Consider the following 57671-nt stretch of genomic DNA (forward strand, 5'->3'; position numbering starts at 1 on the left):
CGTTACAGAAAACGACGAACCGGTCACTACGCCACCCCGGCAACCTGGATGTGCTTCTCTATATATGGCCAGCAAGCCCGGATACACCCTATTACCGATTTGCTCAGGGAAGCAGTATTAATCCTCTTGCCCGTTATTCAGATTAAATAATCAGGATTAAAAGAAGAAAGGGAATAAATAAAACATGGCACGGAGAAAAAAAGATGACAATGCGGCGGGTATTATCCTGGTTATTGTTGGCGTTATTGTCTGGGGAATTTATGTTGCGGTAAGCGCATTAATTAACCTTAATGAGCGATTTATTGAATCTGCCTCGAATCCGGCCGGAATCGTCGGTCTGTTCTTTGGCTTACTGATAGCTGTTGCATTGATAACGCGGGGATTCATTTACCGGGGATTCCGGAAGAAAACAGCGGAACCCGGACAGGCCGCGTCGGACCTGGCAGGAGCAACCGGATGACTCTGCATAAAACCTTAAAAACCGGTGGTGACCCGCGCACGCTACCGGATTATACCGCCCTGCGTGATGAACTGAGTAAGCTGACCCATCCGGCTCGCCCGGATGTGAACTGGCATTATGTTGAGAAACTTTGCCTCTCACTGTTTGAACAGAACGGTGTGGAGTTACAGACGACGGCCTGGTATACGCTTGCGCGTACACAACTGGCTGGCTTATTCGGACTCAATGAAGGGCTGACGATACTGGAGGCTCTGATAAGTCATCAGTGGGGGGCGTTGTGGCCTCAGGCAGTCCATGCCCGCATGGAAATCCTCAGCAGTCTGAGTCATCGCCTGCAGCAACGGATGCGCTCGCTTCCGCTGAATTACAGCGACCTTACCCAGTTGTATCGGGCGGAGCAACGGCTTACAGGTCTGGGAGAGGTATTGCAGCGGCTGGAGCTAAAACATCTCAGTCATCTCGATACGTTGCGTACCCTGATGTATAACAGTGCCGTCCGGCTGGAAAACAGTGATGGCATAACCAGCACCGGGTCGAATATTCAGCCGGGTATCGTGTTGCCTGCCACCGTGATGAAGGATGCAGCCACCACCACGAGGGGCATTACGGGTAGTCCTGCTGATTCGCCAGACAGTGCAGTTAAGTGGGTGTATGTCGCGCAACCGGAACAGCAGCCAAACATAGACGTGCTGGCAGCTATGCCTGCCCCGGTAAAAAAGTGGAAATCCTTCGTCGCCGGGATGTGTACCATGCTGGTGGTAAGTTTAGCAACAATATGGGGCTGGCACTCTCTTCTCCGGCCTGACCCGCTACAGACTCAGCTTGCTGCTTCACTGGCACCGTTGCCTGAACCTCTCTCTCCTGAAGAGCTGGATATATTGCGTCAGCAATCTCTGTCATCACAAACAGGGATAGCACAAACACAACAACAGCTTGCCCGACTGGATAAATTGCCTCCTGACTGGAATATTGCATACAGCAGAAAACTCATCGAACAGGCTCAGGCGTTGTGGCCGGAGCAGGCTAAGCCTTTAATACAAAAGTGGCAGCAACAAATTAATTCTTCCGCATTACCGACAAAACAACTCAATGGCTGGTTTCAGGGAATGACAACGTTACAAAAACTAAGTGATCGCCTGAACGGGCTTGATGAGCAGAAGGGCAAATACATGACGGTCAGCGAACTGAAGTCCGTTATATTTTCTATCCGACAGTCTTTTAACCAGTCCATACCAGCTGAAGAGCAACTGCGTGTACTGTCAGAAAATGCTGCTGGAATTCCGTTACCAGCCGCTGCCAGGTCTCAACTGGAGATGCATCTGAAACAACTGGCTGTCCGCTATGCTGAAATAAAACAGAATGCATCAGAGTAAAAGCGGTGCTAAAAAAGTGATTATTAGGGGGTCTGGTGAATCTGGTCGATGTCAGGAGAGGTGTATCTGGTGTCCCCTGCAGAAATCGAACTGGTGTTTAAGTTGCTGATTTTAAAGTATTTAATTGAAGTTAAACTTTTTATACCATCATAAATACCAACACTCAAAAATAACCTTAAAAACTGTTGTGAGACACTTAAAAAAGCGTCTTAATTATACTCAATTTTATCAGCCGTTGTTACTGTTTCACAGCTTGTTGATTGAAGAGCTGGTTCAAGGTGATGATGAGCTGACTTCTACATTGAGCTATAAAAACACAAATGTAAGGCCTCGGTATGGATACGGTTCAGATCTACAAAGAGCTACAGGCTTGGTTTAACTACGACAACTATGTTGATGTTGAGTCTTGCACTTTGAAAGGTTTACATAAGGAGTTACAGGTCAGAAAGAACATCCTCGATTCAATTGAGTTTTTTGGAGAAGGGGATGTTTATTTTGACCAGATCCTTGCAGGTAAGCCTTTAATCAGTAAAACGTTTGATAGCAACACTCATCTGACGGAAAGCCAAACTCACATACGACAAATCACCTTCAATCATGTTGAAGCACTCAAAAGATCTCTTGGGATGTTCTCTCAGGAATCGTTTGTCAAAGGAACTGATCAACTTAAGAAAGAGGTTAAAGAGCAGCCACTCACTCAAAGTATGAGAACCGTTTTTCTGGGAACCAATGAAAGCCGTGTATACACCTACTTTGACCTCGAAAGCTCATCAGATGAAGAAATCATAGGCTCGCTTCGTGCGCTACTTCCTGTGTGGAGGAAAGAGTATGGAATCAAGGGCAGGAAGCAAGAGGCTTTCGGTCTGGGAAAGATTCTAAAGTTGGTTGACTACCGTATCCTTCCAATGATTGATCTACTCATGTGGGCTAAGTTAAATGATGTCTCTCTTTCAAACACCATCCTTTCCAGAGTGCTTTATCCTAAGCTCACAGATGAAGTTAGAGGAGATGAGCAACTAAAGGACACAGATCGTCCAATAGCTGAAAAAGCATTGTCAGGTGAGACCTGTAATAATATTGAGAGTTTCATCAACAAGAATCGGCATCTAATGGAGAGTAAAATAGCTCAGCTGAGAACATTGTAATAGGGTAAATTATTTGATAAAAAAAGGCGGTTTTTTGATTTTGTCATTATAAAATATAAGGTGTGGTTTAATTTATTAATCTTACTGGAGATGGTTAGGATGTGCTAAATTATAGTTTTAACGAGGTTTTATAAATGGAAGGCAAATTTATTCACTATCTAATTTGCCTTTTAGTCTGATTTGATTAAATAAACTATCCGTTTATTGTGTGTAGGGAGGGGCTAAAAAAATTATAAATAGCATCTAAGTTTTGGAAAGGTTTGCTTTTATCGATATCCAAATTTTCATTTATGTTTTCTGTGTTAGAGATCACTTTAAGCAATTTGTCATTTTGAACCTTTTGCATGTGTGATTTATTAGGCGAGAATTTGAAAGCAAAATCCCTACTGGATGATTTAATCATATCCTCAAGGCCATGATCAAAGCTCTCTTGAGTTACTTTTGGTCGATGTGGATGAGGAGTTCTTATTACTGTAGATGTGAAATTCATCTCAGTGTATAACCAGGGTGAGTAAGTCCCATCACTATCATTATTACTTGCATTAAGTGAATTCTGAGTGTTTAAGAACCAACAGCTATCACTTTTGAAAATACCATCAGTTAGAGCATTAATTAACACTATATAAAAGTTACTTGCTACCCTCATGCTTCTTTTATAGTCAAGATAGTTTGAATTATCATCACACTTACTGTGCAAATGATTAATGTCACTAATAGCTTTATCAACAAATCCCCAGAATTTTGAATCAATAAAACTTTTAATTCCATACTTTTCATACAATCTGTTAGCTATATAGATAGCTTTCTTTTCATCTTTGTGACTATGAGAAATGAAAATATGGCACCCTGTATCTGGAAACCAATTTTCCAAAAACTCCTTGTGATCTATAATTGCTACTTCTTTACCGTCAATCGCCTGTGTGGTTATTATTTCCTTAAGTTTGAGTTCAATGCCATCTGTCTCATATATTAACTCTTCGTTTTCAATCTGGTAGTTTTCAACTTCAATATCATAACAATTTAACATTATTGTAAACATCCTCTTGCTATCAAGTAACTAAAGATAATTAGTGAGCTGTAAAAAGGTAATACGCTTATTGAAATGTAAGCATTTAACATGTTGGCGTTGACGTTTTCAGTAGATATGATTGTAAGATTTTGTTTTACGTTTAAATCTGAAATTCCACTTACTTTGTTATTGTACTCGTTACGAAATAGTCTTTCTTGCTTGAGGTAGTAAGCATCTAAAATACTGAAGAGTATATTTAGAAAAATAATTAATAACCATAACTGAGTGAGATAGTCATTACCAGATTCTTTTTTTGAAACAGCTAAAATCACACCAGTTAAAGACATGCTCCACCCTTTTAGAAAAAGGGAATTTGCTGCCATTCTTTTTATTATTTCCTGTAAATACCCTAAAGCTGCAATTAAAGATGTTTCAGACATAATAGACTCCGTTAAACGTGTTGTGGCCTAAAGAGGTTAATTAACTTATGTGTTAATAGTTAAGAATATGAAAACATATTATCACTCTATCCCTATGATTTTTTTCAATATTAATAGATTCTAAGTAATAGTTTGGCATTGATAGCAGTTAAAATCCATAATTTTTGTTTATAAAATTAGTTTTTCAAGGGGCTGTCGGAGTAGCGAAAGCGATAGTTATGCACTAGGAATGCTAAATTGTTAATCAAAAGGTTTTTTCTCTTGTCAAGAGTCTCCGCGAAAAATTTTATTAACCTATAAAGTATGCTAAGAAATTTCAGATAAAAAAAAATGTCCACCAAATCCCTTCAAAGCCTTTTCCCGTCTACTTAGTATCAACTCATCGACAAGACGAGGAGATACAATCATGAACACATCTATTAAACAAACCACACGACTCATCCGCTTACCAGAAGTCATGCATAAAACAGGTTACAAGAAAGCATGGATTTACCGATTGATTTCTGAAAATAAATTCCCTAAACCTATCAAACTGGGCGCAAGGTCAGTAGCTTTCATTGAGATTGAAGTCGATGAGTGGATTTCTGACACCATTAGCAATTCGAGAACAGCTTCATAGTTAGGCTCCAGACGAACAACATCGACAATGTGGGGACAATATGGAAATCAAAGAATTCCTAAATATTGGGAATCTTTCAAGGCTGGTGAGTCAAAAAAGCTTTGATAAGATTTTTAATGCTGAAGCTATCAGGTTATTACCTGTTGATGCATTGAGTATAAAATCTGTGGCATGTTTGAGCTATTACCTCGAAGATAGTGAATACAATCCATTCCAATTTTTACCTGAGTTAAATGAAGATAGTCGAAACTATATCTATGAAACCATAATGTCAGTGGTCAAATGTAATGAGTTACTCAGAGGGTTATCAAAGAAAATCACACAGAATGAAATTAATATCGCTGTAGAAAAGACTGAAAAAGGCGAAGATCATGTATTGCTCAGTAGCTTAAGTGTGCCAAAAGGGATGCTGGACCATTATGTGAAAACAATGCCATGTCTTCTCCCAGATGAAGATTCATTTATGACAGATGACATTAATCTTCTCAAGCTAAGCACTGAAGATATAAGTAAAATTTTGCTATGTGACATGTTGGAAAGAGGATCATTGATAATTCATATGGGAGATGAACTCCGCAGTAAAGCTAAAGCTATTCAAGAGGAATACTGGAATCAGGTGGAAGATATTTACTATGGGAGAGCGGCAAGATGAATATTTATTTAAAATCTCATGATTTAAAAAATGTAAAGTTTTAACATCAAAAAACATAAAAACTTAACAGAATACTTTCCAAATTAGTTTTTGGCGGCGCTGTATTACTTATGCAATAAGGCTTTATTGGTTTTTCTTCTTGAATCGGGTATGACTACCTCTAACTAGCCGTACTGGTTTCTTTCACGTGAAAGAAATTTTTTTAAGTATCTAAATGGATTATAAATAAACACAAAAATAACAAAATAAAATTGCAAAGTTTAAATCGATAAAATAATGATAAGCCGTAGTGATAACTAAATGTAAAGTTTTCGGAGGGTTATTATAATGTCGTTCAAAATAAAAAAATTTGTCATGAGTAATGGAGAAAGAGGCTGCTTGATTCTCAACAAAGAAACACTGCTACCAGTTTACTATCAGAACCTTTATCTCACAACTAATGTCAGGAACAGAAGTGCGACTGCATCAACGATGGAGGTAGTCGCAACGAATCTACTTATCCTTAGCAATTTTATGAAAAGCATGGACATTAAAATCATTGATAGGATTGAAAGCAAGCGGTTCCTAAGTGTAGCCGAAGTAGATGACCTGATACGGTATGCAAAGCAAAGATTCGATCAACAAAAAATTACGAATGTAAGATTACTAAAAGGAAAGCAGATTGCTACAAGAACTTTTAGTTACAGAATACTCGTTTTTTCAAATTACCTAAAATGGTTGTGCGGATTGATTCATTCTATGAAGGGAATCCATGCCAGATATGAAATCGATACTTTCATAGAAAATTTGAGAGCACATCTCCCACGAAATAAATCACACAGCATGAACGACAGAAAAGACAAATCATTGAATGAAGAACAAATAAAAACTCTGTTTAAGCTGTTGGAAGTCGAAGGGAGCCAAAACCCCTTTCAGAAGGAGGTTCAGGGAAGGAACAGGCTCATTTTTACCTTGCTACTGAATTGTGGGTTGAGAGCAGGTGAATTACTAAATCTTAAAGTAAATGATCTAAATCTTATAAATAACACACTGAGTATCTTCAGAAGACATGACTGCATTGAAGACCGGAGGCTGAATCAACCATTAGTTAAAACTGGCGAAAGGATAATCCCATTATCAGACGAGTTAGTGATGGAGATCTTCGATTACATACAAACTTGTAGAAGTAAAATCACTAAAAAGAAAAAACATGACTTCCTGTTTGTAACTCACAGCGCAGGAAAAACGGCAGGAGAACCATTATCTGTTTCAGCATATGAGAAAATAATTTCAACCATTAAAAAAGCAAGCCCGGAATTAAAGAATTTATCGGGGCATAGATTGAGGCATTCATGGAACTATTTCTATTCAAATGAAATTGATGGTTCAAATTTGGAAATCAGTCGTAAATCAGGATTGAGATGCTATCTCATGGGGTGGTCAAAAGACTCTAAAATGTCTGAAAACTATAATTTCAAACATATATCAGAAAAAGAAAAAGAAGTTATTGGAAGAGTTTATGAATCTTTGAAAAAGATAACTGAGGGTCAATATAATGGAAACATGTAATCTAAGAAATGAGAATCTGATTTTTGCAACGATGCAGGAGTATAGCTTCAAGCTTTCTGATATCAAATGGCAATTAGATAAAGAGACTTGTATTTTCCCACATAAGATTGCCGACAAAATGCCAAAGTCAATGCGTATTGGTTACCTTACTACCTTGGCTTACTTTTCGGCTGAATACAGTGCAGGTTACACAAAAAACATAAACCAGATTTTTAGTCAATGGTTAGGGATGATAGACCTTAAGACGATAGATGCAAATGCGGTTTATCAATTTAATGTTAATTTAGGCCCTGAGAAAAACTACAAACTAAACTCTATAAAGAAGTTTCTAACGAAGTGGAAAAAGCTCGGTTATGTAGGAGTTGAAACCTCAGCTTTAACAATGCTGGAAAAAATAAAAGTTAAAACTAATTTGACAGGAGAAGCCGTCAAACGAAGAGATCCAAATAGTGGACCGCTAACTGGAGAAGAACTGCAAATCGTTCTTGAGAGTATCAGCAACTTGTTGAAAGAAGATAAAATTCCCATTTATCTTTATTGCTATGTCATTCTTTTAGCAACAACGGGAAGGAGGCCATTACAGTTAACATCCTTAAAAGAAAAAGATCTCATCAGAACGGGAGAAGGTTGCTTTCTAAACATACCGAAAGTAAAACAAAGGAAGGACTTTAGAAGTGAGTTTAGCTTGGTAAGTATCGATGACTGCCTTTATGAGAAACTAACAACCTTGATTGATATGAATAAAAAACATATTGAAGATGGTGTTGGGCAGAGTATTGGTCATATAAAAAATGAATTACCTATATTCATGGACTACAAAAAACCCGTATCAATTCAGTCTGGTCAAAGTTTAGAAACCATCATGGCAACTGATTTTTTACATATGAAGAATTCATTTATATCTAAAGAATTAAATAAAATCACCACTAAATTTAATATCCAGTCCTCAAGAACCCAAAATCCTATAAGTCTGAATGCCAGACGATTTAGGTATACCCTTGGATCTCGTTTAGCAAAGGAAGGAGCCTCAGTTGAAGTGATCGCTAAAGCTTTAGACCATAAATCTATTAACTCATCAGGGATATACGTAAAAAATAGCCCAGATAATGTTCACGATATCGATATGAAACTTCATTCATTTTTTGAACCTCTATCGAAGATATTTCAGGGTAGCGATAGCACACAGAACAAGAAGCTCTTTACAGAATATGTTTTAAATTCTTTTGGATTCATAGATTGTAAACACGAACACATAGAGTGTTTTACCTGCAAAAACTTTAGAGCATGGAGTTCTAAATGACCAACGTGATTTTATTTGAGCCAATCAATGCTAACAACCCAAATTTAAATGTTGAGGATTTTATTAAATTTTGCAAGGGTAATGTTTTCAACTCTAAGTTAGCCAGTGCATGGGAAAACAATATATGGAAGGGATGTTACAGATTCAACAAATTTGACATGAAAAATAATCGAAATAGCAAAGATAGATTAGATGATAGCTTCATTGATTTTGCTAAGGCTTATATGTTTCATATTCACTCGTTTAACAAGTCAAAGTTAAACCAGAATGCTTTGGCAATGTTGAAGATCGTTGAATTTGTGTTATTGAAATCATACGGTGAAGCTAATGTAGTCAAGTGTAATAATAACATTTTTGATGAGTGTGTAAGAGTAGCAACGGCTAAATATACAAAATTACAAGCAGTTGGAATTGGTAAGGAACTTGAGAAACTATGTTCATTTTTGAGTGAAAACAGAATGACAATCTCATCATACTTTTTTTGGGTAAATCCGTTAAGGCATAAAATAACTCAAAGTTGGCAAGGTTATGAACCTTCGCTGGAAGGGCACTCAAAATTACCAGATATAAAGTCCGTCATAGCCATTGCGGAGATTTTCTCAAAAGATGAAAGCCAACTGTCTGTGAGGGACATTTTCATAACTTCTGTTCTTGCACTGCTGATGTGTGCACCAGGACGAATCTCGGAAATTTTAAGTCTTGCTGCGGATTGTGAGATTACAGAGCATGATGAGAACGGCATAGAACGATACGGTTTAAGGTTTTTTTCAGCGAAGGGGTATGCGGGAGACATTAAATGGATTCCTACAGTAATGGTCCCTGTAGCTAAAAAGGCCATAGCCCGGTTGAGAAAGTTGTCCACCCATCCAAGGTTTGTTGCAAAAACGATGGAAGGGAAGGTCCCTGAGTCATACAGACATGAACTCTTTACTAAAAAGCCTCAAAATTTTCCCTGGTATGATGAAGAAAAGAAAATCAAATATTCGAATGCTTTATGTCTGTTATTTGAAGGGCAACTATGTCAAAAAATAAACAAACATTTGGCACCTTTGTTCAGACCCACTGCTCAGTTTTTTAGATGTGATATTGATGCCTTTGCAAGTATCAAAGGCACTACAAACTTGTTTAAAAGACACGGTTATATTAACGATGACGGTAGCCCATATTCGCTAAGAACGCATCAGTTGAGACATTTACTAAATACTTTTTCCCAGATCAGCGGTATGGACGAGTTTAGCATAGCCAGATGGTCTGGAAGGAAGTTGGTCTCACAAAATGTTTCCTATGACCACCGATCACACTTACAAATGATCAAACTAATGAAAGATAAAACTTCAATTGGAGCCGGTAATAGTCATAGGAATAAAGAAATAGCTGTTATGGACATAACTGATTTCGATTTATTGAATGATGGAGCTGTGCTCGTCACTAAGCATGGCTACTGCAAGCACTCATATGTTTTTAAGCCTTGTAATTATTATCCCTTACAAGACTCTGGAACGGATGATTGCCAACTAAGCAGGATACACACTAAAATTCTTGAAAAAACCAATTTTGATAAAAATGATGGGAATGTTAATGCTGACAAATGGTATGAATTTCAAACCAAAATAATAAAAGGAGAGTAAATGGCTAAACATATTACTGGTTATGATGAAAAGTTGATAATGAAAGTTATTAATACCTGGAATGACGATGAGAAGCTGACCTGGGAGGCTTTATGTGACGAGTTGATAAAGATTATTGGGAAGAGACCTTCAAGGCAATCTTTAAGTGGTCATGTTAAAATTGCGGATTGTTTTAATTCAAAAAAGAAGCTTCTCAAGTCTGGTGTGAAAGAAACATGTGCGGTTAAACCTGCTAATTTAAAAATTGCTTGTCAGAGAATAAAAAGACTCGAAACTGAAAACGAAGCCTTGATAGCATTGAATAACAAATATTTAGAGCAGTTTAAGATATGGCTATATAATTCTCATTTAAAACAAATGACAGCCGAAGAGCTTAATCGTCCTTTGCCTAAAAAAGATATTCAAATGGAAGTTGATAGGTTTTAACTATTGACATGATTAAATATTATGATATTTCTTTAAGTGTCAGGATGACATTCACAACAGCAAGGATGCTACTATGAATAAATTAAACAGATATTTGCCAGATCAGAAATTTTTGATACTCCTCAATCGCTTCATTCTTAGATACGATGAATCAGACTGTAATAAAGAAAAAATCGTAAAAGATGCCTATCTGTTCTGTGTAGGATACTTCTTGAAGTATCAGCAAGAATATCAGAATCCCTATCTGAAGGGGCCAAGCAACATTATTGCAGTTTTGAGTTCGGCTTTGCTCAGTCCAAACTTCTATACAATACCTTCAACAGTCAGTCTCGAACGAGTGCTGTATTTCTACAAGTTTATTATTGAATACATTATCTGGAATGAGTATGAAGTTGAAAGAATATTTGCTACTCAAAAACAGAGCTTTACGCCTTCACCAGAGCTTAAAGTGGATGGTTTCAAAATGAAGAAAAGAGTTTAGGATATACTTTTTATTCAGTATGGCGATACAATAACTATGCCATATGACCTTTACACTTAACTTAGGGCGAGTGTTCTGCGAATGGATCATATGGCATCTCAGCTTTGATGTATGATATATTTTTTTTTATCTTATGGCGTTTCAGGGTGATGAAATGAATGATTTTGAGAAAAAACTCCTCCAGAATGGATTCTCGGCGAAGGATATCCGCAAGCTTAATGAAATTCTTACCCGAGATGAGAACAAATCAGATACACTTCAGTCTCTCATTCAGGAGCTGAGCAAGCGCTTTTGGGCCGGTATAATTTCCATGCTCATAATTTTATCAGTTTTCATTTATGGTATATCGAAAGGGCATAAAGAAAGCCTGATTTCTTATGCAATCGTCCTTATCATCGGCGCCATAATCGTTTACTTTGTCATACCAATGAATCTTGCTTGGAAAGCACACAGGTTTGCAGGTAAGAGCAAAAGTTAGTTTCCATTTTTATTGTGGTTCATCTGATAGAGGTTCACACCTATAGCGCTACCTTTCCAGATTGCTGTTGCACCTTTTATAGACAAGTCTTGTTTGCTCATCATCTGCACTTGGCGATAGTAATCAGTAGGGAGATACTTGAATATTCTCCAAGCCTCGGGTTTCAAAGTTAATTTGAAAATTCCGTAGTAAGATGTAGTAAGATCAACCACTTGGTATGCAAGCAGACCCAAGCGTTTATCAAACCCAAAAAACTCAGCTACATCCTCATAAGCTTCAATCACCGGATTGGAAGGGTTCGAAACTCCTCTTAGCTTGTCTATGCTTTCCACCATTGAGCCTGCACCATTAGCAATCATTGCAGAACCAGCAACAACACCGATAACATTGCCACTGAACAGCGATCCAGCAAACAAGCCTACACCAGCCGCTAACTGAACAGTCCCAAGAACAACTCCTATTCCGTCGATGACATAGCCAATGACCTTTTCATGGTCATGGTAAAACTTCACAGAAGACGATACTAGGGCTTCTCCTGTTCTGAGCATCCGGTCCTGAATCTTTAAGTTTTGGGCTTCTTGCTTAAGATTTTGGATGCAATCCTGACACTTATCATCCGAGGTAGAAGTGCGAATGGTCTGGATCTGCAAGCGGGAGAACTCTCTTATTTCATCCTGAAACTTTACACGGACAAGCGCATCCTTGAGATGGAACTGGGAGAGGGATGTAGCAACATTAACTAAGTGATTAGCTTCAAGACTTGCCATGCTCAGAAAGTAGTTTAATTGCCTGTTCCTGTCCCAATAGTTATCCATACAGCATCCTTAAAGATATGAGTATCAGCACTGCAAAATTTAAACCTAACTTCCTCATATGATAAGAAATTTTTCATTATCATAATAAAGCAAGAAAAACCCTTTAACTACCTGATTTTAATGTAATTATTATTTTTAGCAATAATTTTTACCCGCATTAATCTCACCATTATGAGAGCATTATGTGAAGAAAATTTCGTGTAAATCTGCACGGAAAATTGTAAAGTATTATGTCTTGCACGACAGAAGGCTTGCTAACAATTACTCATATAGATAGTTATATTCTTTCTTTTATTTAAGTCTGCATAACCAGCGAAAGTCAGTTAATCAAAATTAAAATCAAACTTTGAGGCATAAAGGAATGTATCTTAAAAGTATCAAAATAAACAATTTCAGAAAATTTGGTAGCAAAGATAACTTAATAGGCTTTGTAAAAGCTAATTCAGGAGACAATAAGGAATCACCAGTTGCTTCATCAACCACTTTAATAGTAGGTAAAAATAATGCAGGTAAAACTACTATAACTAAAGCACTAGAGTTTATTGTTGATGAAGGAGATAAGTTAGTCGGCTCATATTTTAATTTTGATTACTTAAATGGTTTGTTGAATGATTATATAGAAGGTGACTACAGTGAAACCCCAGAATTAAGCTTTGTTTTAGAGGTGATTCTTGATAATCGTGATCAAGATTTAGCGACTAACTTTGGGGAATTTATTACTATTAGTGACAGCGAAGATGTTAAAAAAACGCAGTCAGCTATAGTTAAAATATTTTATGTTGTTAAAGACAAGGATTTGTTTGAAGTTGACATAAAAAAAGGGATTGACTTTCTTACTCTGAAAAAAAAGGATAGAGTTTCAAAATTAAAATATTTAGTGGACAAGATATCAGAGACCCAATTCAGACGAGTAGTAAAAGGATTAAACGGTAGGGGAGAGAAAAGCATTAAGCTAAAAGATATAATTGATCTTAAGGTTATATCGGCTTCAAATAATATTCATGATAAAAGGTTGCTGGCTAAATCTTTTAATAAAATAATTAGGTATATGTACGAAGTAAACGATAGAAGTTTACAGAGTATTAATAGTTTAGTTGAAAAAAATAATAGTAGATTGACTGGTAAAATTAGAAGAAATCATCAGAAGGGGATTCAATCGGTCTTGGAAAAAATCGTCTCTGAAAACGCATTGGCTTTCTCTTTAAGAGCTGATCTTACCTTCGATAAATTAATGACCGATCTTGTCACTTATGAATACATAGACGGTGAACATCACGTGCCAGAAGGGCAATTCGGTTTAGGTTATACTAACCTGATCAATATACTTAGCGAAATTATTGATTTTTCTTATAGATGCAAATATATGAAAAAGCAAAGTAAAGTTCAGGTTTTATGTATTGAAGAACCTGAACTTTTTATGCATCCACAAATGCAAGTTAATTTCATTCGTCATATAGAAGAAGCACTTTTTGCAATATTAAAACTATCAAGCAGAGATTTTGCCAATTTAAAAACTCAAATTGTTATCACTACACATTCATCACATATACTGAATAGTGTGATCCAAGAGAGTTGCTCATTTGACGAAGTTAATTATACATATCCAGAAAAAGGGCTTAGCAAAAATATTATAATTAAAGACTCTGATATTGCTATGGGTAAGAGTGAGAAAGATTATTTTCAGTTCATAAAAAAACATATAAAGCATCAAGTGCCAGAATTGTTTTTTTCTGATGCTATCATATTAGTTGAAGGGATTACCGAGGAAAGACTTGTTAACTTTTTCATAGAAAAGGATGTTACTCTTAGGAGAAAAAAGATATCGGTATTTAGAATAGATGGTGCTCACGGCAGTGTTTACATAAAATTGTTGAATGCTCTACGAATACCTTCATTAATTATTACTGATATTGATTTCCAAAGAGAAAAGGAATCCTTATATAAAGAAGTTGAAGTGCAAGAGAATAAGAAAATTAAAATCCCTCTGTATCCGCAACTCGAAACAATTGATGAAACTACACTGACAACTAATAAAACACTCACTTTCATTCATAAAAGCTCAAAAGTAAATACCTTCCATAAATATTTCATAAAAGAAAATGTAAGGGTTTCATATCAAATTGAACCTGTTGAAATTTACTCTTCAGAGACCCTGTTAAGTAAATATTATGCTACTAGTTTTGAAGAGGCACTAATTTTAGAGAATTATAACAATCCTCTTTTTATAGAAATTTTAAAAACAGTTATCCCTTCTGTAATGGATGAATTGCTGGGTGGGGAAAACGTAGATGAAAATGTTTTATTCAAACACTCTTACAGGTTACAAAAGAATTTATCCGAAAGTAAAAGTAAGTTTAGTAACTCAATTATCTACTCATTGATTAAGTCGGCAGAAAGTTCAGAAGATCAATTAAAAATACCAAAGTATATTAAAGAAGGAATTGATTGGCTTTCAAATTACAAGTTCGCTGACGAGGTTGAATTATGATGTATGAAGAGTCTCAGGATGTTCTTATAGAAGAAGTCAAGGTCTTTGATACCTTGCTTGGATATGTTAATGACAGAAAGCCATTTTATTTTCTCTCTGGTGCTGGTAGTGGCAAGACACATGCTTTGATAAGTTTAATAAAGAAAATAATGCATGATAAAAAATCGCAATTAGCATTATCGCGTCAGAAAATATTATGTATCACCTATACTAATAATGCTAAAGATGAAATTATCAGCAGGCTGGGTGAAAATGACTTAGTTTATGTGTCTACAATTCATAATTTTTTATGGGACATGATTCAACATCATATGGATGCTCTTGTTGTAATTCATGTTACATACTTGACTGATTTAATAAAAAAAAATGAAAGTGAGTTATTTTATGATGAGAATGACAAACCTGCATATCAAGTTTATAGGGGGTTAAATCAAGCTGAAATAGAAGCAATTACAGACTTTATTTTGGAAGATAATGAATCTTACTATAAAATGCAAGAACTTAATGCTGGGGATTTTTGGCAAATATTAAATGATGAACTTGGCGAAGATTTGGGTAAAAAATTAAAAACAAACAAATCTCATGTGCTTAAAATATTTTCATGTATTAGAAGGATCTATAATTATAAAAACTGTTTAAAAAACATTGCTGAAGGCGTTAGAGGTTATGACTTTATAGAATACAATATAAGAAATGCAGAATGTCTTTATAAGAATAGAATTGGCCATGATACGCTTTTACTTTATTCATATAAATTAATGGAAAACTATCCTTACTTTGCGAATATTCTTATCGACAAATTTCCGTATACCTTTGTTGATGAATATCAAGATACACATGATAATGTCGTTGCTTTTTTCAAATTAATTATAGAACGTTTGAAGCCAAGTGATTCTCAATATTTAATTGGATTATTTGGAGATCCATCTCAAGAGATCTACAGTTCAGGTGGTCGAACTTCGTTTTTGACCCTCGATGAAGTTCATAAAAACATTAATAGAAGATCACATGATCAAATTATTGATTGTATAAATAAAATTAGAGGGGGGCATCAGCCTATAAAGCAAGTTTCTATTTTTAGAAATAAAAACCTTGGCAGTGTTAAATGTTATATTTATCCGATGTCAAAATGTAATAAATCAGATATTGAAGAAATAATTGATTCTTATCGGTCCGAATGGGATGTAAGTTTATCTAACCAAATGGCTTGTCTTGTGTCAAAAAATGAGATGCTTGCCGAAGTTTGTAATTTTTCAAACTTATATTCAAAAGTGAATGATTTGTTTGTTGCAGAAAACAAAAACAATTATAAAAAAGTCAATGATGAGTTTGTTGTGAACAATGTTGATAAATTTGGTTCTTTTGCTTCTATTATGTATTCTTATTGTAAGCCTGCTTACTTGTTAAAAGTAAAAAGCGATGCTCCAATAATTGAATTGTTTCCAAAGCTTTATTTGCAAGAATGCACAGTTAAAGATATTGGGATGGCAGTGCGTAAGTTGAATACATTGAGTTATTGCAGCTTGGAAGAGTACTTTGTAAACCTATATGAGTTGTTTAACACCACCAAAAATAAGAGAGTTAAATCTTTATTTCAGTCTCTTTTACCAATCGATTTTGATAGTGAAGACGTTTGGAAAGAAAAGTTAGTCAGATACTGTGGTTTGAGAAAGGTTAAGTTTGATGACGAAGTATTCCAGAATTTTTTAAAGGTTGACTTTGATGAGATGATTCATTGGATGAAATACATCAATTCCAATAAAACCGATAGTCCAGTGAATGTCATGACATGTCACTCGTCTAAGGGACTTGAGTATGAAAATGTAATTGTATTTTTAAACGATAAGATGAACAAAAAGCATACGTATTTCTCCAGTCTTCTAAATTCGGATTTAAATGTAGAGTTGTCTCCTGACTTAGAAGAAGTTAGAAGGCTCTTATATGTGTCAACATCAAGAGCTGTTAAAAACTTAAGAGTTGTTCTTTTTTCTGATAATGAACTTGAGAAAGATAGTATTCAGAAAATATTTAATGATTGTGTTTTTTTTAGTTAGTTTTATTTATAAAATGGAAACGATAAAGGATTATCATTTCCATTTATTTTGAAGTGTTTATTTATTAATTATTTTATCAAAGATTTTCATCCACCGCTTAAGCTGAAGCTCAGTATCCCGGATGCCTTCCTGTGAGTTGAAATCACCCTTTTGAGGAAAAAACATAACTCTCCATTCAGGATACTGCACATCGTCCACTGCGATGTAAAAGCCCGATTCTCTGAAATCATGGGTGCGGTCGAGTTCTTTGTTGATACCAGCTCGCTCTCTCGTAGTAGACAAATTGTATCGCCACTCTTTGATTGCTGAGAACGGATAGGTTTTTTGTTTGTTCTCTTCCTTGAGATGGATAAGTCCTCTTTGCTGGTCGAGCTTCATAAAAGTGGAACCAAATTCATGACTCCACATCCCGTCTTGCTCGCCAAAATGGTCTCTGGTGCTGGCGTTCAACTTCTTAATTCGGAATTTTTTGTAGGCAAACATCAAGAGCATGATGCTTGCGAAAATCCATACGATTGCAAGCTGGACCAACCCCTGAATTCCAGAGAAATAGAAAATGACAATTGGAAGTGCAATAGCAATCCATACCCGTTTCATCATAAGGAAGTTGGGCTGTTTTACTTCAGTTGTTGCTGTCATAGGTTCGTCCAAGGTTAGTTTCTCTGAATCGAAGGCGCACGTATGCATCAGCTTATTCTGCTGATAAATCAGTGAGCTAGGTGGTTTCTCTTGAAGTTACATTACGGCTAGTAAACAGGGTCTAGCAAATCATTTATACCGATCGATCGCTTTCTTTTGATAGTCAATGACTATCATGAATAGATAATTGATCAGTAATAACGATCGATCGTTTTTATCTATCAATCTGATTTGAAATGAAAATATTTGTTGTGTTTAGCTTAGGGAATGATTTTAACTATCTGAAAACTAGCCGTTTAAAAAGGTTTAAATTGCGGTTTTCTTGCCGAGTCTTGAGAATTTACCTCAGGAAACTCTGGTGTTTCAGAGTTGCCGGTTCGTATTGCTGTATAGATGACATTACTTTTGAGAGGATTGAGTATCGTTGAACTAACAGCTTTTAAACTGGCAACAAGCTCGTCGAGATAAGGTATCCATTGCAACCAGCGAGATCGGATATGTTCTCTGGAATTTGCAGTAAGGGGTATTGGTGTAGTTGTGGGAGGAACTTCAAGGGGATTCGAAACGTTTTCATTGTCGGCAATCGATTCAGGAGCAACAGCCTCTATTGGTTGAGTGACGGTGATTCGTTTACTCATGTTTGACCAACTGTATGCCTTACCGAGCTGTGATGCCTTAAAAGCGACTCCCTGATGCTCAAATGAAAAACCGTTCATCTTGCCAGTGGATGCGATGTTTGCTGTCGCTGATATGTTTTGCTTTTGTAATTCATATATGAAGTTTTCGATAGTGATGGTATCGAAGAAGGTAAGGATCGCATCTATAGCCTCTTGTATCACTTTCTTAGAAGCTTTCTCTCCGGTCCTTTCCTGCATCATCTTTTCGTTACGAGTGAGCTTCCTTTGCTTCTTGGGCGGTTCAGCAGGAGAGGGACCTTTCGTTTGAGTGAGTTTGTGGTCTCGCTCAACATCTTGGATTACACGGGTACTTATCAGATTCTCGTTCTTACCCAAGTAGAGCTGTCCATCTACTAAAACGTTTATACGGGAAGCAATGATGTGTATGTGCTGACCAGCTTTATCATTGTGTAGGACATAACAACGGAGATGAGTGTCACAGAAGCCCATTCTTTTCATGTAGTCGTCAGCAATGTTCCTCCATTGTTGAGTTGTGAGTGATTCACCAACAGGCAGACGAAGAGAGTTATGCCAAACGGGTTTCGTTACATCCTCTCTTAGCTTCTGTGTTTTAACGAACTCGGCGGTCAGCTCGTCTACAGTAATGCCTACAAGATTGCCACCAATCACCATTGGTGCAGTCATATGATGTGGAGCAGGGGCAAGCGCATACGAGATGATTCCTCGAAAGTTCTTACCCCTTTTAATTTTATTCATACCCTTCATCTTGGATGATCACTTTTCAAGAGTCAGCAAAGCATCTCTTACATGCAACAGCTTCACTTTTAAAGCACTTACTTCCTGGGATAGTGGCTGAGCATCTTCGCCTCTGCGAAGCAGGAACGAAGTAAGATCGTTCAGTTTCTGTAGGGAACCAGTAAGCTCCTGCCAGGCTTCTTTGTTGATTTCGGGAACAGAAGGGGGAAGTTGCTTGAGAGCTGAAGATCTCAGCCAACAGCTTTTGCTGAGCTGTCCTCTGGACTGGTTTACTTTGCTCAGCTCAACCTCATTTAATCTGACAGTCACTGAGTGTTTGCGAAGACGATTAGGGGGTGATTTTTTAACGGCAGGGTCATTGGTAAATGTAGAAGGGAACTCATCGTCAAAAATAATATTGTGTTCTTTCATATCAACTCCTTTTGATATTATTTCATTAATAGCATATCCATATGCTAACTATAATAAATACCACAAACGTCAATCGCGTCAATGGGTTGGGTTTGGTGTTTTTTTGCTTTGATCTTTCTTTTTCAACCGAAGGGCGGAAAAAGCAAGGCAACTCAAAGATGCGGAGCATCTATGAGTTAGCCCTTGCTTAAATAACAATTTCATTTTTTTAATTTAGAAGTTGTTATTTTATTTTCTGTCATAGTGTTTACGGGAAACATTATTTTGAAATCGCTGATGAGGTTTTCTCTAAAATCAAAGGCCTGATCTAATATGCTATTTTTACAAGCATCTAAAAAAAGACTATTTTTATATTCCGGTTCTAATTTATCTAATTTCATCGCCTCTACTTGAAAATCGAATTTTTCAAAATCTTCAATGCTAGAGTAATTAAATTCGTAGTCTTCAGAGCTATTAGACTCTAAACTTGAAAGTTTGAAGAGTAACAACGCGTCGGGGCTTTTAACTTGATTAAGTTCGTTTACTTTCATAATTCCTGAAGCACAGTCGAAAAATGTCTTAACTACTTTTTTCGCTTGTTTGTCATAAATCATATAGACACTTACGAAACCTGAAGGGCATAAACTCTCTTCTTTAAAAATATTTAGTATAGTAGGAGGAAATGGAAGGAAAAAATCGGGTATGCAAACTCGTAAAAGGACAAAATGATTAGCAGACATATAGTTCTCACATATATAAGTTTAGGAGCAATAATAATAGACTCTTTGCAATCAATTATCAAACAAAGTTTAAAGTATTGACTTTTTTTTGTTGTCTGTTAATTAGATTTAAAAAGGGAAAATATTATGATATTAGAGAGTGAATGCAATTCTCAGATTACAGATCTTATAAAGAAACTAATCAAAGTAAATTCGCATAATAAAATATACTTGAATAATCAAGATGCTATTTACTTGAATAATACTAAATATATGGTTATAAGGTCATGTAATTTGGATCTAAATAGAGATTTTTTTGGTGATAACTTTGAATTAATCAAAAGAATTATTTCGCTTAAAAAAGAACTCAATATAGAAGAACTCTATTTTGAGTTTTTTAAAAATGGAAGCTATGTGATTAAATGCCCCAAAAAAAACGAAGCATTAAAATTGAAGTATCTTCATGAAATAGAGAATGATTGTTTTATCAATTCTTTCATTGATAGGTGCAAAAATAAAGATGAGCGTTTCTTAAAGAGTATGGATAGAATGTTATCTCTTCATGAGATAAAGAAATCACTTTACATATTACAATATTTATTTGCCTATGATGCCGTTGAACCTACAGTAGCCAAAAAACTTTTGAATACCTTCATTCAAACGCTTCTTGATTGCAATCATAAGTGTATTGAAAAGAATAATTTCAGATACATCAGCTCTGCTGTAATTAATGTTTTCTCTTTGGAGTTCTTCGAAATCTAGTTATGTCATAACATGATGTTTTTTAAAGAATTTTAATTTTTTTGGAATGTTTTTTTGTTAATCTTTACTTATGCTTTAATTTGAGTAAGAATGTTCCTAAAAAAGGAGCTTATATGACTGAAATGCTTAGCCCAGCTAACTCTCTGGAAGGAAAGACTTTAAATGATAAATGGCATGTTAATAGAAAACTCAATAACAAAGAAAATGGAGTTCAGGGAACCGGAGGGAATTTTTCTGTTTCTTACATCGTCAGTGACCTTGAAAACGGAAAAGAGTATTTTTTGAAAGCTTTTGATTTTTCTAATATTTTGAAGGAATCTGCGGAGAAAAAAAGAAATGTAATGGCTGATTTGCATACTTTAACAACTATCTACCAGTTTGAAAATCAGCTTCATAAAATATGTGATTCTAAAAGACTTAGAAAAATCGTCAAAGTTTTAGATGCTGGTGATGAGTATGTAGAAAACGACTTTATGAAAGTTGTACCATACCTTGTTCTAGAACTTGCAGATCAAGGAGACATAAGGAAATACCTTTCTACATCTGCTGAAATATCGATTCTTGCTAAGTTACAACATTTGAAAGATGTTGCATTAGGTCTTATACAGCTTCACAATTCAAGCATAGCTCATCAAGATATTAAACCATCTAACATAATGATTTTTAGCGAATTGGGTGCAAAAATTGGAGATTTAGGACGGGCCAGTCTTAAAGGCCAACCACAGTTGCATGATGGGTATAGTATCGCCGGAGATCCCTCTTATGCGCCTCCTGAACAAATCTACGGTTACACTGTTAATGAATGGTTCGATAGGAGACAACGATGTGATTTGTATCAGTTTGGTTCCCTAATTACTTTCCTATTTACAGGCTCAACACTTAATACACTTTTAAAACTAATGCTTTCTCCTGATGTTGCCCCTGAGGCTTGGGGAGGAAAAGGTAATTCTTATGAGCTATCATTACCTCATCTTGAGCAAGCTTTTGAGAAAATATTGGCTGAGTTTAATGTCATTGAACCAAAATGGATGTCTAAGAAGTTGAATGACATAGTTTATCAATGTAGTCATCCTAATTACAAATTACGAGGTTCATCTAAAACCATAACTATGAAGAACCCAGTTTTAGGCATCGAACGATTCGTAAGTGACTTTGACCTGATGCTTAAAAAAATGAAACTCGAAGGCATTAAGTGAGAATATGAAATGAGTGTCTTTAAAAAAATTGATAGGCGAGACTTGATACCTATATGGAAGAACTCAAATGAAGTTTCTTCTGTTGAGTTTACGGCTGTTAAATCAAAAATTTCACCTGAAATGTCTACTTCATATTTTGAAGAGTTGATGAAGGATTTTGAATATAATAGAAATGTTGGAGTGGGTGCGGAACTGATTAATATAGCTATTCTCACTAATAATGAATTTAAAGTTCATCATGTTGCTGATTTTATTTTAAAGAATAAATATTCACCGTTAAGACTGAAAGATTTAGCTAAACATATTTTAGACGGTAATGCTTTTTTTCCCTTAGAGTCTATAGCTCATAATGCTGAAGATGACATTCGTTTAAAACGAAGTTGGTTGAAGGAACATCCGAAAGATTCTTTAAGCTGGATTGATTTAGGTAGGGCTTTTGTATCTATCGGAGAACATGAATCTGCAAGAAGAAGTATTTTAACTGGTTTGCAACTTTCTAATAATCATCGTTGGGTCTCAAGAGTTTCCTCAAGATTTTTTATAAGTATAAATGAAAATGATATTGCTCATAAAATTCTTAAGCGTAATCCCAACTTAACTTCTGATCCTTGGCTTTTATCTGCGGAAATTGCAGTTGCAAAAAGTAATGGTCGCAGTCCTCAAAACTGGAAAATTGCAAAGAGATTATCCGAGACCATTCAATCAGAATTCCATCTTACAGAATTAAACAGTTGCTTAGCTTCTCTTGAACTATTAGAAGGGAATCAAAAGAAAGCGAAACCCCTATTTGTCAAATCTCTAAGACATCCAAATTCTAATGTTTTAGCCCAAGCTAAATGGGCTGAAAGGATTAGTGATCTTAAAAATTTAGTAGATGATGATGTTTTAAAAAAACAAAAATACTCAAATGAAGCAAAATGTTGGGCTTATTATGCTGACTGTGATATGGAGTCTGCTTTAAAATATTCATTGTTATGGCAAGAAGAAGAACCCTATACTTGTGAGCCTGCTATATTGAGTAGTTATTTAGCAAGTTTGCTCGATAGATATGATGAAATGATAAATATTGTAAAGAAAGGTTTAGTTGTAGAGCCTGAAAATGAAACTTTGATGTTGAATAAATATTTTGCTGAAGCTTCGTTGGCTGAAATCAATAATAAAGAAATAGGTTTGGAGATCGTAGGTCCAGTTTTAAAGTATATTGATAAAGCGTCCCACTCTAATGATAAAGGGATAATTGCACATGCTTATGCTAATATTGGTTTCATATTTTATAAATTGAAGGATTTTAATGCAGGTAGAGAGTGGTATGAAAAAGCTATTAATATGTTTCTATCTATAAATCATCCTTCGCAAGTTTTGGCTGAAATAAATCATCTCAGGGAAGCAATTATTTCAGAATCACCTTGGGCTGATGATCTATTCGAATCTATCAACAAGAAAATAGGTAAAGGAGGAGTCTGGAATGACCCTGCGATAAGGTTTTATATGCCTAAACTTGCTAAGATAAAAAGAGATCCATCCAACTGGAGAGTTCTGTTAACAGAGTCGCACGATATTTCAACCAAGACTGTTCTTGTGAATAAGAAAATAACGAAGTTTAATTTCAGTAGGAACAACCCAACTATATGGATAAGCAATAAGAAAAAATAAATTAAATCTAGCCCTTATTTTCTGTTAGGGCTAAATTTAAAATATTTGACAAGTTTGATGAATCATCAAGAGCGGTTCTCCACTCTTCATATCAAAACCTTTTAGCTTGTGATTTAGGCATCTCTCTACTACATGTGGAGAAATGGACAGTAAAACAAGTTTACCTCCGACTCGTTTTCCTCAGATCGTAGACTATAAAATACTGAATGTTTCCCAAGACATTTGGAGGTTGCTTTTTTCGACCGTGTTCAATCCCGAACAGCTTCACTATGGCTCTGATGACAATGTTTTTCTTATATGTTGGGGTTTATTTAAACGGCGATTAAGAAGATATAGGGAGAAACCCATGCTCTGATCTTTAGCTTTTCCAAAAGCTCAATAGCGAGCGGAGAAAACGGGATAACGAACTTCTCACCTGATTTACTCCTTTCTTTTAGTAAAAAACCATTTTTTGTCGTCTAACTATATTTTGACAACAGATTCTCTATAAGCTCACTAATGCTGAATTGAGAAGGTAAAAGGTGTCTGTGCTTCTTCTTTACAAGCTTCCAGATAGTCAGCCCACCATTGCAACATGAGTCTCCGTTCCTCCAAATGCTCCGCTTTGTGTATGTAAGCAGCCCGGACACTGTTGCGTTCCTGGTGGCTCATTTGTCTTTCCACAGCATCTCTCGACCATAATCCCGATTCGATTAAGGCACTACATGCCATAGTCCTGAAACCATGCCCGCAGACTTCTACTTTCGTATCGTAGCCCATCGTCCTGAGTGCTTTGTTGACAGTGTTTTCACTAATGGGTTTGTCGTCCCCAGTAAAACTGATGAACATAAGTTCTTTGTCACCACTGATCGAGTGAAGCTCCTCCAAGAGTGCTTTAGCTTGTGTGCTTAGTGGAACCAGATGTGGGGTTTTCATCTTTGCCCCTCTTGCAGAATATTTTACCCCGTTCATAGGTTTTCGCTTTCCGGGGATAGTCCACAATGAGTTCTTGAGATCAACTTCTGACCAGCGGGCAAATCGTAATTCACTCGAACGGACAAAGGTCAGGAGTGTCAACTGCACTGCAATTTGAGTAATACCTTTTCCTTTATATGCTTCCAGTCTATTCATCAGTTCTGGCAAACGCTCCAAAGAAAGGGCAGGGCGATGAACACTTTTAGTGGAAACAACAGCACCAGCGAGGTCATTTGCAGGATTCTGTTCAATCAACGCATTGTGGACGGCATACCTCATTACCGCCGTAATGCGCTGTTGTAAGCGGGAAGCCAGCTCATTGTGTCCTAAAGCTTCTGCTTTTTTCAAAGGAATCAATAAATCACGAGTTTTTAGCTCGCTGATATTATGTTTGCCGATGACAGGGAACACATGGGAAACAAGGCTGTTCAAAACAGTTGTTCTATGACTGTCTGACCAGGTTCTGTTACTGGTATGCCATTGTCGTGCAACTTGCTCAAATGTTAGCAAGCCCTTGCTCTCAACCTTTTGCGCTTTTCGCTTCTCACTTGGGTCTACATGGTTTGCAACAAGCTGACGGGCTTCATCTCTTCTTCGTCTGGCTTCTGACAATGAAACCTCTGGATAAACCCCCAGTGCGAGAATTTTCTGTTTGCCAGCGAAGCGATACTGGAAACGCCAGTATTTGGAACCACTTGTGGTGATCAAAAGATGCATACCATTACCGTCTGTCAATTTGACAGGTTTATCAGAAGGCTTTGTATTTCTTACTGTTAACTCAGTGAGCGCCATACTAAAAACCCTCTTCTGATGGTATCTGCATTATCGAACTTAAAATACCAACATATGTACCAACAAAACAGCGTGGATTTTGAAATATGACGGTGTACGTTAACGGGCTACAAAGGGAAGGTAAATGTTTGAAGTTGAAGAGTTGACTAGACTTTAAAATACTTAGGTGGGCTAACATATGGTGTCCCCTGCAGGAATCGAACCTGCAACTAGCCCTTAGGAGGGGCTCGTTATATCCATTTAACTAAGAGGACAGCGGGGCGCAGTATAGCGCAAAGAGGCCGTGAGATTCACTACATCGCCGTCCGTTTGCTCATTCCGCCAGCAATCCTGGTTTTCTGCACACGCTGACGTTAAGCGCAGAAAGCGTAAACAGCAGTGCTGAAGTCAGGGATGCCACCCAGACTGAAGCGGCACGCCCACTCTGAAAATCTTCGCTCCCCCTTTGCAGCAGACACCCCGATAAACGTTTTCAGCCGACCACAGAGCAAATCGCCTCCAGCCAACAGATCCGAAAGGCAGACAGGGTGAACTGTCTGCCTTTGTCGTTTACTCAGCGCCTTCCTTCTCTTCACGCTGACGGCGTTTCTCCTGCTTCCGTTTTTCCGCCTTCGCCTTGGCAACGGCCGCTTCACTCATGTCATTGCGGATCTGCGCATGGCTGATCAGCGCAAAAATCAGGGTGCCGCCGGTAATGTTGCCTAGCAGAGTCGGCAGGGCAAACGGCCAGAAGAATTCATGCCAGCTGATGCTGCCATTGAACACCAGATAGAGCACCTCCACCGATCCCACCACGATATGCGCCAGATCGCCCAAGGCAACCAGCCAGGTCATCATGACAATTACCAGCAGTTTGGCACCGCCCGCGGAGGGGAACATCCAGACCATGGTGGCGATTATCCAGCCTGAAATCACCGCATTGGCAAACATCTCGCCGGGGGTATTTTCCATCACCTTCATACTGATGTCGGTGAATGCCTGACGGGTGGCATCGTCAAAGATCGGCATCTCATTAAACGCCAGCGCACCCAGCGCCGTCCCGATCAGGTTACCCAGCAGCACAATGCCCCATAACCGTAACAGCAGAACGCCATTACTCCAGGTAGGTTTATGCATCACCGGCAACACGGCAGTGACGGTATTCTCTGTAAACAGCTGCTGGCGGGCCATAATGACGATGACAAAACCAAACGTGTATCCCAGGTTTTCCAGCAGGAAGGCGCCAGGCACCCCATCCAGATGCACCTGAAATATCCCTTTAGCCATCAGCGAGGCGCCCATCGACAGGCCCGCCGCAATGGCTGACCAGAGCAGCGCCATCCCATCGCGTTCCAGCTCTTTTTCGCCATCCTGACGAATCTCTTCATGGATCGCCGCAGCGCGGGAGGGTAAAGCCTCCTCATCGACTTCGATGTCAGTGCCCTTGTCCTTCTCTTCGCTCTCTACGTCGTTAGGACCCTGTTCATTACCTGATGAAGGCTTCATATTTTCTCCTGGTGATAGTGCTGTGGCGTAATAAGCGTAGCTGTTTTTTATTTGTCGGAAATGTAACGACCGATGCGAATAAGCGTAACAACGTTTTTCGGAACTGCATTTTTATTCAGACTCCTGGCGATACCGCACGAATAATCCCCTGGCATTGAAACTGAGCGCTGGGTCACACTTCGGCCCACAGCAACATTGTGGTAATATTCCGGCCACTTTTAGATTGTGCGATTCCCCCCTCGATGCTGGAAATCATTACGCTCACTTGTGCATACGATGAACGGTCGCTTTTCCGGCGGCTCTCATTTCGCGTGTCCGCAGGTGACATTGTGCAGATTGAAGGCCCGAATGGTGCCGGTAAGACCTCGTTATTGCGCCTGCTGGCTGGCCTGAGCCGTCCGGAAGAGGGGGAAATACGCTGGCAGCAGCAGCCGATCCTGCGACAGCGCGAAACCTGGCATCGTGCGATGCTCTATCTTGGCCATCAGCCCGGTGTCAAAGGCGTGCTCACGCCACTGGAAAATCTGCGCTTTTACCATCCCGGGTGCAGCGATGCGCAGATTTTTGCTGCGCTGGAAAGTGTCGATCTCACGGGCGACGAAGAGGTGCCGGTCAGCCGGTTATCGGCAGGGCAGCAGCGTCGGGTGGCGCTGGCGCGTCTGTGGCTCAGCCAGGCCCGCATCTGGATTCTCGACGAGCCGCTGACCGCCATCGACAAAGCGGGTATTGAAAAATTAATGGCGCAATTCGCCCGGCATGCCGATAACGGCGGTGCAGTGATCCTGACAACCCATCAGGATTTGCCTGCGGAGGCTGCGCGGGTGCGTAAAATTCGCCTCGGCGACGAGGAGGCAGACTGATGCTGTTTCGCCTCATCCAGCGTGAACTGCGCATTGCCTTTCGCGGCGGTGCGGATGTGGTTAATCCGCTCTGGTTTTTCCTGATCGTCATTACTCTGTTTCCGCTGGGCATCGGACCGGACCCGCAACAGCTGGCGCGCATTGCACCGGGGGTTGCCTGGGTTGCTGCGCTGCTGGCGTCGCTGCTGGCGCTGGAACGGCTGTTTCGCGATGACTTCAGCGATGGCTCGCTGGAGCAGCTGGTGCTGCTGCCGACGCCGCTGCCGGTGACGGTCACTGGCAAAGTGGTGGCGCACTGGCTGGTCACCGGCGTGCCGCTGATTATCCTGTCGCCGCTGGCTGCGCTGCTGCTGTCGCTGGATTTTAATGGCTGGCGGGCGATGGCCCTGACGCTGCTGCTCGGCACGCCAACGCTGAGTTTCCTCGGTGCGATTGGCGTCGGTCTGACGGTGGGTTTACGGCGCGGCGGCGTGTTGCTCAGCCTGCTGGTGCTGCCGCTGGCTATTCCGGTATTGATCTTCGCCAGTGCGGCGATGGAGGCAGCCAGTCAGGGATTGCCGATTGGCGGCTATCTGGCGATCCTTGGCGCGATGCTGCTGGGCAGCGCCACGCTCGCGCCGTTTGCCACGGCGGCGGCGCTGCGCATTACGTTGCAATAACCGCGCGTAAAAGACGCGGCAATACTCTTTTATCGATAATGTGAGCATTTGATATGTGGAAAGCGTTACATCAGCTGGCCAGGCCCGAGCGGCTCTATCAGTTTTCGGGGCGACTGGTTCCATGGTTTGCCATCGCCGGGCTGGCGGCGTTGCTGCTGGGGTGGGTCTGGGGATTTGGCTTTGCACCCGCAGACTATCAGCAGGGCGACAGTTTCCGCATCATGTACATTCATGTGCCCGCCGCGATGTGGTCGATGGGCATTTATGCCTCGATGGCCATCGCCGCCTTTATCGGCCTGGTGTGGCAGATGAAAATGGCCGATCTGGTCTCTGCTGCCATGGCGCCGGTGGGCGCAGTCTTTACCTTTATTGCGCTGGTCACCGGTTCCGCGTGGGGTAAGCCGATGTGGGGCACCTGGTGGATCTGGGATGCGCGTCTGACCTCGGAGCTGGTGCTGCTGTTCCTCTATATGGGCGTGATCGCGCTTTATCACGCTTTTGATGATCGCCGCACCGCAGGCCGGGCCGCCGGAATTCTGATTCTGGTCGGCGTGGTCAATCTGCCGATCATTCACTTCTCAGTGCAGTGGTGGAACACCCTCCATCAGGGCTCGTCTGGCATTCTCCAGCAGGCGATTGCGCCGGTCATGCGTACGCCGTTGCGCTGGGCGATCCTCGGTTATCTGCTGCTGTTTATCACGCTGACGCTGATGCGACTGCGCAACCTGATTCTGTTAACCGAGCGTCATCGTCCCTGGGCGATTGATGTGGCAAAGCGGGGAGAGCCATCATGACGCCTGCTTTTTCCTCCTGGCACGCCTTCTTTGCGATGGGAGGCTACGCCTTCTACGTCTGGCTGGCAGTTACCTGCACGCTGCTTCCACTTATCGGCCTGACGCTGCATACCCTGTTGCTGCGCCGTCGCCTGCTGGCTGAGATCCGCCAGCGCGATGCACGGGAACGTCGCATCCGGGCGGCGAAATCGAAAAAAGCCGCGGCTGAAGCGGCAGGAGAGACATTGTGAATACCCGTCGACGCAACCGCCTCTATGCGGCAGTGGCGATTCTGCTCGGCCTCGGCATGGCCACCGCGCTGGTGATGTATGCGCTGCGCTCAAACATCGATCTGTTCTATACCCCAGGCGAAATCCTCTACGGCAAAGGCGAAGCGCACGAGAAGCCGGAAGCGGGCCAGCGGCTGCGCGTCGGTGGCATGGTGATGCCCGGCAGTGTCCGGCGCGATCCGAAAACGCTGGCGGTGTCGTTCAAACTTTATGATGCGCGCGGCGTGGTCAGCGTCAGTTTTGAAGGCATCCTGCCGGATCTGTTCCGGGAAGGGCAGGGCGTCGTGGCGCAGGGCGTGCTGGCGGCAGGCAACCAGGTGATCGCCAAAGAAGTGCTGGCGAAACATGATGAGAAATATACGCCGCCGGAGATTGAAGACGCGATGAAGAGTAATCACACCGGCCCGCAGTCGTTGTATCAGGCGGGAAATAAATCATCATGATGCCCGAAATCGGAACCTTTCTGCTCTGCCTGGCGCTGGGACTTTCCCTGCTGCTGAGCAGCTATCCGCTGTGGGGCGCCATGCGCCAGGATGCCCGCCTGATGGCGATGGCGCGTCCGCTGGCCTGCGGACTGTTTGCCTGCATCGCGGCGGCGTTTGCGCTGCTGGTCTGGGCCTTTATCAGCAACGATTTTACCGTTGCCTATGTCGTCACGAACTCTAATAGTCTGCTGCCGGTTTACTATCGCATCGCCGCCACGTGGGGCGCGCATGAAGGATCGCTGCTGCTGTGGGTGCTGCTGCTCAGCACCTGGACACTGGCGGTAGCGATATTCAGTCGCGGAATGCCGCAGGATGCGCTGGCTCGTGTGCTGGCGGTGATGGGAATGATCAATCTCGGCTTCCTGCTGTTTATCCTGCTGACCTCCAACCCGTTTGGTCGCACGCTGCCGGACTTCCCGATTGACGGGCATGACCTCAATCCGATGCTGCAGGATATCGGCCTGATCTTCCATCCGCCGCTGCTCTATATGGGTTACGTCGGCTTTTCAGTGGCGTTTGCCTTTGCCATCGCCTCATTAATGGCTGGACGACTCGATACGGCCTGGGCGCGCTGGTCACGTCCCTGGACGACGGCGGCCTGGGTCTTTCTGACCATCGGTATCGTCCTCGGCTCCGCGTGGGCGTATTACGAGCTGGGCTGGGGCGGCTGGTGGTTCTGGGATCCGGTTGAGAATGCGTCGTTTATGCCGTGGCTGGCGGGCACTGCCCTGATGCACTCGCTGGCGGTGACCGAAAAGCGCGGCACCTTTAAGGCCTGGACCGTGCTGCTGGCGATCACCGCGTTTTCTTTAAGCCTGCTGGGGACGTTCCTGGTGCGCTCCGGGGTGCTGGTGTCGGTGCATTCCTTCGCCTCCGATCCGGCGCGCGGCATGTTTATCCTCGCGTTTCTGGTGATTGTCATCGGCAGTTCGCTGCTGCTCTATGCCATCAAAGGCGGGCAGGTTCGTGGCCGGGTACAGAATGAAACCTGGTCGCGCGAATCGTTTTTACTCGGTAATAACGTGCTGTTAATTGCCGCGATGCTGGTGGTGCTGCTCGGCACGCTGTTGCCGCTGATTCACAAGCAGCTGGGCCTGGGCAGCATTTCGGTCGGCGAGCCGTTCTTCAACACTATGTTCAGCTGGCTGATGGCGCCGTTTGCGCTGCTGATGGGGATCGGACCGCTGGTGCGCTGGCGTCGTGATGAGCCGCAGAAGCTGGCAAAACGGCTGGCGCTGGCGCTGATTGTCACGCTGGCCTGTTCCGTCATCATCCCCTGGTGGCTGCAGGATCGGATTGAGGCGATGACCGTGGTTGGCCTGCTGATGTCACTCTGGATTATCGTGCTGACGCTGCTGGAGCTCCACGAACGCGCCACCCATCGTCATCCGTTCTTTACCGGTTTACGTCACCTGTCGCGCAGTCACTGGGGGATGGTGCTGGGCCACCTGGGCGTAGGTGTGACGGTGATTGGCATTGCCTTCAGCACGCAGTACAGCGTGGAGCGGGATGTGCGGATGAAGGCGGGCGATAGCGTCGATATTCATCACTATCACTTTGTCTTCCGCGGCGTGCAGAATCTGCAGGGGCCAAACTACAGCGGCGGCATGGGCATCATTGATGTCACCCGCAACGGCAAACACGAAGCAACCCTGCAGGCGGAAAAACGCTTTTATACCGCCGCCCGCACGATGATGACCGAAGCGGCGATTGATGGCGGTTTCAGCCGCGATCTCTACGCGGCGCTGGGCGAAGAGCTGGAGGATGACAGCTGGGCCGTGCGCATCTACTACAAACCCTTTGTCCGCTGGATCTGGTTTGGTGGCGCGCTGATGGCGCTGGGTGGGCTGTTCTGCCTGTTCGATCCCCGCTACCGCTCGCGCAAAAAAGCGGGAACGGAGGCGCGGACATGAACAAGAAAATCCTGTTTATTCCCCTGATGCTGTTTCTGCTGCTGGCAGCGGCGCTGCTGTGGCAGCTGACGCGCAATGCCGATGGCGACGATCCCACCCGTCTCGAATCCGCGCTGATCGGCAAACCGGTGCCGCTGTTCCGGCTGGAAGCACTGGATCAGCCGGGCAAAACCTACGACCAGCGCGTGCTGACCGATGGCAAACCGATTCTGCTGAATGTCTGGGCGACCTGGTGTCCGACCTGCCGCGCTGAACATCAGTATCTGAATACGCTGGCGGAGCAGGGCATTCGCGTGGTCGGGCTGAACTACAAAGACGATCGTCAAAAAGCCGTTAACTGGCTGAACACGCTGGGTAATCCTTATGCACTGAGCCTCTATGATGGCAACGGTATGCTGGGGCTGGATCTCGGCGTCTATGGCGCGCCGGAAACCTTCCTGATCGACGGTAAAGGGATCATCCGTTATCGCCACGCGGGCGATCTGAATGCGCGCGTCTGGGATCAGGAAGTGAAACCCTTGTGGATTAAATACAGTGCGGAGGCGGGATCATGAGAACGCTGTTACTGCTCTGCGGCCTGTTGTTCAGCATCAACCTGTGGGCGACCATCGACACGCTGCAATTTGACTCGGTGGCGCAGGAAGAGCAATACCGTGACCTGACCGCGTCACTGCGCTGTCCGAAATGCCAGAACAACAGCATTGCCGACTCGAACGCGATGATTGCCGCCGACATGCGGCTGAAAGTCTATCAGCTGATGAAGCAGGGGCAGAGTCGCCAGCAAATCATCGACTACATGGTGGCGCGCTACGGCAATTTCGTCAGTTACTCACCCCCGGTCACGCCCTCAACCGTGATTTTGTGGGCTGGCCCGGCGCTGTTTGCGCTGCTGGGCGGTGCGGTGATCATCCTGCGCAGCCGTCAGCGCAAAACGCGCAGTGAGCTGGATGAAGATGAGCAACAGCGTCTTAATGCGCTACTGAAGTCAGACAGGAAGCCGTAATGAGTGCATTTTGGATCACCCTTTTTCTGTTATTGCTGGCGGTCTGCACGCTTTTCCTGACGGCGGGCTGGCGGCAACGTCAGGCCAGCGCAGGCGATCGCGATCGCCTTAATCAGCGCTTCTACCATCAGCGGATAGAGGAACTGGCGCAGGATGAAGAGCAGGGCGTCGTGGCCGAGCGTCCGCTGATGGAGCGGGAGCTACAGCAGACGCTGCTGGCGGATATTCCGCCAGCACAGACGCTGCAGTCACACACCAGCCGCCGCTGGATTCTGCTGCCGGGTCTGATTGTGCTGATTGCGGTTTCGCTGGGGACTTATCTGAAAACCGGCGGCCTGGCACAATTCACCGGCTGGATGCAGGTACAGCAGGCGTATCCTGAACTGCGAGCCCGCCTGATGGACCCCGGCGCTAAACCGCTGAGCATGGAAGAGCTGGCGCGTTTACAGCTCGGATTGCGTACCGCGTTGCAAACCGAACCGGATAATCTGGCCGACTGGACCATGCTGGGGCGGCTCGGCATGGTGCTGAATAATGCGGAGATCGCCAGCCAGGCGTTTGAGCATGCTTTACAACTGGCCCCCAACGATCTCGCGCTGAAGCAGGATTATGCGGAAGTCCTGACGCGGTCCCCCGATCCGCAGGATAACCGTCAGGCGTCACTGCTGCTGCAATCCTTGCTGAAAGCGGATCCGCAAAACCTGCGGACGCTGAGCCTGCTGGCGTTTAACGCCTATGGCCAACAGCAATACGATCAGGCTATCGAGGCATGGCAGACTCTTTTAGCGCTGTTGCCTGCCGGTGATCAGCGGCACGCGATGATCGCCCGCAGCATTGAAAAGGCCAGAAGTGAGGCCGGGCAGCAGAGTCGTCAGCTCGCGCTGACCGTGACGCTGACACCCAAGGCAGAAAAAATGTTACCGCCGGACGGAGTGTTGTATATTTCGGTTTCTGACGGGGCTTCACCGGTGCCGGTGGCGGTTAAACGAATGCCGCTCAGCCACTTCCCGCTGTCGTTGACGCTGGATGACAGCAACGCCATGATGCCGGATCGCCTGCTTTCGGCGCAGCATCAGGTAGAGGTTCGGGTGCGAATTTCCCGCGATGGCAGCGCCAATCCGCAGCCGGGAGACTGGCTGGGTCTGAGCGCCGTAACGCCCTGGGATGGGCATCAGTCAATTGCGGTAGAGATTAATAAGCAGCTTCCCTGAACGTACAAACTGATAACCGTTAATAATGATGCGTGCCATTGCCTGCTGCCTCTGGCACAAAGTCAGCTATGCTCATCGGGTAAGCCGATTAGACACCGGGCTGTGACCTGAACGATGGGCAGACCTTTTTGATCCGCACAGGGAGATTGGAATGAATTATCGCCTGACCAGCCTGGCTGTGGCCAGCGTCCTTCTGGTGGGTTGTGCCAGTTCAAAGCCGGCGAATAGCGATCCTGCTCAGCGCAGCGATCCGTTCGAAGGCTTTAACCGCACGATGTTTAACTTTAACTACAACGTGCTGGATCCGTATGTGTTGCGTCCGGTCGCTGTTGCCTGGCGCGATTATGTGCCGGTCCCGGCACGTACCGGCCTGAGCAACTTCCTGGGCAACCTGGAAGAGCCTGCCAGCATGGTCAATGCCATCCTGGTGGGTGACGGACGTGATGCGGGCATTCACTTTACCCGTTTCTTCCTGAACAGCGTGCTGGGCCTGGGTGGTTTCATTGACGTTGCCGGTAAAGCGAACCCGGAACTGGCGCGTGAAGAGCCGCACCGTTTCGGTACGACGCTGGGTCATTACGGCGTCGGCTACGGCCCGTATGTTGAACTGCCTGCTTACGGCAGCTTTACGGTTCGTCAGGATGGCGGCGACTACGTCGATACGCTCTATCCGATCCTCGGCTGGCTGACCTGGCCAATGTCGATTGGTAAGTGGACGCTTGAAGGGATCGAGACCCGCGCGCAGCTGCTGGATTCAGATGCGATCCTGAAACAGCAGAGCGATCCGTACGCCTTTATCCGTAACGCCTACTTCCAGCGTCACGACTTCCTGGCGCGTGGCGGTAAGCTCAAGCCGGAAGACAATCCTAACGCTGCCGCGATTCAGGATGACCTGAAGGATATCGACGCGCAGTAAGCGCAGGATCACATATCTGCGTGTCGCTGTGTTTTTCTGCAAACCGCACAGAAGCTGAAGCGATGGGAGCATACGCCTGGAGCAAAGCATCGCGGGGCATGGATGGTCCGCGCTGAGCAGCCAGGGATGGCGGTTTTGCGTCTTTGCGCAGGGCGTATGCTCCCTGAGCCAGTAAGCGATCCGCAGCCACAAAAAAAGGGCGACTCACCAGAGTCGCCCTTTTTGATCGCGCTATCCAATCAGAACTTGTAGTTAAAGTTCGCGCCGTAAAGCCAGGCCTTGCCTTCAGAGGTAAAGGTGTAAGGACCTTCTTTCACCGTCACTTTCTGTCCATGCATATAAGAGAGGCCTAAATCCACCGAGGCATTATCGTTAAAGGCATAAGATGTACCGGCGCTCAGCCATAACCGATCCTGGTCCGGGATAGAGATAGAACGCTTATCCGCCGGAACCGGGCTATCATCAAACGCAATACCGGTACGGAAAGTCCAGTTCTTGTCGTAGGAATAGGTGGTGCCCAGTGCAATGCGGTACGCATCACGGAAGCCTTCATCTTTATAGAACAATGTCTGGCCGTTTGAACCGGTCGCTTTCAGCTCCTGGAACTGGCTCCAGCTGGTATACGCCATGCTGTAGTGGACCGCCCACTGCGGTGCCACTTTATGCCAGCCCGACACTTCCCACATCTCTGGCAGATTCAGGGTTAACGCGCCCGGAACGGTAGTGCCGTTAGTGCCATAAGGTACACCTGACACAGCCGGATCGTTCACCGCATTCAGCCGGGATGAAAGGCTGCTTTTGTAATCGCCATCAAAGTCGACTTTCACTTCTGAACGATAGGTAAAGCCGAAGCGGTTATTCTCATCCACTTCATAAAGGACGCCGGCATTCCAGCCGTAGCCCCACTCATCGCCCTTCAGATGGGCAACCTGCGTATCAGCCGGAACCCCCAGCCTTGCGCCTGACTCTCCGGCATAGCGTTCAATCTTCGCTTTGGCATAAACCGCATCAAAACCGACACCCACACTAAAATGTTCATTCAGGCGGTAAGCGGTGCTGAGATTAAAATTGCCGGTCATCAGGTCGGTTTTACCGCCGTAACCGCCCGCGGTGTAGCCATTATTAAACTCTGTTGCTAAGCCATAATTAGACGTTGCAGACGCGCCAATCCACCACTGATCGTTGATCGGCTGGACGTAATGAATATTGGGGATCCACTGATTCGGCGCAATATTATTCGCATCCAGGCTGCGTCCACTCGGACTGCGACCACTGATGTTGACATCCGGCGCAATATAAACCGCACCGATAGAAAATTCCGGACGATCCATTAACGCCATCGTCGCCGGGTTACGGCTGGCTGACGCCGCCGTATCGCCCATTGCCCCTTCGCCTGAATATGCGCGACCTAAACCAATCGTAGAAAACTCATTTAACTGAAACCCAGCTGCGTAAACGTGTGAAGAGACAAGCGCCACTGCAGCCGCCACGGCTGACTTTGCAAACAGGTTTTTATGGTTCATGACCACAACCTCATGTGAATTATTATTTAACGCTATAACGTCGCGTAACAAAGGACGGCGGATTGTAGGGACTGATGTAAAACGCACATATCAGACCAGTGCGGAGAGTATAGGTCCGACCTGTGTACATGTTGCAATATTGTTTTTAAAATATTTCAGGGTTGATCGCTTAAAATTCGATCTGCTTAACAAAACGGCCCCGATTCTGCACAGCATACCGATTCCAGTTTGTTCTGGATCAATTTTTATTGTGATATTCGTCGCTTAGGGCCGTGCACGTGGCGCATCTTTCGTCGAGCAGGTAAAATTTCGGCCATAAAATCGCGCAACCCGCCAGATCGCTGGTCAGGAGAATGAAATGACTGATGCCATTAAAAAATGCAGTGCGACCGAAACTGCAGCCTGTTGCTGTGTTGATGTGGGCACGGTAATGGATAACACCGATTGCACTGCCAGCTGGTCGGAGTGGTTTGCGCAGCGTGCCGATGCGGAAGCCAAATTGGCGCAGCTCACCCGGCGAGCCCGCGAGGTAGAATCTGAACCCTGCGTCATTGAATCGCGCTTCAGCGACGTGAATCAGGGTGTGCAGCTGGATATCGATTTCACCTTCAGCTGCCAGGCTGAAACGATGATTTTTCAGCTCGGTTTGCGTTAAGTCCCAGACGCCGCATTAATGCGGCGTTTTTCATTTTCGTGTTTCCCTTCGCACTTTTTCCTTTCCGATATTGGCGGCTCACCCGCTTGTGGTTAACACTGATCAGGTCAGACCTCTTCAGGCAATGATGCCACAGTCCCAGCCACAGGTGAGAACAATGAGCAAAGCGCAGCCGCTGCTGACGCGTGATGGTGAACGCATCGCAATAACCCACGGATTACGCACCCCTTTCCTGCGCCAGGCGACCGGCTTTCATGGCATTCCCGCCATTGAGTTAGGACGCATGGTGGTCAGCGAATTAATGGCGCGCAGTGAACTGCCCGCTGAGGTGATCGAACAACTGGTCTTTGGTCAGGTCGTGCAGATGCCGGAAGCGCCGAACATTGCGCGTGAAATTGTATTAAGCAGCGGGCTGAGTGTGAATACCGATGCCTACAGCGTCAGCCGTGCCTGCGCCACCAGTTTCCAGGCGGTAGCGAATGTGGCAGAAAGTCTGATGGCGGGCACTATTTCTGCAGGCATTGCCGGTGGGGCGGACTCCTCTTCGGTGCTGCCCATCGGCGTCAGTAAAACGCTGGCCCGCGCGCTGGTGGATCTTAACAAAGCCCGCAGCGTCGGGCAGAAATTACAAATCCTGCGACGGCTGCGTCCGCGCGATCTGCTTCCGGTGCCGCCCGCGGTGGCGGAGTATTCGACCGGCCTGCGTATGGGCGACACGGCAGAGCAGATGGCCAAGAGTCACGGCATAACCCGTGAGGCACAGGATGCGCTGGCGCTGCGCTCCCATCAGCATGCCGCCAGAGCCTGGCAATCCGGAGTACTGAATCAGGAAGTGATGGCCGCCTTTGTGCCGCCGTGGAAAACCGCCATCGATCAGGACAATAACGTCCGCATGAACGCCAAAGCGGAGGATTACGCCCGGCTGCGTCCGGCATTTGATCGCCAGCACGGCAGCGTGACGGCGGCCAACAGCACGCCACTGACCGATGGTGCGGCCGCTGTGATTCTGATGCGCGAGGGCCGCGCCCGCGAACTGGGTCTCAGCCCGCTGGGCTATCTGCGCAGCTACGCCTTTACCGCCATCGGGGTGCAGCAGGACATGCTGCTGGGCCCGGCGTACGCGTCACCGCTCGCCCTGGATCGCGCTGGCATTTCTCTGGCCGATCTGACCCTAATCGATATGCATGAAGCGTTTGCCGCCCAGACGCTGAGCAACCTGCAAATGTTTCGTGATGAGCGCTTCGCCCGTGATGTACTGAATCGTCCGCATGCGCTGGGCGAAGTGAATGAAGAGCGCTTTAACGTGCTCGGCGGTTCAATCGCCTATGGTCACCCTTTTGCCGCCACGGGCGCGCGCATGATTACTCAGACGCTGAATGAATTACGCCGCCGGGGTGGCGGATTAGGCCTGGTCACCGCCTGTGCAGCAGGTGGTCTGGGTGCGGCAATGGTTCTGGAGGCCGAATAATGGAGCAGAATGCGTTTCATCTGAAGATGCGACTGGATCACGTCGGCATCATCACGATCGATGTCCCTGGCGAGAAGATGAACACCCTCAAAGCGGAGTTTGCCGGGCAGATCACCGCCATCATTGCAGAGGCGCGGCGCGATCCGCAGCTGGCGGGCCTGGTGTTGATCTCCGGCAAACCAGACAATTTTATCGCGGGCGCGGACATCAGCATGATCGATCGCTGTAAGAGTGCGCAGGAAGCCGAAGCGCTGGCAAAACAGGGCCAGGAAGTGATGGCGATGCTCGACGCGCTGCCGTTCCCGGTGGTCGCGGCGATCCACGGTGCCTGCCTGGGCGGCGGGCTGGAACTGGCGCTGGCCTGCGATGCGCGCATCTGCTCGCTGGATGATAAAACCCGTCTGGGATTGCCGGAAGTGCAGCTTGGTTTACTGCCTGGCTCCGGCGGCACTCAGCGGCTGCCACGCTTAATCGGCGTGCAGCAGGCGCTGCCGCTGATTCTGACCGGCAAAACGCTGCGCGCTAAGCAGGCCCGTAAGCTGGGCGTGGTCGATGATGCGGTGCCGCAGGCGATTCTGCTGGAAACGGCTATCGCGCGGGTGAAAAAGGGCAAGGTCAGTGGACGCACGCTGCCGCTGCGCGACCGTCTGCTGCACGGTCCGGTGGGCCGACAGGCACTGTTTGCGCTGGCGACCCGGCAGACAGCAGCCAAAACCCAAGGTAACTATCCGGCGGCAAACCGCATTATCGAGGTGGTGCGCATCGGGCTGGAGCAGGGCAGCCGCGCCGGACACGACGCCGAAGCGCGTGCCTTTGGTGAACTGGCGATGACGCCAGAGTCTGCTGCGCTGCGCGGGATCTTTTTCGCGACCACGGCCATGAAAAAGGAGCGGGGCGGTGAAGCTGAGCCCGCCACGGTTAAGAGCGTTGCTATTCTCGGCGGCGGCCTGATGGGCGGCGGCATCGCCAGCGTCACCGCGATCAACGCGGGCTTGCCGGTGCGGATCAAAGATATCAGCCTGGAGGGCGTGAACCATGCGCTGAAAACCAGCTGGGAACTGCTGAGCAAAAAGGTCAAACGACGCCAGCTCTCACCGGCACAGCGTCAGCAGCAGATGGCCCGTATCACGGGCGGCATCGATTATCAGGGCTTCTCACAGCGTGACGTGTTGATCGAAGCCGTATTCGAAGATTTAGCCCTGAAGCAGCAGATGGTCAGCGAAGTGGAAGCACACTGTCAGCCGCACACGTTGTTTGCCTCGAACACCTCTTCGCTGCCGATTGAGGAGATCGCCGCTAAGGCGCAGCGTCCGGAAAACGTTATCGGTCTGCACTACTTCAGTCCGGTTGAGAAGATGCCGCTGGTGGAAGTGATCCCCCATCTGAACACTTCAACCGCAACGCTGGTGACAATTGTGGCGCTGGCGCGCAGCCAGGGTAAAACCCCGATAGTGGTGGCAGACAAGCCAGGTTTCTATGTGAACCGCATCCTGACGCCCTATATAAATGAAGCGATGCGTTGCCTGCTGGAGGGCGAGCCGATTGAGCATATTGATCGGGCACTGGTGAAGTTTGGTTTCCCGGTCGGCCCGATTCAGCTGCTGGATGAGGTCGGTATCGACGTCGGCAGCAAAATCAGCCCCATCCTGCATCAGGCCTATGGTGAACGCTTTGCCGCGCCTGCCGCTTTTGATGCGGTGCTGAAGGATGGCCGCAAGGGACGTAAAAACAGTAAAGGCTTTTATCGCTATGACCAGCCGCGCTGGCAGCGTAAAAAACCGGACGCCTCGCTGTATACGTTGCTGAAGGTCACGCCGCAGGCACGGCAGAGTGAAACGCAGATTGCTGAACGCTGCGTGATGATGATGCTGAATGAGGCGGCCCGCTGTCTTGATGAGCAGGTGATTCGCTGCGCGCGCGATGGCGATATCGGTGCGGTGTTTGGCATCGGCTTTCCGCCATTTCTGGGCGGTCCGTTCCACTACATGGACAAACTGGGGGCGGCGGAAGTCGTCAACAGGTTAACCCGGCTTACGCAGCAACACGGGGAACGATTTACCCCCTGCGAAGCGCTGAATGAGGCGGCCAGAAAATAGACGAAATTTTACATTTCTGCTGAAAATGGAATAACCAATCCGATTCAGCGGCTTAGAAAAGCGCCGCCAGAATGTGCGGCGCAGCATGATTCTGAGAAGTGCTTATTTAATAAACAACCGGTTGACTATACTGAAGCCATTAGGGTAAAACACAGCGTTCATTCGCAGAGTGAAGAGTCAGACGCTACGCGTCGGGCGATGTCGACAAACAACAGCGGTGCTTTATGCAAGTTTTTATCATGCGTCACGGCGATGCGGCTCTGGAAGCAGCCAGTGATTCAGTCAGGCCTTTGACCTTATGTGGCTGCAATGAATCACGTCAGATGGCTAACTGGCTTAACAGTCAGACGCCGGACATTGAGCGAGTTCTGGTGAGTCCCTATTTACGCGCGCAGCAAACGCTCGCGACCGTGCGTGAAGCCTTTCCCCTGCCGGAAGGCCAGGACGTTCTGCCGGAGTTAACGCCGGGTGGCGATCCGGAGATGGTCGGGTGCTATCTGCAGGCCCTGGCGAATGAAGGTGTGAAATCGGCGCTGGTGATCTCACATTTACCGTTGGTGGGGTATTTAGTCTCTGAACTGTGCCCGCAGGAAGCGCCGCCAATGTTCGCCACTTCCGCTATTGCCTGCGTGGAGTTCGATCCCGCGGCGAGTGCCGGTAAACTGCTGTGGCAGGTCAGTCCCAAAAAACTGGCGAAAGCGATCTGACGTCTGTGGGCCGATCACACCGGCCCCTCTCTCAGGGCAACTCAGGCGGTTGCCACTCCTCAATCTCAATCAATACCAGCAGTGCGGCGTCTCCGCCGAACATTTTCGGTGCCTGATGAAATGCCATCACCCACGGATGCTGGGCCAGCCACAGCGGCGTCTGCTGCTTCAGAATATGCTTTCCATGACCGGTCATAACACTGGCGCAGAACAGATGTTCACGGCGGCAGGCGGCGATCAGTGCGCCCAGTTCCTGCTTGGCCTGCTGCTGCGTTAAACCGTGAAGGTCGAGGAAAATCTCCGGCGTATAGTCACCACGACGCAATTTTTTCAGCTCAAAGTGGCTGACATCGGCGCGCACGTAACGGGTTGCCCCTTCGGTTGAGAGCAGCGGCTGAAACTCATCCGAAAAGTAATGACTGTTATCCGCCTGCTCTGAAAGCAGACGCTTGACCGGGATCTGGCGGGTTTTCACCGGCGCTTTGTGGACAAATGTGTCCTGTTTCAACTGCCGCGTTCCCGTCATTAACTGGCGAAATAGCGCTTGATCATCCGGGCTTAGTGGCGTTTTTTTACTCATGGCAGGTCAGTCATATCAGAAAAGGCTGTCACACAGCAGAGCCGCTACCTTACCGTTAAGTGTCATTAAATGTCAGCTTTTTCACCTCGCTGCGCTGAATTCTCCCCGGCTTCATGGCACACTACTGGCCGATTTAGCAAAAGGCCTGCGGAGGGCTACGTGGACAAAATTTTCGTCGATGAGGCAGTGAACGAACTGCACACCATTCAGGACATGCTGCGCTGGGCGGTCAGCCGCTTTTCCGCTGCCGGAATCTGGTACGGACATGGCACAGACAATCCCTGGGACGAAGCCGTTCAACTGGTCCTGCCGTCACTCTGGCTGCCGCTGGATATTCCCGAAGATATGCGCAGTGCGCGTCTGACCGCCAGCGAACGTCTGCTGATTGTTGAGCGCGTCATCCGTCGCGTCAACGAGCGCATCCCGGTCGCCTATCTGACCAATAAAGCCTGGTTCTGCGGTCACGAATTCTTTGTTGATGAGCGCGTGCTGGTGCCGCGTTCACCGATTGGCGAACTGATTGAGAACCGCTTTGCCGGTCTGGTCAGTACGCCGCCCCGTCATATTCTGGATATGTGTACCGGCAGCGGCTGCATCGCGATTGCCTGCGCCTATGCTTTCCCGGAAGCGGAAGTGGACGCCGTGGATATCTCCACCGGTGCGCTGGCCGTCGCCGAGCAGAACATTGAAGAGCATGGTCTGATTCACCAGGTCACGCCGATTCGTGCCGACCTGTTCCGCGAACTGCCGCAGCTGAAATATGATTTGATCGTCACCAATCCGCCGTATGTTGATGCGGAAGATATGGATGACCTGCCGAACGAATATCGCCACGAGCCGGAGCTTGGCCTGGCGGCTGGCAGTGACGGCCTCAAGCTGGTGCGCCGCATTCTGGCCTGCGCACCGGACTATCTCAGCGAGCAGGGCGTACTGGTCTGCGAAGTCGGTAACAGCATGGTGCACATGATCGAGCAGTATCCCGATGTGCCCTTTACCTGGCTGGAATTCGACAACGGCGGTGACGGCGTCTTTACGCTGACGCGCCAGCAGATTGTTGACGCACAACACCATTTCTCTTTTTACAAAGACTAAAAGTGGGGCGAAGCCTCGCCCGCCGAACCCTGAGAAGGAAACAGCATGGCCGGAAACAGCATCGGGCAATTTTTTCGAGTAACTACCTTTGGCGAGTCCCACGGTCTTGCGCTGGGCTGTATCGTTGACGGCGTGCCGCCTGGCATCCCGCTGACCGAAGCCGATATTCAGCACGATCTCGATCGCCGTCGTCCTGGCACATCGCGCTATACCACGCAGCGCCGCGAGCCGGATCAGGTGAAAATTTTGTCCGGTGTGTTTGAAGGTGTGACCACCGGCACCTCGATTGGCCTGCTGATTGAGAACACCGATCAGCGTTCGCAGGATTATGGCGCGATTAAAGATCTGTTCCGTCCGGGTCATGCGGATTACACCTACGAGCAGAAATATGGTCAGCGCGATTATCGTGGCGGTGGCCGCTCGTCGGCGCGCGAAACCGCGATGCGCGTGGCGGCAGGTGCCATCGCCAAGAAATATCTGCAGATGAAACACGGTGTGGTGGTGCGCGGCTATCTGTCACAGATCGGTGATATCGCCTGTGAGCTGAAGGACTGGAGCATCGTGGAAGAGAACCCGTTCTTCTGCCCGGATGCCGACAAGCTGGAGGCGCTGGATGAACTGATGCGTGGCCTGAAAAAAGAGGGCGACTCCATTGGCGCTAAGGTCACCGTCATGGCAGAGAACGTGCCGCCAGGCCTGGGCGAGCCGGTCTTCGACCGACTGGATGCCGATCTGGCGCATGCCCTGATGAGCATCAATGCCGTGAAAGGCGTTGAAATCGGTGACGGCTTTGCAGTGGTGAACCAGCGCGGCAGTCAGCATCGCGACGAGATCCGCCACGACGGTTTCCAGAGCAACCACGCGGGCGGCATTCTGGGCGGCATCAGTAGCGGTCAGATCATCAGCGCCAATGTGGCGATGAAACCAACCTCCAGCATCACCGTGCCGGGTAAAACCATTACCCGCGACGGCGAAGAAGTAGAGATGATCACCAAAGGTCGTCACGATCCCTGCGTCGGGATCCGTGCCGTGCCGATCGCTGAGGCGATGATGGCGATCGTCCTGATGGATCATCTGCTGCGCCAGCGGGCGCAGAACGGTGACGTTAACAGCTCCGTGCCGCGCTGGTGATGGCATGAAAGCGCTCCTGCTTACCCTGAGTGCGCTGCTGATCAGCGCCTCCAGCCTGGCGGCGACGCCGTGGCAAAATATTCAGCATCCGATTAGTGGCGCACCGCAGTCCATCGGTGGCTTTGCCAACGGCTGTATTGTGGGCGCGCAGTCGCTGCCGCTGAATTCACCTTACTATCAGGTGATGCGTCAGGATCAGCGGCGTTACTTCGGTCATCCCGATCTGATTCAGTTTATTCAGCGGCTCAGCACCCAGGTGCATAATCTGCAACTGGGTAACGTGCTGATTGGCGACATGGGCATGGCGGCAGGCGGGCGTTTCAGCAGCGGTCACGCCAGTCACCAGACCGGACTGGATGTAGATATCTGGCTGCAACTGCCGAAAACCCGCTGGAGCGCGCAGCAGTTGCTGAAGCCGCAGCCGCTGGATCTGGTCGGGCCGGGCGATAAAAATGTGATTGCACGCCACTGGCAGCCGGAAATCGACAGCCTGATTAAACTGGCGGCGAAAGATGACGATGTGACGCGCATCTTCGTCAATCCGGCGATTAAAAAGCAGCTTTGTGCCGATGCGGGTAACGATCGTGACTGGCTGCGTAAAGTCCGTCCATGGTTCGCTCACCGCGCGCATATGCATGTGCGGTTGCGTTGCCCGGCGGGCAGTATCGGCTGTGAAGATCAGCCCGCACCGCCGCCGGGCGATGGCTGTGGCGCAGAGCTGCAAAGCTGGTTCCTGCCGAAACAGCCCGGTTCCGGCGCGCCGGTGAAACGTGAGCCACCGCCGTTACCGCCTGCCTGTCAGGCCCTGCTGGATAAACATCTACTGTAAGGGATTCCATGGATTGGTTTGTGGTCAGCCCGCTGCTGGTCGGGCTGCTGTTTTTAATCGCCATGCTCGCCGGTTTCATTGACTCAATCGCAGGTGGCGGAGGATTACTGACGGTACCTTCATTGCTGGCTGCGGGCCTCTCTCCGGCCCAGGCGCTGGCGACCAATAAACTGCAATCGGTCGGCGGATCGTTTTCCGCCAGCCTCTACTTTATCCGGCGTGGTGCGGTCAACCTGAACGAACAGTGGCTGAACATCGCCATGACGCTGCTGGGATCCGTGCTGGGCGCGATACTGATTCAGCGCCTGCAGGCGGATTTCCTGCGCCAGATGCTGCCGCTGTTTTTAATCGCGATTGGCCTGTGGTTCCTGCTGATGCCACGCCTGGGCGAAGTCGATCAGGCGCGACGCCTGCACGGTCTGGCCTATGCGCTGGTCGGCGGCGGGGCAGTGGGATTCTACGACGGATTTTTCGGACCGGGCGCAGGTTCTTTCTATGCGCTGGCTTTCGTCACGCTCTGCGGCTACAACCTGGCTAAAGCGACCGCCCATGCCAAGGTGCTCAACTTCACCTCAAACCTTGGCAGTCTGCTGTTCTTTATCTTTGGCGGCAAAGTGGTGTGGGGAACCGGCCTTGTCATGATGCTCGGCGCTTTCTGCGGCGCACGTCTGGGCGCACGGCTGGTGCTGAGCCGCGGACAGAAACTGATCCGCCCGATGGTGGTGATTGTCTCAGCTGTCATGAGCATTAAATTATTGTGGGACAGCCACGGCAGCGCAGTTCTGGCCTGGCTGGCTACGCTGCATTCGTAACCTAAAACGTGATACCGTCATGAACCCGACACATCATTATGAACAGCTGATCACGCTGTTTGATCGCTGTTTCAGCGATGAATTTCAGACCCGTCTAATTAAAGGCGACGATGAACCGATCTATCTTCCTGCTGATGAAGCGTCGCCGTGGAACCGTGTGGTCTTTGCCCACGGCTTCTACGCCAGCGCACTGCATGAGATCTCACACTGGTGCATCGCCGGTGAAGCCCGCCGCAAACGGGTCGATTTTGGTTACTGGTACTGTCCGGATGGCCGCGATGCGCTGACCCAGAGTCAGTTTGAAGCGGTGGAAGTGAAGCCGCAGGCGCTGGAGTGGATGTTTTGTACGGCAGCAGGCTTTCCCTTCAACGTGAGTTGTGACAATCTCGACGGAGATTATGAGCCGGATCGCATTGGGTTCCAGCGTAAAGTGCATGCTCAGGTCATGAGCTATCTGACGTCGGGCATTCCCGACCGTCCCGCGCGTTTTATTACCGCCCTGGCGGAATTTTATGGCAGGCCTTCATTAACAGCGTCGCAGTTTCCCTGGCCGGACGATCTGTGATGCAGGAAGGCATTATTAATAGAGGAATTGAGATGATCGCAGAATTTGAAGCGCGTATTCTGGCCCTGATTGACGACATGGTCGAGCATGCCAGTGACGATGAGCTGTTCGCCAGCGGTTATCTGCGCGGGCATCTGACACTGGCCGTCGCTGAAGTGGAGCAACTGGGCGAACATACGCCAGAAGCGCTGCAGATTCAGGTCTCACGCAGCCTGCAAAATGCCATTGCTGCCGGCGAACTCTCACCGCGCGATCAGGCTTTAGTGGTCGGGATGTGGGATAACCTGTTTGTTCAGGCACGCCAGCTCTCTGCATAACCGTTCGGGGCGGCTTGCCGCCCTGAGCGTCCGCTACACGGCTTTTCCCTTCAGTAATTTCCTTACCCAGTAACGATTCGGATTGAGCGCTGCCAGCGTGCTGGCATCCAGAGGCTGCGGTTCGCCCGTTAGCTGAGCCGCCAAAACTTCGGCCGCCAGCGGCGCACTGCACAGGCCGCGAGAACCCAGCGCCCCAAACAGATACAGGCCCGTGAAATCAGGGGCGTCAGCGACGTCGCGACCTGCGAGCCGCTGTGCCGGTAAATCGGCGTACTGCATGAGCGTCGCGTCATAATCCGGCACGCCGCCCACCATGGGCAGATGATCCCGCGTAGCGCAGCGCACACCCATTCTTGCCTCTCCGTCACTGACATCCACCGTCGCTGCCCAGCCGCTGTCAGGCAGACACTGCAGCAGGCGGCTGCAGTTCTCCTGCTGGTCCTCTTCCCGGTAATCGGTTGCGGTGTCACCACGGTGATAGCTGGCGCCAATGCAGTGGGTGCCAAACTGCGGGCTGACGGGCGTCAGATAGCCGTCGTAACAGAGCACGGTCTGCAGCGCATCGAGGCCTGGGGTCGAGGGAACATGGCTCACCTGACCAGCTACCGGATAGGTCGGCAGCGGGGCGCTCTGCGCAAAGTCGGCCATCGCATGACCGTTTGCCAGCACCACCGTGGCATGACGCACCGCCGGACGATCGCTGAACGTCAGCGTCCAGTGATCGTCCTCGCGTGAAAGTTTGCTGACGCGATGCAGCCAGTGAATGCGTAATCCCTGGGTTTCGCCATGTGCCAGCATCGCGGTGGTCAGCTCAGCCGGTGAGAGCCAGCCGCCCTGCGGGTAGAAGATGCCGCCACAGCCATGTTCGACATTCGCCAGCTTCTCCGCTTCTGCCACATCGACCCCATAGGCGATGGATTCGGGCAAACCCATCGCCAGCATCTGATCGATTTTCTTACGGCTTTTCTCATCCCAGCCCAGCTGCAGCACACCGCTCCAGTGATGCTCATAGGTCAGGTTTAACCGATCGTAGAGCCGTCGGGCAAAGCTGAAGGCCGCCGGGAAAAAGGTGGCAAGCGCCGGGTCATGCTGGTTGAGCAGGGGATAGAGCGCCCCCTGACGATTGCCGGATGCGCCCAGCGCAGGCGCTGCATCGGCACAGTAAAGCGTGACCCGCCAGCCGCGACGCAGCAGCGCCAGCGCCAGCGTGGCACTGGCGACACCGCCGCCAATCAGGGCAACGTCGCGCTGCTCCGCAGATTGACGGTGATACCAGGGCTGCGCGGCAGGCAGCGGAGGCGCATCCTGTAACGGCCCGCATAGCATTTCGCGCTTCGGGCCAAATCCTTTGCGGCGGATAACGTCAAAGCCCGCCTGCTGCAGGCCACGCCGGACAATACCTGCGGCGGTAAAGGTCGCGAAGGTGCCCTGCGGGCGTGCCAGTTTTGCCATCATGCTGAACAATTCTGGCGTCCACATATCGGGGTTTTTCGAGGGCGCGAAACCATCCAGGAACCAGGCATCCACCTGACGATTCAGGCTGTCATCCAGTTGTCCCATCAGCTGGTTAATATCGCCGAGCCACAGGTCGAGGGTGATGCGTCCGCCGTCAAACAGCAGTCGCTGACAGCCGGGCAGGGCAGCGGGCCATTGCGCCTGTAAGGCCTCCGCCCACGGGGCCAGTTCAGGCCAGTGCTGCTGCGCCGCAGCCAGGTCATCACGGGTTAACGGAAATTTCTCAAAGCTGATGAAATGCAGACGTTTTAAAGTGGCATCGGGCTGTTCGCGCTGAAACGCATCGAACGCCTGCCACAGCGTCAGAAAATTGAGGCCGGTGCCAAAACCGCTTTCCGCCACGATCAGCAGATCGCGCGGATGCTCTGCAAAACGCTGTGGAAAACCGTTGCCGCCAAGGAAGACATAGCGTGTCTCTTCCAGACCATTGTCGTTAGAGAAATAGACGTCGCCAAACGCTCGGGAAACAGGTGTACCCTGTTCATTCCAGTTTAGCTGCGCATGTTCAACCGGTGTTAATTTCACGGTAAAGGCTCGTTTTTCAGGCAGTGGCGCGATTCTAGCGACCCGCGTGACATGACGCAAATTTACAAAAGGAAATAGCTGATCGGACTTGTTCGGCGTACAAGTGTACGCTAGAGTGCATGCCAATTAAGAAGAAGTGGATGAGGAAGATTGAATGAAACGTGCTGTGATTACTGGCTTAGGGATCGTTTCCAGTATTGGTAATAACCAGCAAGAGGTGCTGTCATCTCTGCGTGAAGGACGCTCTGGCATCACCTTTTCTGAAGAGATGAAAGATTCCGGCATGCGTAGTCACGTCTGGGGTAACGTTAAATTAGATACCACCGGCCTCATCGATCGCAAAGTTGTGCGTTTTATGAGTGATGCGTCCATCTATGCTTATCTTTCCATGGAAGAAGCGATTAAAGATTCCGGCCTCACCACTGAAATGTATCAGAGCAACCCACGTGTGGGTCTGATTGCAGGTTCAGGCGGCGGTTCTCCACGTTTCCAGGTATTCGGTGCTGATGCAATGCGCAGCCCACGCGGCCTGAAAGCGGTTGGCCCTTACGTGGTCACCAAGGCGATGGCTTCCGGTGTGTCTGCCTGCCTCGCCACGCCATTCAAGATTCATGGCGTAAACTACTCGATCAGCTCCGCCTGTGCCACCTCGGCGCACTGTATCGGTAATGCCGTTGAGCAGATTCAGCTGGGCAAACAGGATATCGTTTTTGCGGGCGGCGGCGAAGAGCTGTGCTGGGAAATGGCCTGTGAGTTCGACGCCATGGGCGCGCTCTCTACCCGTTACAACGACACCCCGGAAAAAGCGTCACGCACTTATGACAATGAGCGCGACGGTTTTGTTATCGCGGGTGGCGGTGGCATGGTTGTAGTTGAAGAGCTGGAGCATGCGCTGGCACGTGGTGCGCACATCTATGCCGAAATCGTTGGTTACGGTGCGACTTCAGATGGTGCAGACATGGTTGCTCCATCAGGTGAAGGCGCAGTGCGCTGCATGAAGATGGCGATGCACGGTGTCGATACACCTATCGACTATCTGAACAGCCACGGCACCTCTACCCCGGTGGGTGATGTGAAAGAGCTGGGTGCGATTCGTGAAGTGTTTGGCGATAACACGCCTTACATCTCAGCGACCAAAGCGATGACCGGCCACTCCCTGGGTGCCGCTGGCGTGCAGGAAGCGATCTACTCGCTGCTGATGCTGGAGCATGGCTTTATTGCGCCAAGCATCAACATCACCTCGCTGGATGCTGCCGCAACCGGTATGAACATCGTCACTGCGCCGATGGAAAAAGAGCTGACCACCGTGATGTCTAACAGCTTTGGTTTTGGTGGCACCAACGCCACACTGACCCTGCGTAAATATCAGGCGTAATCATTACGTCAGCACTCTGAAGGGCCGGCTTGCCGGCCCTTTTTGTTTTTACAGCCCCTCTGCGTGACCTCGTTTACCCCCGGTATTAAGCCTCCCGCTGCAGTAGCCTTAACAACTTATCGCATCCCGCCACAATCTCGTCAGGGGTCAGCGCGGCGAAGCCCAGTATCCAGCCTTGCTGCGACACTGGCCCGGCATAGAGCGGGCTCAGACGCGGCAGCAGCAAACCCTGTTGTGCCGCCAGCGCGGTTAAGCGCGCTTCATCCTTCTGCAATCTTACCGTCAGCTGTAATCCGCCGCCGCTGGCTATCGGCGTGAGCCAGGGCGAGAGCCGCTGCTCTATCTGCTCAAGCAGCCGATCGCGACGGCTGTGATAGAGCTGACGCATCAGCCGCAGGTGGCTGGCGAAATGTCCCTGTTGCAAAAAGGCGGCGGTAACGGCCTGCGGCAGCAGCGCGCTGTGCCCATCCAGCACGCTGCGTGCCTGGCTTATCGGCGTAACCAGCGAAGGCGGCACCACCATCCAGGCCAGACGAAGAGAGGGAAACAGCGACTTCGAGAAGGTACCCAGCGTGATGACCCGCTGATGGCGATCCAGGCCCTGCAGCGCAGGGATCGGACGCTCGTCATAGTGAAATTCGCTGTCGTAATCGTCTTCGATCAGCCAGCACTGATTGCGCTGCGCCCACTCCAGCCATGCCAGACGCCGGGGCAGGCTCAGCGTGACGCCGCCAGGATAATGATGCGATGGCGTCAGATACATCAGCTTTGCACTGCCGCTGGCGGGCACAGCACCTTCAGCATCGACCGCTATCCCGCGAACCGCTGCACCTGCGGCCAGAAAGGCATTACGTGCACCGGGATAGCCCGGCTCTTCCATCCACACCTCATCACCGGGATCGACGAACATCATGGCCAGTAGCTGCAGTGCCTGTTGCGAACTGGTCAGAATGATCACCTGCTCCGGCTGGCACGCCACGCCCCTGGAGAGCGCCAGATAATCCGCGAGTGCGCTGCGCAACGGCAGGTAGCCACCGGGATCGCCATAGCCCATGGCAGTGCTGCCCAGCGAACGCTGCACGCTGCTGGTCAGGCGGCGCCACGTTTCATGAGGAAAAGCGCGTAACTCCGGTGAACCGGCGGCGAACGCGTGAGGAAAAGGGGGATCCTGACAGCCACCGGTTGCCAGCACCTGCTGGCCCCGCGCCGAAAACCGGACGGGCTGAGGCCGGGCCGGTAAGGAGGATGAGCCTGTGGGGATGCTGATGGCGACAAAGGTACCGCGACCGGTTTCACGTCGCAGGTAACCTTCACTCTCCAGCTGGCCATAGGCTGCTTCCACCGTCACCCGTGACACGCGCAGATCCTGCGCCAGCTGTCGACTGGACGGTAGCTGCTGACCGGCGTGCAGATGATGCCGGTTGATCGCCAGCCGGAGGGTAGAGCAGAGCCGCTCACGCACGCCGCCACTGGTCTGATGCTGGAAAAGCTGTAACAGCGGTGAAGCCATATGGGTCTTATCCCGGCCATAGAATGGGTATCAGTTAGCAGTCCACTTTGCCGTAAACTGCGAACTTACCACAACAGGAGAATCGTTATGTCATCCGTTTTACGCATTCCCGCCGCCACGCCGCCGCAAAGCCTCGCCTATCTGCAGGCAAAACTCGCTTATTACACCGACGCCTGGGATCTGGCGGACGATCTGGGGCAGCAGCTCCCGGATATCGTGGTGATTGATGCGCGTGCCCCGGAGGCTTATCGCGCCGGGCATATCTGCGGTGCGATAAACTTTCCGCATCGCGGGATGGATGCCACCACGACGGCCCGGCTTGACCGCAGCAAAGTGTATGTCACGTATTGTGACGGCATTGGCTGTAACGGATCGACGAAAGCGGCCCTGAAGCTGGCATCGCTGGGGTTTCAGGTGAAGGAGTTAATTGGCGGGCTGGATTTCTGGAAGCGTGACGGTCATCCGCTGACCTGGGGTGATACACCGGGCGAATGGCCTGTCGCCGCGACCAAAGCATCCTGTGGCTGTTAACTCAGAGTACCAGCCAGAGTATAAGAGTGATGGCGACCAGTACGACAAAGAAGCCCAGCAGGGGACGCTGTGCCAGAGGCTGAATCGCGGGCGGCAGTGACGCCACGAATGGCGACCAGATCGGCTGCGGTCTGATCTCGCTGGGGGCCAGCGGCTGCTCAAGGAGTTTTTCTGCCCGATCGGCACGACGGCTGAACAGGAAGTTCAGCAGATCCTGGGTCTGCGTCGCAGTCAGTACCGTCTGTGGTGTAGCCTGGAAACGCTGCTGGCTGTAATCCTCCAGCTGCTGCCGCTCCTGCTGATCAAGCGGCTGTTTCAGCGACGCTTCCAGCAAGTGCAGCGTCGGTGCGCTGTGCTGACTCAGCGTCTGGCGCACCTGGAGATACTGGGTCAGCAGCGGGAAGTGGCGCGACGGGATGGGATCACCGCTGGTCAGATTCACCAGCTTCAGCGCCGCCGTCCACAGTTTACCGGTGGATTCGCCGGTGGCGGCCGCAAGGCGGACCACCTGCTGATTCAGGGTATGGTGTTCGGCAGGCAGCAGCGTGCGATCGCTGACGCGGATCTGCTGCGGCTGGGGAATGGTCATCTGCCCGTTCTGCAGCATCGTCAGCACCTGACGCAGCTGGTCCTGGCTCAGCGCACTCAGTACGGTCTGACCAAACTGCTGACGGATAAAATCGCTGACGGCCTGACGGTTATTGCCTTTCGGCAACAGATCGGTGAGCTGAGTCATCAGCTGACGCGTGGCATGACCGTTCTGCGTCTGCGTGAGGCGATTATTCAGATACTGTTCCGCGGCCGGGAAATGACGCGACTGCAACTCCGCTTCACTCTTAACGCCCACTTCATGACGGACGCCCGCCCACAATTCAGGCGCTTTAAGATTGCTGAGCGATGAGATACGCACGATCAGGCGTTCTAACGTCGTGCGCTGCGCAGGAGAGAGAGGCTGTTCACCGGCCACTGAACCCTGACGCGTGACGCCGGTTTGCGGATTAACAGATGAACGATCGACCGGCGCACCGGGGCCGCTGAGAGGTTGCATGGCGGATTCCTTGGGAAAACAGAACAGCGTGAGGTGCGCCGGAAAAATGAATGCGACATGATAGCAAAAGCCCCCGGGAAATCCCACGGGGGCGCACGCGTTTCGGTGGGAGATTTACGCTTCAGTCGTTAATCTCATGCGCGACCGGCAAACTTGCAGACGGCGATCTTCAGGACCGTGGCTGACTGACCGGTTTCCGCCGGGCTAACGGCGTCCGCAGTCGCTGCGCCAGTATCACACCGCCCAGCGTCAGACCGCCGCCGATCCAGTGATAACTGTGCAGTTGCTCATGCAGAAACAGCACGGCGATCAGCGCAGTGAACAACGGTGTCAGATTCATAAAGATGCTGGTGGTGCTCGCTCCGAGTCGCTGCACGCCGTGGATCCATAAAAAGGGCGCGATGATGGAGGCGAACAGCCCGGCAAATGCCACCAGTGGCAGGTTGTGCCGGTTAAGCGCGACGTCCGGTGCCAGTAAAAAGCCGGGCAGTAACAGTAGTACACCGAATAAAATCTGCACATAAAGGCTCTGCCAGATCGGCAGTGGCAGCGCCCAGCGTCTGGTCAGGACGCCATACAGCGCATAGGAGGTGGAGGCCGCCAGCATCATCAGTTCCCCTTTGCCCATTCCATGATTCAGCAGTTGCATCACGTTGCCCTCACTGACCAGCCACACCAGACCGGTAAAGGAGATGATACTGCCGAGCAGGATGCCGAGCGTTGGGGCAATCCGCAGGATCACCACGCTCAGCAGCACGGTGAGCAGCGGGATGAGAGCGCCGATAATCCCCATAAACAGGGCGCTGACGCTGTGTGCCGCGTAATAGGCCAGGCTCTGATAGAGCACCATGCCGAGCAGCCCAAGGATCGCCAGCCGCCCGAGATGCGGTTTGATGGTCTGACGCGCGCGCCAGACGCCGGGCAGCACAAAGGGCGTCAGTACCAGCAGCGCCAGCAGCCAGCGATAGAAGGAGATCGCCGCCGGATCGATCGCGCTGGCCGACAGCTTGCTGACAATGGAATTGATCGACCAGATCATCACCGCAAAGAGCGGATACAGGAAAAACATGCTGACTCTCCATACGCTACGACACGCCATTAATGAGGCGCAGTGTACGCTTGTCCGGATTTATTCAGATAGTTAATATCGGACAAAATTAGCTGTTGAGCGGACAGAATGACCCTGAAAGTGACCTACCAGCCGCCGGTTGATGCGCCGCAGTTACGCTACTTTATGCGCTACGAGCAGGCCAATGCCCGCACCGAATATCTGCCGCATACCCATGACTGGGGGCAGCTCATCATCGTGAAAAGCCATGTACTGGAGATGCAGGTCGGAGGCGAACGCCTGTTGACCCCGGCTGATATTCCGGTCTGGATCCCACCCGGTCAGCTTCACAGCAGCTATAACCATCGGCAGGCGCAGTTCCGTTCCTTTAATCTGGCAGCCCCGTTATGTGCCGGCTTACCCCGGCGCGCCTGCCTGCTGCTGGTCGATCCGATTGCTCACGCCATCATGGATGAGTTCGCTGAGCAGCAGATTGAGCAACCCGAAACGGATGCGCAGTGGCGGCTGTGCGAGGTACTGCGCGATCGCCTGCAGGTGGCGCAGTTGCAGGAGAGCTATCTGCCCACCTCGGAGGATAAATTTCTCGCGCCGGTGTTACATGCGCTGGAGGCGAATCCGGGCGATAACACCACGCTGGCGGGCTGGGCGGCGCGGGTCTTTACCACGGAACGGACGCTGGCGCGGCGCTGCCAGCAGCAGCTTCATATGACGTTTGGTGAGTGGCGGCAGCGTCTGCGGTTTCTGCGCGCCATCGTGCTGCTGGAGCAGGGGGAAAGCGTGCAGAGTATCGCCCATGAACTGGGCTACAGCTCCGCCTCGGCGTTGATTGTGATGTTCCAGCAACAGGCGGGCACCACGCCCGATCGCTACCGCGCGCGGTTAGGCTAACGCGTCGCTTTGTGCCAGAATCATTCCCCTCTATGCAACTGACAGGAACGCCGCAGTGAAAATTCTGGTCGATGAAAATATGCCTTATGCCCGTGAGTTATTCAGCCGCACCGGTGACGTGGTCGCCGTGCCAGGACGTCCGCTGCCGGTGGCTGAACTCGCCGATGCCGATGGCCTGATGGTGCGCTCAGTCACCCAGGTGAATGAAGCCCTGCTGGCGGGAAAACCGGTGAAATTTGTCGGAACCGCCACGGCGGGCACCGATCATGTCGACGAGAACTGGCTGCAGCAGGCGGGCATTGCGTTCTCTGCCGCACCCGGCTGTAACGCCATTGCGGTGGTGGAATATGTTTTCTCTGCGCTGCTGCTGCTGGCGGAACGTGATGGTTTTGCGCTGCGTGACCGCACGGTCGGCATTGTCGGCGTCGGTAACGTCGGCGGGCGGCTGCAAAAGCGGCTGGAAGCCTGGGGCATCAAAACCCTGCTGTGCGATCCGCCGCGCGCCGATCGGGGTGAAGAGGGAGATTTCCTGTCGCTGGAAGCCGTGACAGAGCAGGCTGATATTCTGACGTTCCATACGCCGCTGTTTAAAGAGGGTCCGTATAAAAGCTGGCATCTGGCGGATGCGGCGCTGCTGATGGCGCTGAAGCCCAATACCATTCTGATCAACGCCTGCCGCGGCCCGGTGGTGGACAACGGCGCGCTGCTGGAAGTGCTGAAAATGCGCCACGATCTCAGCGTGGTGCTGGATGTCTGGGAGCCGGAGCCGGATCTCTCGCTGGCGCTGCTGGATAAGGTCGACATCGCCACGCCGCACATCGCGGGCTACACGCTGGAAGGCAAAGCACGCGGCACCACACAGGTCTTTGAAGCCTGGTGCGACTTTATTGGTCAGCCGCAGCAGGTGCCGCTCAGCACCTTACTGCCGGAGCCGGAATTCAGTGAAATCACTCTGAATGGCCCGCTGGATCAGCCAACGCTGAAACGCCTGGCGCATCTGGTGTATGATGTGCGCCGCGATGATGCCCCCCTGCGTAAAGTGGCGGCGAAACCCGGCGAGTTTGATCGCCTGCGTAAGCAGTATCTGGAGCGCCGTGAATGGTCGTCGCTGCGGGTCAACTGTGATGACGCCACAACGGCTGAGATGCTGAACCAGCTGGGCTTTAACGCAACAACCTCCCCGAAATAACGGGCGCTGCAGGTCAGGCGCCCCGGCGCGGTTTCCACACTGAATCCGTCAGTGAACGGAAGGCGCGCACTGCTGGCATGTCTGCATGACGGCGGGTTCCGGGGGGAGATACCCCATGGATTTCGGGTTGCATTGAGGCGGCAAGAGAACGAATCCGGATAAGCTTACTCGGGTAAGTGATCCGGATGAGTGAACGCAGCCAGTAAAGATGCAACGTGAAAGACGACGGGGAAAAATCTGAATCCCTGGGCGGTGAATATCACCGCCTTCTGTTTTTATGTCATTGTCTGGAGTAAACCAACATGTCTGACGGCTGGAATATTGCGCTACTTGGCGCGACAGGCGCAGTAGGGAACGCTGTACTGGAACTGCTGGCGGAACGCCAGTTCCCGGTTGGTGAATTATATTTGCTGGCCAGCGAAAACAGCGCGGGCGAAATCAAGCGTTACGAAGGCCGCTCGGTGCGGGTCGAAAATGCAGAGACGTTCGACTGGTCACAGGCGCAGCTGGCCTTTTTCGTGGCGGGACGTGATGCCTCAGCGCGCTTTGCCGATGAAGCGGCCAACGCGGGTTGTCTGGTGATCGACAGCAGCGAGCTGTTTGCGCTGGAACCTGATGTGCCGCTGGTGGTGCCGGATGTGAATCCGCAGGTGCTGGCTGATTATCGCAATCGCAACATCATCAGCGTGGCGGACAATCTGGTGAGCCAGCTGCTGACCGCGATAAAACCGCTGGTGGATGCGGCCGGTCTGAGTCGTTTACAGGTTACTAACCTGATCTCGGTCTCCAGCTACGGCAAAGTGGCGGTGGATGCGCTGGCCGGGGAAAGTGCCCGTCTGCTGAATGGTATCCCGGCCGATGAACACCATTTTGGTCGTCAGCTGGCGTTTAACCTGATGCCCCAACAGCCCGATGCAGAAGGCAGCGTGGAAAGCGAACGTCGTCTGATTGATCAGGTGCGTAAGGTATTGCAGGACGAAGGCTTACCGATTGCGGTCAGCAGCGTTCAGGCTCCGGTGTTCTACGGTAATGCGCAGATTGTGCATATCGAAAACCTGCGCCCGCTCTCTGCGGAAGAAGCGCGGGCCGAGCTGGCGCTGGCGTCCGATATTCGTCTGAGCGAAGAAGATGAAGTGCCGACGCCGGTAACGGATGCTTCAGGCAACGGCGAACTGAGCATCGGTTCTGTGCGTAACGACTACGGTATCCCGGAGCTGCTGCAGTTCTGGTCAGTGG

The 57671-nt window shown here is 48.6% G+C and carries 55 protein-coding genes, 1 tRNA gene and 1 pseudogene (1 of these 57 cut by a window edge); 41 read left to right on the forward strand and 16 right to left on the reverse strand.

Going from position 1 to position 57671, the window contains the following annotated elements; all coding sequences use genetic code 11:
• Positions 1-184: 184 nt before the first annotated feature.
• The 3 genes and pseudogenes from PU624_RS09520 to PU624_RS09530 all read left to right on the forward strand — a co-directional run.
• Positions 185-442, forward strand: a pseudogene (locus tag PU624_RS09520) (GIY-YIG nuclease family protein); the annotation flags it as partial.
• Positions 443-456: 14 nt separating this feature from the next.
• Complete coding sequence (locus PU624_RS09525) at positions 457-1833, forward strand: VasL domain-containing protein (RefSeq protein ID WP_283547419.1); 1377 nt, start codon at positions 457-459, stop codon at positions 1831-1833.
• A 335-nt stretch (positions 1834-2168) separates the two neighbouring features.
• Positions 2169-2978 (forward strand): DUF6387 family protein, encoded by an 810-nt coding sequence (locus PU624_RS09530; RefSeq protein ID WP_283547420.1) that lies wholly within the window; start codon positions 2169-2171, stop codon positions 2976-2978.
• A gap of 193 nt (positions 2979-3171) precedes the next feature.
• On the opposite strand, the gene PU624_RS09535 is transcribed toward PU624_RS09530, so the two are convergent.
• Positions 3172-4005, reverse strand: coding sequence for a toll/interleukin-1 receptor domain-containing protein (locus PU624_RS09535; RefSeq protein ID WP_283547421.1), 834 nt, complete (start codon positions 4003-4005; stop codon positions 3172-3174).
• Positions 4005-4427, reverse strand: a complete 423-nt coding sequence (locus PU624_RS09540; RefSeq protein ID WP_283547422.1) for a hypothetical protein — start codon at positions 4425-4427, stop codon at positions 4005-4007. Before PU624_RS09540 ends, PU624_RS09535 begins: the two co-directional genes overlap by 1 nt.
• Positions 4428-4833: 406 nt before the next feature.
• On the opposite strand from PU624_RS09540, the gene PU624_RS09545 reads away from it, so the two are divergent.
• From PU624_RS09545 to PU624_RS09580, 8 genes are all read left to right on the forward strand, one after another.
• Complete coding sequence (locus PU624_RS09545) at positions 4834-5046, forward strand: helix-turn-helix transcriptional regulator (protein WP_116197327.1); 213 nt, start codon at positions 4834-4836, stop codon at positions 5044-5046.
• Between the two features lie 40 nt (positions 5047-5086).
• Positions 5087-5698, forward strand: a complete 612-nt coding sequence (locus PU624_RS09550; RefSeq protein ID WP_283547423.1) for a hypothetical protein — start codon at positions 5087-5089, stop codon at positions 5696-5698.
• Between the two features lie 327 nt (positions 5699-6025).
• Positions 6026-7246 carry a tyrosine-type recombinase/integrase gene (locus tag PU624_RS09555; protein ID WP_283547424.1) on the forward strand — a complete coding sequence of 407 codons (1221 nt, stop codon included), beginning with the start codon at positions 6026-6028 and terminating at the stop codon, positions 7244-7246.
• On the forward strand, positions 7233-8546 hold the full coding sequence (locus PU624_RS09560; protein ID WP_283547425.1) for a site-specific integrase: 1314 nt from the start codon (positions 7233-7235) through the stop codon (positions 8544-8546). Before PU624_RS09555 ends, PU624_RS09560 begins: the two co-directional genes overlap by 14 nt.
• Positions 8543-10174, forward strand: coding sequence for a DNA-binding protein (locus PU624_RS09565; protein WP_283547426.1), 1632 nt, complete (start codon positions 8543-8545; stop codon positions 10172-10174). The genes PU624_RS09560 and PU624_RS09565 overlap by 4 nt, the downstream gene beginning before the upstream one ends.
• Positions 10175-10600 carry a hypothetical protein gene (locus PU624_RS09570; RefSeq protein ID WP_283547427.1) on the forward strand — a complete coding sequence of 142 codons (426 nt, stop codon included), beginning with the start codon at positions 10175-10177 and terminating at the stop codon, positions 10598-10600. It begins immediately after the preceding gene.
• A gap of 73 nt (positions 10601-10673) precedes the next feature.
• Positions 10674-11081: a hypothetical protein gene (locus tag PU624_RS09575; RefSeq protein WP_283547428.1), complete on the forward strand. Its 408-nt coding sequence runs from the start codon at positions 10674-10676 to the stop codon at positions 11079-11081.
• 154 nt (positions 11082-11235) lie between these two features.
• Positions 11236-11559 carry a hypothetical protein gene (locus PU624_RS09580; protein ID WP_283547429.1) on the forward strand — a complete coding sequence of 108 codons (324 nt, stop codon included), beginning with the start codon at positions 11236-11238 and terminating at the stop codon, positions 11557-11559.
• Here the strand turns inward: PU624_RS09580 and PU624_RS09585 are convergent.
• On the reverse strand, positions 11556-12374 hold the full coding sequence (locus PU624_RS09585; RefSeq protein ID WP_283547430.1) for a DUF4225 domain-containing protein: 819 nt from the start codon (positions 12372-12374) through the stop codon (positions 11556-11558). The genes PU624_RS09580 and PU624_RS09585 overlap by 4 nt on opposite strands.
• A gap of 361 nt (positions 12375-12735) precedes the next feature.
• On the opposite strand from PU624_RS09585, the gene PU624_RS09590 reads away from it, so the two are divergent.
• Together PU624_RS09590 and PU624_RS09595 are read left to right on the forward strand one after the other, a co-directional pair.
• Positions 12736-14862 carry an AAA family ATPase gene (locus tag PU624_RS09590; RefSeq protein WP_283547431.1) on the forward strand — a complete coding sequence of 709 codons (2127 nt, stop codon included), beginning with the start codon at positions 12736-12738 and terminating at the stop codon, positions 14860-14862.
• The gene (locus PU624_RS09595; RefSeq protein WP_283547432.1) at positions 14859-16916 is read left to right on the forward strand and encodes a UvrD-helicase domain-containing protein; all 2058 of its coding nucleotides are present in this window, start codon (positions 14859-14861) and stop codon (positions 16914-16916) included. Before PU624_RS09590 ends, PU624_RS09595 begins: the two co-directional genes overlap by 4 nt.
• A gap of 57 nt (positions 16917-16973) precedes the next feature.
• Here PU624_RS09595 and PU624_RS09600 read toward each other — a convergent pair whose 3' ends face one another.
• The 4 genes from PU624_RS09600 to PU624_RS09615 form a co-directional block, all read right to left on the reverse strand.
• Positions 16974-17555, reverse strand: coding sequence for a DUF4755 domain-containing protein (locus PU624_RS09600; RefSeq protein WP_283547433.1), 582 nt, complete (start codon positions 17553-17555; stop codon positions 16974-16976).
• Between the two features lie 296 nt (positions 17556-17851).
• Positions 17852-18958, reverse strand: coding sequence for a relaxase/mobilization nuclease domain-containing protein (locus PU624_RS09605; RefSeq protein WP_283547434.1), 1107 nt, complete (start codon positions 18956-18958; stop codon positions 17852-17854).
• Between the two features lie 9 nt (positions 18959-18967).
• Positions 18968-19360 (reverse strand): hypothetical protein, encoded by a 393-nt coding sequence (locus PU624_RS09610; protein WP_134161011.1) that lies wholly within the window; start codon positions 19358-19360, stop codon positions 18968-18970.
• A gap of 200 nt (positions 19361-19560) precedes the next feature.
• Positions 19561-20079 (reverse strand): hypothetical protein, encoded by a 519-nt coding sequence (locus PU624_RS09615; protein WP_283547435.1) that lies wholly within the window; start codon positions 20077-20079, stop codon positions 19561-19563.
• 126 nt (positions 20080-20205) lie between these two features.
• Here PU624_RS09615 and PU624_RS09620 point away from each other — a divergent pair, with 126 nt between their 5' ends.
• From PU624_RS09620 to PU624_RS09630, 3 genes are all read left to right on the forward strand, one after another.
• Positions 20206-20820: a hypothetical protein gene (locus tag PU624_RS09620; RefSeq protein ID WP_283547436.1), complete on the forward strand. Its 615-nt coding sequence runs from the start codon at positions 20206-20208 to the stop codon at positions 20818-20820.
• 113 nt (positions 20821-20933) lie between these two features.
• Positions 20934-22016 carry a protein kinase domain-containing protein gene (locus PU624_RS09625; RefSeq protein ID WP_283547437.1) on the forward strand — a complete coding sequence of 361 codons (1083 nt, stop codon included), beginning with the start codon at positions 20934-20936 and terminating at the stop codon, positions 22014-22016.
• A 9-nt stretch (positions 22017-22025) separates the two neighbouring features.
• Positions 22026-23669 (forward strand): tetratricopeptide repeat protein, encoded by a 1644-nt coding sequence (locus tag PU624_RS09630; protein ID WP_283547438.1) that lies wholly within the window; start codon positions 22026-22028, stop codon positions 23667-23669.
• A 495-nt stretch (positions 23670-24164) separates the two neighbouring features.
• On the opposite strand, the gene PU624_RS09635 is transcribed toward PU624_RS09630, so the two are convergent.
• From PU624_RS09635 to PU624_RS09645, 3 genes are all read right to left on the reverse strand, one after another.
• Positions 24165-25415, reverse strand: a complete 1251-nt coding sequence (locus PU624_RS09635) for a tyrosine-type recombinase/integrase (protein ID WP_283547439.1) — start codon at positions 25413-25415, stop codon at positions 24165-24167.
• 179 nt (positions 25416-25594) lie between these two features.
• Positions 25595-25669, reverse strand: a tRNA-Arg gene (locus tag PU624_RS09640).
• A gap of 295 nt (positions 25670-25964) precedes the next feature.
• Positions 25965-26900, reverse strand: a complete 936-nt coding sequence (locus tag PU624_RS09645; protein WP_283547440.1) for a formate/nitrite transporter family protein — start codon at positions 26898-26900, stop codon at positions 25965-25967.
• 242 nt (positions 26901-27142) lie between these two features.
• Here PU624_RS09645 and ccmA point away from each other — a divergent pair, with 242 nt between their 5' ends.
• From ccmA to mlaA, 10 genes are all read left to right on the forward strand, one after another.
• A complete protein-coding gene (gene ccmA, locus PU624_RS09650; protein ID WP_283547441.1) occupies positions 27143-27760 on the forward strand; it encodes a cytochrome c biogenesis heme-transporting ATPase CcmA in 618 nt (205 codons plus the stop codon).
• Positions 27760-28419: a heme exporter protein CcmB gene (gene ccmB / locus PU624_RS09655; RefSeq protein WP_283547442.1), complete on the forward strand. Its 660-nt coding sequence runs from the start codon at positions 27760-27762 to the stop codon at positions 28417-28419. Before ccmA ends, ccmB begins: the two co-directional genes overlap by 1 nt.
• 53 nt (positions 28420-28472) lie before the next feature.
• Positions 28473-29213, forward strand: a complete 741-nt coding sequence (locus PU624_RS09660; RefSeq protein ID WP_283547443.1) for a heme ABC transporter permease — start codon at positions 28473-28475, stop codon at positions 29211-29213.
• A complete protein-coding gene (gene ccmD, locus PU624_RS09665) occupies positions 29210-29443 on the forward strand; it encodes a heme exporter protein CcmD (protein ID WP_283547444.1) in 234 nt (77 codons plus the stop codon). Before PU624_RS09660 ends, ccmD begins: the two co-directional genes overlap by 4 nt.
• Positions 29440-29925 carry a cytochrome c maturation protein CcmE gene (ccmE, locus tag PU624_RS09670; protein WP_283547445.1) on the forward strand — a complete coding sequence of 162 codons (486 nt, stop codon included), beginning with the start codon at positions 29440-29442 and terminating at the stop codon, positions 29923-29925. The genes ccmD and ccmE overlap by 4 nt, the downstream gene beginning before the upstream one ends.
• Positions 29922-31880, forward strand: coding sequence for a heme lyase CcmF/NrfE family subunit (locus PU624_RS09675; protein WP_283547446.1), 1959 nt, complete (start codon positions 29922-29924; stop codon positions 31878-31880). The genes ccmE and PU624_RS09675 overlap by 4 nt, the downstream gene beginning before the upstream one ends.
• Positions 31877-32434, forward strand: a complete 558-nt coding sequence (locus tag PU624_RS09680; protein WP_283547447.1) for a DsbE family thiol:disulfide interchange protein — start codon at positions 31877-31879, stop codon at positions 32432-32434. Before PU624_RS09675 ends, PU624_RS09680 begins: the two co-directional genes overlap by 4 nt.
• Positions 32431-32883, forward strand: coding sequence for a cytochrome c-type biogenesis protein (locus PU624_RS09685; RefSeq protein ID WP_283547448.1), 453 nt, complete (start codon positions 32431-32433; stop codon positions 32881-32883). The genes PU624_RS09680 and PU624_RS09685 overlap by 4 nt, the downstream gene beginning before the upstream one ends.
• Positions 32883-34094 (forward strand): c-type cytochrome biogenesis protein CcmI, encoded by a 1212-nt coding sequence (gene ccmI, locus PU624_RS09690; protein ID WP_283547449.1) that lies wholly within the window; start codon positions 32883-32885, stop codon positions 34092-34094. Before PU624_RS09685 ends, ccmI begins: the two co-directional genes overlap by 1 nt.
• A 151-nt stretch (positions 34095-34245) precedes the next feature.
• The gene (mlaA, locus tag PU624_RS09695; RefSeq protein ID WP_179895182.1) at positions 34246-35010 is read left to right on the forward strand and encodes a phospholipid-binding lipoprotein MlaA; all 765 of its coding nucleotides are present in this window, start codon (positions 34246-34248) and stop codon (positions 35008-35010) included.
• Positions 35011-35249: 239 nt separating this feature from the next.
• On the opposite strand, the gene fadL is transcribed toward mlaA, so the two are convergent.
• Positions 35250-36533: a long-chain fatty acid transporter FadL gene (fadL, locus tag PU624_RS09700; protein ID WP_283547450.1), complete on the reverse strand. Its 1284-nt coding sequence runs from the start codon at positions 36531-36533 to the stop codon at positions 35250-35252.
• A 358-nt stretch (positions 36534-36891) separates the two neighbouring features.
• Here fadL and PU624_RS09705 point away from each other — a divergent pair, with 358 nt between their 5' ends.
• The 4 genes from PU624_RS09705 to sixA all read left to right on the forward strand — a co-directional run bounded on the left by PU624_RS09705 (position 36892) and on the right by sixA (position 41459).
• Complete coding sequence (locus PU624_RS09705; RefSeq protein ID WP_283547451.1) at positions 36892-37188, forward strand: YfcZ/YiiS family protein; 297 nt, start codon at positions 36892-36894, stop codon at positions 37186-37188.
• A 157-nt stretch (positions 37189-37345) separates the two neighbouring features.
• Complete coding sequence (gene fadI / locus PU624_RS09710; RefSeq protein WP_283547452.1) at positions 37346-38656, forward strand: acetyl-CoA C-acyltransferase FadI; 1311 nt, start codon at positions 37346-37348, stop codon at positions 38654-38656.
• Positions 38656-40752 carry a fatty acid oxidation complex subunit alpha FadJ gene (gene fadJ / locus PU624_RS09715; protein WP_283547453.1) on the forward strand — a complete coding sequence of 699 codons (2097 nt, stop codon included), beginning with the start codon at positions 38656-38658 and terminating at the stop codon, positions 40750-40752. The genes fadI and fadJ overlap by 1 nt, the downstream gene beginning before the upstream one ends.
• Positions 40753-40976: 224 nt before the next feature.
• Entirely contained in the window at positions 40977-41459 is a 483-nt protein-coding gene (gene sixA / locus PU624_RS09720) for a phosphohistidine phosphatase SixA (RefSeq protein ID WP_283547454.1), read from the forward strand.
• 31 nt (positions 41460-41490) lie between these two features.
• On the opposite strand, the gene smrB is transcribed toward sixA, so the two are convergent.
• Positions 41491-42039, reverse strand: a complete 549-nt coding sequence (gene smrB, locus PU624_RS09725; RefSeq protein ID WP_031590577.1) for an endonuclease SmrB — start codon at positions 42037-42039, stop codon at positions 41491-41493.
• Between the two features lie 159 nt (positions 42040-42198).
• Between smrB and prmB the strand changes: the two genes are divergently transcribed.
• From prmB to PU624_RS09755, 6 genes are read left to right on the forward strand one after another with little or no spacing between them, the layout of a single operon-like run.
• A complete protein-coding gene (prmB, locus tag PU624_RS09730) occupies positions 42199-43131 on the forward strand; it encodes a 50S ribosomal protein L3 N(5)-glutamine methyltransferase (protein WP_033783751.1) in 933 nt (310 codons plus the stop codon).
• A gap of 45 nt (positions 43132-43176) precedes the next feature.
• A complete protein-coding gene (aroC, locus tag PU624_RS09735) occupies positions 43177-44262 on the forward strand; it encodes a chorismate synthase (RefSeq protein ID WP_078804626.1) in 1086 nt (361 codons plus the stop codon).
• Between the two features lie 4 nt (positions 44263-44266).
• Positions 44267-45091 (forward strand): penicillin-insensitive murein endopeptidase, encoded by an 825-nt coding sequence (mepA, locus tag PU624_RS09740; protein ID WP_283547455.1) that lies wholly within the window; start codon positions 44267-44269, stop codon positions 45089-45091.
• An 8-nt stretch (positions 45092-45099) separates the two neighbouring features.
• Positions 45100-45903: a sulfite exporter TauE/SafE family protein gene (locus PU624_RS09745; RefSeq protein ID WP_283547456.1), complete on the forward strand. Its 804-nt coding sequence runs from the start codon at positions 45100-45102 to the stop codon at positions 45901-45903.
• Between the two features lie 19 nt (positions 45904-45922).
• Entirely contained in the window at positions 45923-46468 is a 546-nt protein-coding gene (locus tag PU624_RS09750; RefSeq protein WP_283547457.1) for an elongation factor P hydroxylase, read from the forward strand.
• Between the two features lie 32 nt (positions 46469-46500).
• Complete coding sequence (locus PU624_RS09755; RefSeq protein ID WP_003854283.1) at positions 46501-46785, forward strand: YfcL family protein; 285 nt, start codon at positions 46501-46503, stop codon at positions 46783-46785.
• Positions 46786-46818: 33 nt separating this feature from the next.
• On the opposite strand, the gene mnmC is transcribed toward PU624_RS09755, so the two are convergent.
• The gene (gene mnmC, locus PU624_RS09760; protein ID WP_283547458.1) at positions 46819-48825 is read right to left on the reverse strand and encodes a bifunctional tRNA (5-methylaminomethyl-2-thiouridine)(34)-methyltransferase MnmC2/FAD-dependent 5-carboxymethylaminomethyl-2-thiouridine(34) oxidoreductase MnmC1; all 2007 of its coding nucleotides are present in this window, start codon (positions 48823-48825) and stop codon (positions 46819-46821) included.
• A gap of 154 nt (positions 48826-48979) precedes the next feature.
• Between mnmC and fabB the strand changes: the two genes are divergently transcribed.
• Complete coding sequence (fabB, locus tag PU624_RS09765) at positions 48980-50200, forward strand: beta-ketoacyl-ACP synthase I (RefSeq protein ID WP_283547459.1); 1221 nt, start codon at positions 48980-48982, stop codon at positions 50198-50200.
• Between the two features lie 85 nt (positions 50201-50285).
• Here fabB and pdxR read toward each other — a convergent pair whose 3' ends face one another.
• Entirely contained in the window at positions 50286-51710 is a 1425-nt protein-coding gene (pdxR, locus tag PU624_RS09770) for a MocR-like pyridoxine biosynthesis transcription factor PdxR (RefSeq protein ID WP_283547460.1), read from the reverse strand.
• A gap of 87 nt (positions 51711-51797) precedes the next feature.
• On the opposite strand from pdxR, the gene PU624_RS09775 reads away from it, so the two are divergent.
• Positions 51798-52241, forward strand: a complete 444-nt coding sequence (locus PU624_RS09775) for a rhodanese-like domain-containing protein (RefSeq protein WP_283547461.1) — start codon at positions 51798-51800, stop codon at positions 52239-52241.
• Between the two features lies 1 nt (position 52242).
• On the opposite strand, the gene flk is transcribed toward PU624_RS09775, so the two are convergent.
• On the reverse strand, positions 52243-53289 hold the full coding sequence (flk, locus tag PU624_RS09780) for a flagella biosynthesis regulator Flk (protein ID WP_283547462.1): 1047 nt from the start codon (positions 53287-53289) through the stop codon (positions 52243-52245).
• A 169-nt stretch (positions 53290-53458) separates the two neighbouring features.
• Positions 53459-54358 carry a DMT family transporter gene (locus tag PU624_RS09785; RefSeq protein ID WP_283547463.1) on the reverse strand — a complete coding sequence of 300 codons (900 nt, stop codon included), beginning with the start codon at positions 54356-54358 and terminating at the stop codon, positions 53459-53461.
• A gap of 108 nt (positions 54359-54466) precedes the next feature.
• Here PU624_RS09785 and PU624_RS09790 point away from each other — a divergent pair, with 108 nt between their 5' ends.
• From PU624_RS09790 to PU624_RS09800, 3 genes are all read left to right on the forward strand, one after another.
• On the forward strand, positions 54467-55246 hold the full coding sequence (locus PU624_RS09790; RefSeq protein ID WP_283547464.1) for an AraC family transcriptional regulator: 780 nt from the start codon (positions 54467-54469) through the stop codon (positions 55244-55246).
• Between the two features lie 55 nt (positions 55247-55301).
• Positions 55302-56435, forward strand: a complete 1134-nt coding sequence (pdxB, locus tag PU624_RS09795) for a 4-phosphoerythronate dehydrogenase PdxB (protein WP_283547465.1) — start codon at positions 55302-55304, stop codon at positions 56433-56435.
• Between the two features lie 302 nt (positions 56436-56737).
• Positions 56738-57671 carry the 5' portion of an aspartate-semialdehyde dehydrogenase gene (locus tag PU624_RS09800; RefSeq protein ID WP_283547466.1) on the forward strand. The gene runs 74 nt beyond the window's last position, so the window shows 934 of its 1008 coding nt (coding positions 1-934); its start codon is at positions 56738-56740; the stop codon falls past the right edge of the window.

The organism is Pantoea sp. Lij88 (assembly GCF_030062155.1).
GTDB lineage: Bacteria > Pseudomonadota > Gammaproteobacteria > Enterobacterales > Enterobacteriaceae > Pantoea.

What these genes read in the sequence shown, in the direction of transcription:
- PU624_RS09540 (WP_283547422.1), bottom strand. Translation starts at nt 4,427, where the DNA reads ATGTCTGAAACATCTTTAATTGCAGCTTTAGGGTATTTACAGGAAATA.
- PU624_RS09605 (WP_283547434.1), bottom strand. Translation starts at nt 18,958, where the DNA reads ATGAAGGGTATGAATAAAATTAAAAGGGGTAAGAACTTTCGAGGAATC.
- PU624_RS09570 (WP_283547427.1), top strand. Translation starts at nt 10,175, where the DNA reads ATGGCTAAACATATTACTGGTTATGATGAAAAGTTGATAATGAAAGTT.
- PU624_RS09635 (WP_283547439.1), bottom strand. Translation starts at nt 25,415, where the DNA reads ATGGCGCTCACTGAGTTAACAGTAAGAAATACAAAGCCTTCTGATAAA.
- PU624_RS09590 (WP_283547431.1), top strand. Translation starts at nt 12,736, where the DNA reads ATGTATCTTAAAAGTATCAAAATAAACAATTTCAGAAAATTTGGTAGC.
- PU624_RS09560 (WP_283547425.1), top strand. Translation starts at nt 7,233, where the DNA reads ATGGAAACATGTAATCTAAGAAATGAGAATCTGATTTTTGCAACGATG.
- PU624_RS09745 (WP_283547456.1), top strand. Translation starts at nt 45,100, where the DNA reads ATGGATTGGTTTGTGGTCAGCCCGCTGCTGGTCGGGCTGCTGTTTTTA.
- PU624_RS09600 (WP_283547433.1), bottom strand. Translation starts at nt 17,555, where the DNA reads ATGACAGCAACAACTGAAGTAAAACAGCCCAACTTCCTTATGATGAAA.
- PU624_RS09790 (WP_283547464.1), top strand. Translation starts at nt 54,467, where the DNA reads ATGACCCTGAAAGTGACCTACCAGCCGCCGGTTGATGCGCCGCAGTTA.
- PU624_RS09645 (WP_283547440.1), bottom strand. Translation starts at nt 26,900, where the DNA reads ATGAAGCCTTCATCAGGTAATGAACAGGGTCCTAACGACGTAGAGAGC.
- PU624_RS09580 (WP_283547429.1), top strand. Translation starts at nt 11,236, where the DNA reads ATGAATGATTTTGAGAAAAAACTCCTCCAGAATGGATTCTCGGCGAAG.
- PU624_RS09775 (WP_283547461.1), top strand. Translation starts at nt 51,798, where the DNA reads ATGTCATCCGTTTTACGCATTCCCGCCGCCACGCCGCCGCAAAGCCTC.
- PU624_RS09575 (WP_283547428.1), top strand. Translation starts at nt 10,674, where the DNA reads ATGAATAAATTAAACAGATATTTGCCAGATCAGAAATTTTTGATACTC.
- mlaA (WP_179895182.1), top strand. Translation starts at nt 34,246, where the DNA reads ATGAATTATCGCCTGACCAGCCTGGCTGTGGCCAGCGTCCTTCTGGTG.
- pdxR (WP_283547460.1), bottom strand. Translation starts at nt 51,710, where the DNA reads ATGGCTTCACCGCTGTTACAGCTTTTCCAGCATCAGACCAGTGGCGGC.
- ccmA (WP_283547441.1), top strand. Translation starts at nt 27,143, where the DNA reads ATGCTGGAAATCATTACGCTCACTTGTGCATACGATGAACGGTCGCTT.
- PU624_RS09530 (WP_283547420.1), top strand. Translation starts at nt 2,169, where the DNA reads ATGGATACGGTTCAGATCTACAAAGAGCTACAGGCTTGGTTTAACTAC.
- PU624_RS09675 (WP_283547446.1), top strand. Translation starts at nt 29,922, where the DNA reads ATGATGCCCGAAATCGGAACCTTTCTGCTCTGCCTGGCGCTGGGACTT.
- mepA (WP_283547455.1), top strand. Translation starts at nt 44,267, where the DNA reads ATGAAAGCGCTCCTGCTTACCCTGAGTGCGCTGCTGATCAGCGCCTCC.
- fabB (WP_283547459.1), top strand. Translation starts at nt 48,980, where the DNA reads ATGAAACGTGCTGTGATTACTGGCTTAGGGATCGTTTCCAGTATTGGT.
- sixA (WP_283547454.1), top strand. Translation starts at nt 40,977, where the DNA reads ATGCAAGTTTTTATCATGCGTCACGGCGATGCGGCTCTGGAAGCAGCC.
- PU624_RS09545 (WP_116197327.1), top strand. Translation starts at nt 4,834, where the DNA reads ATGAACACATCTATTAAACAAACCACACGACTCATCCGCTTACCAGAA.
- aroC (WP_078804626.1), top strand. Translation starts at nt 43,177, where the DNA reads ATGGCCGGAAACAGCATCGGGCAATTTTTTCGAGTAACTACCTTTGGC.
- PU624_RS09630 (WP_283547438.1), top strand. Translation starts at nt 22,026, where the DNA reads ATGAGTGTCTTTAAAAAAATTGATAGGCGAGACTTGATACCTATATGG.
- fadJ (WP_283547453.1), top strand. Translation starts at nt 38,656, where the DNA reads ATGGAGCAGAATGCGTTTCATCTGAAGATGCGACTGGATCACGTCGGC.
- PU624_RS09685 (WP_283547448.1), top strand. Translation starts at nt 32,431, where the DNA reads ATGAGAACGCTGTTACTGCTCTGCGGCCTGTTGTTCAGCATCAACCTG.
- PU624_RS09755 (WP_003854283.1), top strand. Translation starts at nt 46,501, where the DNA reads ATGATCGCAGAATTTGAAGCGCGTATTCTGGCCCTGATTGACGACATG.
- PU624_RS09660 (WP_283547443.1), top strand. Translation starts at nt 28,473, where the DNA reads ATGTGGAAAGCGTTACATCAGCTGGCCAGGCCCGAGCGGCTCTATCAG.
- fadI (WP_283547452.1), top strand. Translation starts at nt 37,346, where the DNA reads ATGAGCAAAGCGCAGCCGCTGCTGACGCGTGATGGTGAACGCATCGCA.
- ccmD (WP_283547444.1), top strand. Translation starts at nt 29,210, where the DNA reads ATGACGCCTGCTTTTTCCTCCTGGCACGCCTTCTTTGCGATGGGAGGC.
- PU624_RS09585 (WP_283547430.1), bottom strand. Translation starts at nt 12,374, where the DNA reads ATGGATAACTATTGGGACAGGAACAGGCAATTAAACTACTTTCTGAGC.
- PU624_RS09555 (WP_283547424.1), top strand. Translation starts at nt 6,026, where the DNA reads ATGTCGTTCAAAATAAAAAAATTTGTCATGAGTAATGGAGAAAGAGGC.
- smrB (WP_031590577.1), bottom strand. Translation starts at nt 42,039, where the DNA reads ATGAGTAAAAAAACGCCACTAAGCCCGGATGATCAAGCGCTATTTCGC.
- PU624_RS09785 (WP_283547463.1), bottom strand. Translation starts at nt 54,358, where the DNA reads ATGTTTTTCCTGTATCCGCTCTTTGCGGTGATGATCTGGTCGATCAAT.
- PU624_RS09535 (WP_283547421.1), bottom strand. Translation starts at nt 4,005, where the DNA reads ATGTTAAATTGTTATGATATTGAAGTTGAAAACTACCAGATTGAAAAC.
- PU624_RS09610 (WP_134161011.1), bottom strand. Translation starts at nt 19,360, where the DNA reads ATGAAAGAACACAATATTATTTTTGACGATGAGTTCCCTTCTACATTT.
- fadL (WP_283547450.1), bottom strand. Translation starts at nt 36,533, where the DNA reads ATGAACCATAAAAACCTGTTTGCAAAGTCAGCCGTGGCGGCTGCAGTG.
- PU624_RS09620 (WP_283547436.1), top strand. Translation starts at nt 20,206, where the DNA reads ATGATATTAGAGAGTGAATGCAATTCTCAGATTACAGATCTTATAAAG.
- PU624_RS09705 (WP_283547451.1), top strand. Translation starts at nt 36,892, where the DNA reads ATGACTGATGCCATTAAAAAATGCAGTGCGACCGAAACTGCAGCCTGT.
- ccmB (WP_283547442.1), top strand. Translation starts at nt 27,760, where the DNA reads ATGCTGTTTCGCCTCATCCAGCGTGAACTGCGCATTGCCTTTCGCGGC.
- PU624_RS09615 (WP_283547435.1), bottom strand. Translation starts at nt 20,079, where the DNA reads ATGTCTGCTAATCATTTTGTCCTTTTACGAGTTTGCATACCCGATTTT.
- PU624_RS09550 (WP_283547423.1), top strand. Translation starts at nt 5,087, where the DNA reads ATGGAAATCAAAGAATTCCTAAATATTGGGAATCTTTCAAGGCTGGTG.
- PU624_RS09750 (WP_283547457.1), top strand. Translation starts at nt 45,923, where the DNA reads ATGAACCCGACACATCATTATGAACAGCTGATCACGCTGTTTGATCGC.
- ccmI (WP_283547449.1), top strand. Translation starts at nt 32,883, where the DNA reads ATGAGTGCATTTTGGATCACCCTTTTTCTGTTATTGCTGGCGGTCTGC.
- PU624_RS09595 (WP_283547432.1), top strand. Translation starts at nt 14,859, where the DNA reads ATGATGTATGAAGAGTCTCAGGATGTTCTTATAGAAGAAGTCAAGGTC.
- PU624_RS09680 (WP_283547447.1), top strand. Translation starts at nt 31,877, where the DNA reads ATGAACAAGAAAATCCTGTTTATTCCCCTGATGCTGTTTCTGCTGCTG.
- PU624_RS09625 (WP_283547437.1), top strand. Translation starts at nt 20,934, where the DNA reads ATGACTGAAATGCTTAGCCCAGCTAACTCTCTGGAAGGAAAGACTTTA.
- PU624_RS09525 (WP_283547419.1), top strand. Translation starts at nt 457, where the DNA reads ATGACTCTGCATAAAACCTTAAAAACCGGTGGTGACCCGCGCACGCTA.
- PU624_RS09565 (WP_283547426.1), top strand. Translation starts at nt 8,543, where the DNA reads ATGACCAACGTGATTTTATTTGAGCCAATCAATGCTAACAACCCAAAT.
- flk (WP_283547462.1), bottom strand. Translation starts at nt 53,289, where the DNA reads ATGCAACCTCTCAGCGGCCCCGGTGCGCCGGTCGATCGTTCATCTGTT.